The sequence below is a fragment of the Streptococcus sp. Marseille-P7376 genome (genome assembly GCF_902460385.1).
GTDB classification, from domain to species: Bacteria; Bacillota; Bacilli; order Lactobacillales; family Streptococcaceae; genus Streptococcus; species Streptococcus sinensis.
In genome coordinates, this window is record NZ_CABPTS010000016.1 from 1 (window position 1) to 51,565 (window position 51,565).

The window sequence follows — 51,565 nt, forward strand, 5'->3', positions numbered from 1 at the left end:
AATCTAGAATGATGATATTTTTGTCTTTAATTTCGAGTAGGTTTGTGATAAAATTTAATTGTTCCATAAGATTCTTTCTAATGATGGTTTCGTTGCTTTTCATTATAGGTCTTATGGGACTTTTTTTCTACAACAAAATAGGCTCCATAATCCCTGCGGTGGATTTACCCACTACAGAAATTATAGAGCCTTTTTTTGATAGAAGGGTAACGGAAGATTGTCCATTTGCGGATTGGAGTCAAAGAGTTACAGGCCGGTAAAATATTTTGCTAGTAGAGATTGGCTCCTTTAGCTGATGAGTTTGAATTTAATATGTCTCAAGCTGTTCCTTTTGCAGAGCTAAGAACAGCGTTCGCAGGGACTTTTGGCTCAGTCAGGGGACAAGTCTGAAGTCAATCATCTTGCTTTTAATGTGGCTAGTAGAACACAACTAGATGCTTTTACAGGCTGGTCTGCCAGCAGGTACATAAGACAAGGGGGTACCAGGCATTCCTGAGCATTAGCATCAGCCATATTACGCAGCCTTTATCCTAGATCCGAATGGAAATGATGTAGAGGCAGTTTGTCATGCTAAAGATTAGATGGATTCGTTTCCATCTTTTTTATTTGGGAAAAGCCTTGAAATATTTCTGAAAAGGAGTAAACTGTACATAGAAAGTTTTGGAGGTTCTGCATGAAGTTATATGTCCAGTTGATGATTATTTTCTCGATTTCCATCATCGGAGAGGGGATATCAAGTGTCTTCCATCTTCCCATTCCTGGCAGTATTATAGGATTGATCTTGCTTTTTCTTTCTCTGCAATTTAAGCTGTTGCGGCTCCGACATGTCAGTATGGTTGGCAACTTTCTGTTAGCCAATATGACCATTCTTTTTCTGCCTCCGGCTGTAGGGATTATGGATAAGTTTCATGTGATTGCCCCTTATCTGCTGCCGATTATCTTGATTATCCTCGGAGCTATTGTCTTAAATGTGGTCGTCATTGCACTTGTTGTACAATTCATCAAGCAGCATTTTGAAGGCGATTATGAGGAAGGAGGGGTGGACCATGTCTAATCTATGGAGTAACCCGCTATTTGGCCTTGCCTTGTCCATTTTTGCCTACCTCATTGGGATGCTGATTTTCCGTAGATTTCCTCATCCTTTGACAACACCTCTCCTTTTAGCAGCGATTTTGGTCATTGCTTTCTTGAAATTAACAGGTATTTCTTATAAGGACTACTATGTCGGTGGAGCCTATTTAAACAACTTAATCGTTCCATCAACGGTTGCTTTGGGAATTCCGCTTTATAAGACCTTCCACTTGATGAAGCACCACGCTCGCAGTATCCTGCTAGGTACCTTTGTGGCTGTAGTGGTCAATACGACTTTTACGGCTCTGCTTGCGAAATTCTTTGGGATGGACTTCTTTTTAGCGATTTCCCTATTTCCAAAATCTGTCACGACAGCGATGGCAGTGGGCATTACTGATAAAATGCAGGGCTTGACAACCGTCACTCTGGTTGTTGTTGTGGCAACAGGTATTTTGACAAGTGTCATGGGGCCGACTATTCTTAAACTACTAAAAATTAAGGATCCAGTAGCGATTGGCCTAGCTCTAGGTGGTACGGGTCACGCAGTTGGTACCGGAACAGCTTTTAAATATGGGCGAGTTGCAGGAGCTATGGCCGGCCTTGCAATCGGAGTGACAGGAATTATGTATGTGATTGTCAGTCCAATCGTCGCAGCCATCATTTTAAAATAAGAAAAAAACATGGAGCAGTCTTTCTTGTGAAATCTTGCTTCATGTTTTTCATTTTATCTTAGTTCATGGCTGCTAGTAGGGCATCTGCTTGGGCAGACAGCTCATCAAGCTTGTCTTCTGCGATAGTCAGTTGACCAGTTCCCCAAGCTTCTGGATTGATACCGACACCAGTAAATTGGTCTACCACATTCATGCGAATAAATGGAAGCAGGCTGCGGTAGTGTTTGAAGACTTCATCAGGTGAAGTGCCATTAGCAACGGATGAAACGGTCACAAGCTTGGCATTGAGGGCAGAAGGGCCGGTTGGGTCTGACAAATCAAGAGCGCGTGAAGTCCAGTCGAGCAAGTTTTTCACAACGCCTGGGATAGCCCAGTTGTAGACAGGTGAGAAGATCCAGATAGCATCGGCTGCAAGGATTTCTTCACGAACCTTAGCAACGGCTGCTGGTGCTGGGACTTCGAGGTCTTGGTTAAAGAATGGAACATCCTTGTAGTCCAGATAGGAAACCTCAGCCGTACCAGCCAGAGCCTTTTCTGCTTGTGCTGCCAACTGATGATTGAATGAACCTTGACGAAGTGAGCCGATAATAAATAATACTTTAGACATAGATGAGTCTCCTTGTAAATGATTCAAATCAAGAGGATGAACTCTTGTTACAATCTATGTTACAACAATTATCACTAGTTAGCAATAATTTAGCTCAGCTTTTTGAAAGTTTTTAGAATCCGTACCAAATCTTCTTTGTCGTTTTTGGAGAGGAGGGCAGTCATGTGTCGGATATTGGCGATGTGTTCTGGTAGGACGATCTCGATTTTTTTCTGACCTTGCTCGGTGAGTTGGATGAGAAAGGAACGGCGGTCATTGGGATCGTAGCTGCGACTAATCCAACCATCTCTTTCCATGTTTTTGATGACGACCGTCATATTGCCCGAAGTAGTCAGCATGCTGTCAATCAAATCTTGAATCCGCAATTTTCCTTTGCTATATAAGGTTTCCAAAACGGAAAATTGGGTCGGAGTCAAGTTGTGTTTTTTAAAAATTTGAGCTTCGATATTACGGATGGTTCGCTCAGCCTTATGGAGCACGATAATTGTCTTGAGGTCAAGTAGAGTCTCGTTGTCTAGGTTTTCAGTTATTCTCATAGGCTCATTTTATCAATAAGGAGTAATAAATGCAAATGTGATAAAAGTCCTAGAAAAATCAGGCTATTTGTAGTATAATGATTCAGTGAAACATAAAATTAAAGAAAAGGCTGAATTTCCTATTCGGCAGTATGCTATCGGGCTTTTTCTTGTCCTAACGGCGCTTGTTTTTTCATTTTTTACAGTTTTGCATCTTGCTATGGAACCGAGGCGGTCAGCGATGGAGGGATCTATAAAAGTCGCTAAGGAATATGCGGACTTGGAAACGCTAACTAGTTTTTCTATTTACAATGGCAAAGAGTCCTACTATAGCTTGCTTGGAAAAAATAGTAAAAAAGTGGAAGAAGCCGTTCTGATTTCCCAAGATTCTAACAAAATTTATGTGTATCAATTGCAAGATGGGATTAGTCAGGCGGAGGCGGAGAAGCTGGCCAAGGATAATGGAGCGACCTCTATTGATAAGACCACTTTTGGTTACTTAGACGGCCAGCCTGTTTGGGAAATTAAGTCTGGAACCAGCTATTACAATATCGGATTTGAGAGCAAAAGTTTGCTCAGCAAGGAGGGACTATGAAACTATCCAATCGTGTTTTAAATATGGAAGAAAGTGTGACCTTGGCAGCCGCCGCACGGGCTAAAGCTTTAAAGGCTGAAGGCAGGGACATCCTTTCTTTGACCTTGGGAGAGCCAGATTTTCCAACTCCTAAAAATATCCAACAGGCAGCGATTGCAGCGATTGAAGATGGCAGAGCGAGTTTTTATACGGTCGCAAGCGGTCTTCCTGAGCTGAAAGCAGCAATTGTAAAGTATTTTGCCAAATACTATGGCTATGAGATTCAGCCAAATCAAGTGACAGTAGCAACGGGCGCCAAATTCTCCCTCTATACTTTCTTTATGAGTGTGATTGATCCAGATGATGAAGTCATCATTCCAACTCCTTATTGGGTCAGCTATGCCGATCAGATTTTGATGGCTGAAGGAAAGCCTGTTTTTGCTCAAGCGACAGAGGAAAACAACTTTAAGGTGACAGTTGCCCAGCTGGAAGCCGTCCGCACTGAGAAGACCAAGGTCTTGGTTCTGAACTCGCCGTCCAATCCGACTGGTATGATTTATACAGCAGAAGAGCTGCTAGCTATCGGAAACTGGTCTGTTGAGCATGACATCCTGATCTTAGCTGACGATATTTATGGTCGTTTAGTCTATAATGGTAATAAATTTACGCCGATTTCCAGTCTGTCAGAGGAGATCCGCAAGCAAACAGTCGTTATCAACGGTGTCTCTAAAAGCTACTCTATGACGGGCTGGCGGATTGGCTATGCTGTAGGTGAGCCTGAGATTATCTCAGCCATGAGCAAGGTTGCAGGGCAAACGACTTCTAATCCGACAGCTGTAGCTCAATATGCGGCAATTGAAGCATTGACGGGCAGTCAGGATACGGTCGAAAATATGAGATTGGCCTTTGAAGAACGCCTGAATACCATTTACCCCTTGCTGGCTCAAGTGCCTGGCTTTGAAGTAGTTAAGCCTCAGGGAGCCTTCTATCTCTTCCCGAATGTTAAAAAAGCGATGGAAATGAAAGGCTATACCGATGTGACAGCCTTTACCACAGCGATTTTAGAAGAAGTAGGTGTGGCTCTAGTGACAGGAGACGGATTTGGTGCGCCAGAAAATGTCCGCCTTAGCTATGCGACTGACATGGATACCCTAAAAGAAGCGGTTCAACGTCTCAAGGATTTTATGGAGAAGTAGGAATGATCGATCATTTTACCCTTAAGGTAAAGAATTTAGAAGTTTCTAAAGCTTTCTATCAAGCCACTTTAACTCCTTTAAATTATCACCTTCGATTTGATACGGGACAGGTCGTTAGTTTCACAGAACCGCGAGATGCGGATCCAGGTGGTGATTTTTGGCTAAATGTTGGTCAACAAGAGCCGATGCATTTTGCCTTTAGTGCTCAAACTTGTCAAGAAGTAGATGCTTTCTATCAAGCAGCTTTGGCTGCTGGAGGAAAGGATAATGGTGCACCTGGCGAACGTAAAAATTACCATGTGGGATACTATGCGGCCTTTGTGATAGACCCAGACGGGAACAACATTGAGGCTGTTTATCATAAAAAATAAAATAGAAAAGAGAGAACACGTGTCGAAAAAGTATGTAACGATTATTGATGTAAAAAATCATGTTGGTGAAGAAGTAACGATTGGTGCTTGGGTAGCCAACAAGTCAGGAAAAGGGAAAATTGCTTTCTTGCAGTTGCGCGACGGTTCTGCCTTTTTCCAAGGTGTAGCCTTCAAGCCTAACTTCATTGAAAAATTTGGTGAAGAAGAAGGATTGGAAAAGTTTGATATTATCAAACGCTTGAGCCAAGAAACTTCTGTTTATGTGACAGGTATTGTCAAGGAAGACGAGCGTTCAAAATTTGGCTACGAGCTGGATATTACAGACATCGAAGTAATTGGTGAGTCAAATGACTATCCCATTACACCAAAAGAACACGGGACTGACTTCCTCATGGACAACCGTCACTTGTGGCTGCGTTCTCGTAAGCAGGTGGCAATGATGCAAATCCGCAATGCCATTATCTATGCTACTTATGAATTCTTTGACAAGAATGGCTTTATGAAGTTTGACAGCCCAATCTTGTCAGGAAATGCAGCAGAAGACTCAACTGAGCTCTTTGAAACAGACTACTTCGGAACACCAGCATACTTGAGCCAATCTGGTCAGCTTTATCTGGAAGCAGGTGCCATGGCTCTTGGTCGTGTCTTTGACTTTGGTCCTGTATTCCGTGCCGAAAAATCAAAAACCCGTCGTCATTTGACGGAGTTCTGGATGATGGATGCAGAGTATTCATACTTGACGCATGATGAGTCACTTGACTTGCAAGAAGCTTATGTTAAAGCCTTGATTCAAGGTGTTCTTGACCGTGCTCCTCAAGCTTTGGAAACGCTGGAACGTGATGTAGAACTTTTGAAACGCTATATTGCAGAGCCTTTCAAGCGTGTTAGCTATGATGAAGCGATTGACCTCTTGCAAGCCCATGAAAATGATGAGGATGCTGACTATGAGCATCTGGAACATGGAGATGACTTCGGTTCACCGCATGAAACATGGATTTCAAACCACTTCGGTGTACCAACCTTTGTCGTGAATTATCCAGCAGCTATCAAGGCTTTCTACATGAAACCAGTTCCTGGAAATCCAGATCGCGTGCTTTGTGCAGACTTGCTTGCACCAGAAGGCTATGGCGAAATCATCGGTGGTTCTATGCGTGAGGAAGACTACGATGCTCTTGTTGCTAAAATGAATGACCTTGGTATGGATACGACAGAATATGAATTCTACCTTGATCTTCGTAAGTATGGAACAGTTCCGCACGGTGGCTTCGGTATCGGTATCGAGCGTATGGTAACCTTTGTAGCAGGGACCAAGCATATCCGTGAAGCCATCCCATTCCCACGTATGTTACACCGTATTAAACCGTAAAACGAATCAAACGCCCATGTGGCGTTTGTTCAACAGTAAACTATGAAATAATCCAAATACAGAATTTTAGAGAAAGAAGAGGTAGGAGTCATGTAACCAGCAGATTAACAAGTGATAAAGAATAAAAGTAAAAAAAAACACTTGTTAAAGGAGAAAATATGTTTAAAAGAAGTTATCGGAAAAATATCGGTCTTATGGCCGGAGTTGAATTTTTTGCCTTTCTAGGCATTACTAGTTTTTGGATTTTATTTCTAAGTCAAAATGGCATGTCCCTTTGGCAGATTGGCCTTTTGGAAAGTATCTTTCATGCGACTAGCGTCATTTGTGAAATTCCTTCTGGGATGTTGGCGGATCGCTTTTCCTACAAGACCAATCTGTATCTGAGCCGGATAGCTGGGATTGTGTCTTCGATTCTTATGTTAGCTGGGCAGGGCAATTTTTGGATTTATGCACTGGCTATGGTGATTAGTGCTTGGTCCTATAATTTTGATTCGGGAACAAGCGCTGCTATGATCTATGATTCATCTGTGGAGGCTGGACTCAAGGAACGTTACTTATCCATCTCCAGTTTTATATCTGGAGTGGCTGAAGCGACCCGGTCTTTGGGAACGGTCTGGGCTGGATTTTTTGTCCATGGACAATTGCATCTGACCTACTATATCATGATTGGCACCTCTATCATCGTTCTTTTCTTGACTTGGATGTTGAAGGAGCCAAGTGTCAAAGCAGAGAAAGCAGAACGTCTGACCATGAAAAAGATTATCTGGGCTGTCAAAGAGGAATTGCAAAGAAATCCCAGTCTATTTACCTGGATGATTCTTTCCCAAATCATCGGAACACTGATGTGTATGTTTTATTTTTATTATCAAAATCAATTACCTGACTTAAAAGGTTGGCAGATCTCGGCAGTCATGCTGCTTGGCAGTACTTTGAATATCTTAGCGGTCTATCTGGCGAGTGTGATTGGAAAGAAATATTCTGCCTTAAAACTCTTTCCTTCAGTAGTTCTTCTAACTGGAGTGACTTACCTGCTGTCCTACTTTGGCACGCCAATCATCTATATCTTGATTTATCTAATCAGCAACGCCTTGTATGCTCTTTTCCAGCCGATTTTTGACAACGATTTACAAAAGCAGCTGCCAAGTGAAGTACGGGCGACCATGCTTAGTGTCTATTCTATGATGTTCAGCCTGAGTATGATTGTCATCTTCCCTGTGACGGGCTGGTTGATCGATCACTTTGGTTTCGATTGGACTTTTATAGTTTTGGGCGGCTTCTTATTTGCTGTAACTCCATTTTTGCATATGGGGCTAAAGAAAATAAGCCAGAGCTTACAAGAAGTCTAATATCAATGTTCTCTTTCTGATATTCAGAAGGAGAATATTTTTTACCCTTTGAAAATTATGGTAAAATAAATACAGTTTAATGGAGAAGTAGGCGGTATGAAAGATTTATTGAAATATTTCAAGGGCTATATCAGGGAATCTTTGCTCGGGCCCTTGTTCAAGCTTTTGGAGGCCAGTTTTGAACTGTTGGTTCCGATTTTGATTGCGGGGATTGTGGATGAGACTATTCCTAGACACGACAGCTCCCATCTCCACTGGATGGTTTTTCTTTTGATGGGTTTGGCTGCGCTGGGCGTGGTGGTAGCAGTAGTGGCCCAATATTATTCGTCAAAGGCAGCAGTGGGCTTCACCCGCCAGATGACAAGTGACCTCTATCAAAAGATTCTGCGCTTGCCCAAGGCTAGTCGGGATGAGCTGACGACTTCTAGCTTGGTGACTCGGCTGACCAGCGACACCTATCAGATCCAGACGGGAATCAATCAATTTCTTCGTCTCTTTTTGCGGGCGCCTATCATCGTTTTTGGCTCTATCATCATGGCCCTTACTATCAGTCCGGTTATTACTTTGTGGTTCTTGCTCATGGTGGCGGTGTTGACGGCTATTATCGTCCTTATGTCTCGTCTGATGAATCCTCTCTATGCCAAAATTCGCCAGCTGACAGATCAGCTAGTCAATCTGACGCGTGAGCAGCTGCAGGGCATGCGGGTTATACGAGCTTTCGGTCAGACCCAGCGCGAGGTTCAGACCTTTCGCAATCGCAATGAGCTCTACAAAACCTGGCAAATTAGGACGGGAGCTCTTGCTAGTCTGATTAGCCCTCTGACCTTTCTTACGGTCAATGGTACTCTGATTGCTGTGATTTGGCAGGGAAATGCTTTTATCGGCAATGGTTTACTGACCCAGGGGATGCTAGTGGCCTTGGTTAATTATTTATTACAGATTTTGGTGGAATTGCTCAAGCTGGCTATGCTGGTCAACTCACTCAATCAAAGCTATATCAGTGCAGGTCGTATCAGTCAGGTTTTTGAACAGAAAGAAGAAGATATCCTGCAGGAATTAGTGCAGGAAACAGCTCTGCCGAATCAAGCTATTAAAGTTCAGCAGGTCAGCTTTTCTTATCCAAATGCAGCTAGTCCAGCCCTGACTGGTCTGACTTTTGATTTGAAAAGCGGTCAGACTTTGGGGGTTATTGGCGGGACAGGATCTGGTAAATCTACCCTGGTTCAGCTGCTGGCTCATCTTTATTCTGTGGCTGCTGGTCAGTTGACCATCTTTTCCCAAGGACGCAGTCCTAAAAATCTCAGAGAATGGCGGTCTTGGATTAGTCTGGTGCCTCAGAAAGCGGAGCTTTTTCAGGGAACTGTTCGCTCCAATCTGACTTTAGGATTGTCAACCAAGCCAACAGATGCAGACTTGTGGCAGGCTATAGAGATTACTCAGGCGGCGGACTTTGTCTCTCAGAAGGAAGGTGGCTTGGATGCGACTGTAGAGGCCTTTGGTCGGAATTTTTCTGGCGGTCAGCGTCAGCGTTTAACCATTGCCAGAGCTGTCTTGCGGAGGACACCTTTCTTGGTTTTAGATGATGCGACCTCAGCTCTGGACTATCTGACAGAGGCTAGACTCTTGCAGGCTATTAAGAATGAATTGACTGAGACTAGTCTGGTCTTGATCTCTCAGCGGACCAATAGCTTGCGCTCAGCGGATCAAATTTTAGTCCTAGACAAGGGAGAACAGGTGGCTCTTGGTCGCCACGAGGAACTCTTAACTAGCTCTGCCATTTACCGAGAAATCCATCACTCACAGCATAGTCAAGGAGAGGAGGGCAAGCATGAAGCATAAGACATCACCTAGCAGCTTGAGGCGTTTGATTCGCGATTTGCTGCAGGCGCGCTGGCTCTTTCTCCTAGCTAGTCTGGGAACGGTGGCTCAAGTGGCTCTGACTGTTCTTCTTCCAGTTTTAATCGGGAATGCGGTAGATAGTGTTCTTCTCCCTCAAGCGGAGCAGCATGTGATGCCGATTTTGGGTCAGATGCTGTTGGTTATCTTAGCCAATACGCTGATTCAATGGCTCAATCCCTTGCTCTATAATCAGCTGGTTTATCGCTATAGCCAGCAGCTCCGTCAAGACGTTATCAAGAAAGTACACTATCTGCCTTTGGCTTATCTGGATCGGCAGGGAACTGGCGACTTGGTTAGTCGGGTGACGACGGACTTGGAGCAACTCAGCAATGGCCTACTTATGGTTTTTAATCAATTTTTTGTGGGTTTGCTGACAATTTTAGTGACTATCATTAGCATGGCCAGATTGGACTTCTTTCTCCTGCTTTTGGTCTTGCTTTTGACGCCCCTTTCTCTCTTCTTAGCGCGTTTTATTGCTAGAAAGAGTTTTAGCTTTTTCCAACGGCAGACGCAGGCTAGAGGGGCACAGACCCAGCTGATTGAGGAAAGTCTGACCCAGGAAAGTCTGATACAGGCTTTTAATGCTCAGGAGCAGTTTGATACAGCTTTTACTCGCAGCAATCAAACTTATGCGGACTATTCTCAGGCGGCTATTTTCTATTCATCAACGGTCAATCCTTCGACTCGTTTTATCAATGCCCTGATTTATGCTTTGATTGTAGGCTTTGGGGCTGTCCGAATCATTCAGGGAACAGGCTTTACGGTTGGGCAACTGGTAACCTTTCTCAACTATGTCAACCAGTACACCAAGCCTTTCAATGATATATCGTCAGTCATGTCGGAATTGCAGAGCGCTTTGGCTTGCGCGGAGCGGATTTACAGCATTTTAGACCAAGAGGAAATAGCAGAGTCTGGTCAGGAAATCCTCCAGTCTGAAGATGTCAAAGGACAGATTAACTTTGAGCATGTGGCTTTTGGCTATGAGCCTGGAAAAGAGCTGATTCAGGATTTGAATATAAGGATTCCAGCAGCTAGCAAGGTCGCAATTGTCGGGCCAACTGGTGCGGGCAAGTCTACTTTAATCAATCTCCTCATGCGCTTTTACAATGTTGATAGTGGCCTTATTTCTTTAGACGGTACTCCCATCACGCATTACACCAGAGCCTCTTATCGTCAGCAGTTCGGTATGGTACTGCAAGAGACTTGGCTCAAAACGGCGACCATTCATGACAACATAGCTTTTGGCCGGCCAGATGCTAGCCGAGAAGAGGTCATTGCAGCTGCCAAGGCGGCCAATGCTCATTTCTTTATCCAGCAACTGCCTCAGGGGTATGACACCTACCTGGCGGATGCAGGGGACTCCTTGTCTCAAGGTCAGCGGCAGCTCTTGACCATTGCGCGCGTTTTCCTCGCTGTTCCTAAAATCCTAATCTTAGATGAGGCAACCTCCTCCATTGATACCCGGACAGAAGTTTTGATTCAGGAGGCTTTCAGTAAGCTTATGGTGGGACGGACTAGCTTTATCATCGCCCATCGCCTGTCCACAATTCAAAATGCTGACATCATTCTTGTCATGGTAGATGGTGATATCGTCGAACATGGGAATCATCAGGAGCTCATGACAGCCAGAGGTATTTATTACCAAATGCAGACGGCGCAAAGTACGATTAATAGTTGATTTTGAAAAATTCAATTAACCTTTTCAGATGAAGACTGTAAATATCTTTCAGATAGCTGATCTTTGTAAGATTTTTAAAGGCTATAAGATAATTTCTTTGTATAGGAAAGTAAGACGAATCATTAATAAGAATTGGAGAGTCAAATAACCGACCTATTTAATAATAGGCCGGTTATATTTATAAAAGATAAATTTAGTTTACTACTTGTTTTGAATCGCTTCTTTTACTTGGGCAATGGTGACAGATTGCGCGTCTCTATAAACGACTTTGTTGCCTGTAGTATCAAGAATTTCTCCGACTAGAGGTTCGCTAGTATCTGCAGATTTAACAGAAAACCCGCCACCCATGTTTTCAGGATAGGCAATGATAGTATCCTGGTCTGAAAATTGATTTAATGTTTCCAAGAGAGTAGGATCTTTAGAAGCTTGTTTTACCATTATCTCTAGAGTTGGTGGTTTCGCTTGGATATCCTCGCCTTTATCATTTGCAGATATAATATTGCTCCCGATAAGGACAGAAGAAATTAGTGTAACGATAAAAGCACATGTAGTGAATTTCTTGAGCATGCTGAGTCTCCTTATCTGTTTTCTATGATGTATCGAGTCGTAGTTATTAGTGTAGTGTAAAATACGAAAAGATATATCGGTTAGTTCTGACGCATTAAGCCAGAGAGATATAGTTTCCTAATTTTTTCCTTTCTATCTCTAGTTAAGCGATAGTCCTTCCATTAATATTGTACTTCTTTTTTTTTGAAATGCAAGGAAAGAAACTTAAATAAATAAGTGATTCTAAAAATAATATAAAAGTCATTTAATCATAGATTTTAGTTCAAGGATAGGTTTAGTTCCACCTCTTCCAACCCAGCCTCCGTCAGTCGGTAAATCTTCTGGCAGACTTCTTTGAGAAAGATCCGATCGTGGGAGACAGCGATAATGGCGCCGGGATAGCTGGCCAATAGTTGGCGAACCTGGGGCTGAGAGATGGGAGAAAAGTTGCGGGTTGGCTCGTCCAGAAGGAGGACATTGGGACGGTCTAGGACTAGTTTGAGCAGGAGGAGCTTGGCTTTCTGACCTCCGGAAAGCTGCCCAATCGGGTGACGGGCCTCGTCGCGCGTGAACTGGAGACTGGCTAGATGCGTCAGGATTTTCTCTTCCTGAGCCTTGTCGCCAGAGGGAGCCAGAAAGTCCAAAGGACTGCTCACATCAGTCAGCAAGTCTCCATAATGCTGGGGCATGTAGCCTACCCTCAGATCTGCCCGCTCACGCAGAATCTTCCATATTTCCTTAAGTAGAGTAGATTTTCCTGCGCCATTAGCACCAATCAGTCCAATTTTTTCCTGACCGCAGACTTCCAGAGTCAGGTTCTGCGCCAGTTGTCGTCCGTCTACTTCCAGTTTTATGCCTTCTAATTTTAGGATTCTTTTGGTCAATGGCAGAGCTTCTATGTTTGAGAAGTGAAGGCTGATGGCATCTTCCTGTGTCGGGATTTCGGTCATTTCAGCACCTGCCTTTTCGAATCGTTTGCCCTGCGAAAGAACGTTTTTCATCTTCTTAGCCACCAGTCGACCTGCAGTAGCGTCATGGGTGTTTCGTAAAGTATGCTCCACACTCTGCTTAACCCGTCGGTGTTTTTCCATAGTTTTGGCGTGTTCTTCCCGCTCTTTCCGTGCCAGTTGCCCCTGTTTTTCAAAGGCCTCCTGACGCTGATGGCGGTAATTTTCATAGTCCAGACTCTTGACGCTGGTTCTAGCCTCCTGTTTCTTTTTGATTCGCTCCAGATGAACAATCTTGGTCGCAGCTTGAGCGAGAAAGTGCTCGTCGTGAGAGACGAAAAGGACCGTTCTCTGGCTGTGGCTGATAAAGTTTTCCAGCCAAGTCAGAGTTTCGATATCAAGGTCATTAGAGGGCTCGTCAAGAAAGAGAATGTCCCAATCACTGGCTAGTTTCTTGATAAGCTGAACTTTAAGCTTTTCTCCTCCAGATAAGCTAGAGAGCTGCTGATGACTGGCAAAACGCTGGCTGTCAAAGTTGAGCTCGCTAGCATAGCGGTAGAGCTTGGCATAGTCCAGCTCGGTTTCAAAATCAGCAAAGAAATAGTCATTGATCGTCAGTTGGGCATCCTCTGAAGGCAGTTGCTGGGGCAGATAAACAGCAGCAGTATAGGACTTATCAATCTGTCCGCTGTAGCTGACATAGGAACTGACCAGTCGCTCGTCTAACAGGAGCTTGAGCAGGGTGGACTTGCCATTACCCTCCTCACCGATAATGCCGACCTTGTCTCCTTGATTGACTGTCAGTGACAAATCTTTGACTAACTCCTTCAAGTCTTTTAGGTGAGTGATGGTTAGATTTCTTATTTGTAGCATAGATATCTCCTTTATTTTTTAAAACAAAATACAGCCCTGCTTTATTTAGCAGAGCCGTTTTGATCGCACAAAGAAGACACAGGAGTGTCCAAGTAGGGGCATTCGTTTGTAGACTTCCATCTTACACTGTCATAGGAGCGACAGGATTGATCTAAATATAAGCCATAGGAGCTTGAAAGCACAAAAAAACGAAAGTCCCGCGGATATGCAGAAACATGACAAAATCTACTAAATAAAGTTTCCTTTAAAAAATAGACTTAATTTTTCATGTCTCCGTGTACCTCCGAAATCGTTCTATCTTTAGTCTAGCAAAAAGGGCAATATAAGTCAATAAAAATCCTGAAAAACACTTTCAGGATTTGTCACATTTATACATTGAGCACCTTGTCCAAGAAGTCCTTGAGACGTGGATGCTGAGGGTTATCGAAGATTTGATCTGGTTTGCCGTCTTCTAGAAATTCACCGTCAGCGGTAAAGATGACGCGATTAGCGACCTGACGGGCAAAGCCCATTTCGTGAGTCACAATCAGCATGGTCATGCCCTGCTGAGCCAGATCTTTCATAACGTTGAGAACGTCGCCAACCATTTCAGGGTCAAGGGCAGAAGTCGGCTCGTCAAAGAGCATAATGTCCGGGTTCATAGCCAATCCTCGAGCGATAGCCACCCGCTGTTTTTGTCCCCCTGACAAGCTGTCAGGTTTGGCATCAGCCTTGTCCGCCAAGCCTACCTTTTCCAAGAGCTCCATACCAAGTTTATTTGCCTCAGCTTGGCTCATTCGCTTGTGCTCAACTGGTGCAAAGGTGATATTTTGCAGAACAGTCATGTGTGGGAAGAGGTTGAAGTGCTGGAAGACCATTCCGATATCTTCACGCACATGATCCACATTCGTAGTCTTATCTGTCAAATCATAACCGTTAACAGTAATGGTTCCGCTGGTTACTTCTTCAAGCAGGTTCAGGCTGCGTAGGAAAGTTGATTTACCCGAGCCAGAAGGACCGATGATACAGACAACATCTCCCTCGTAGAACTTAGCACTAATCCCTTTCAGGACTTCATTTTCCCCATAGTATTTATGTAAATCGTTGACATCAATTTTTAATTTTGCCATTACTTAATCCTCTTTTCTAAGCGTTTTGCCAAGCGAGTCAAGAGTGTGATGATGACCAAGTAAAGCACTGCTAGGATGGCATACATCTTGAAGCTCTGATAGTTACGGGCAATGATGATTTTACCTGTTTGGAAGAGCTCAACAAGTCCGATAGCCGACACGATAGTTGTATCTTTGAGGGCGATAACGAACTGGTTGACAAAGTTTGGCAGCATAATTTTGGTTGCTTGAGGCAGGATAATCTTGCGCATGGTCTTTCCATACGAAATCCCTAGACTTCGGCTAGCTTCCATCTGTCCAGCTGGAACAGCTTGAATCCCTCCGCGAACAATCTCAGCGATATAGGCACCGGCATTGAGTGACAGGGCAATCGTCCCTGCGACAAAGTCGTTAATTGGACTTTGCTGACCAGTCATAGACTCAAGGAAGTTTGGAATTCCCCAGAAAATGAAGGCTGCCAGAATCATGAGTGGGATACCACGAATAACATCGACAAAAATTTCTGAAATAATGCGAAGCGCTTTGATTGGGCTGACGCTAAACATCCCAAAGATAATCCCGATGACCATGGCAATTGCAAAAGAAAGAAGTGCCAGAGCGATAGTGACACCCAGACCGCTCAAAAGTTGTTTGTAATTGTTTTGGAGTAGTCCCCAGATGGTTGTTTCGTCAACGGTCGTAGAATCATCTTTGTCAGCTGATAGATATTTATCAAGGATTTCTTGGTATTTACCATTCGCTTTCAGATTGGCCAGACCGTTATTGAACATTTCGATAAGCTCAGAATTGGTTCCTTTTTTCACTGCAAAAGCAACTTCACCACTAGGAGTTCCTTTAATTGGCGTTTTCATTTTCTTGCCTTGGTTGATGGCATATTTGACAACGGGCTCATCGTCCATAATGGCAGCGACAGAGCCAGAGTTCAGACTATCATACATCGAAGAACCGTCTGAAAAAGTTTTGATTTTATAGCCGTATTTGCTTTGATTTTCGACGAGGAAGGTTTGAGAGGCTGTACCATTTTTGACTCCAACGGTCTTTCCTTTCAAGTCGTCATAAGAGCTAATAGTGCTTGATTCTGTCACAGCAAGAATGGAGTTAGCTGTGTAGTAAGGATCAGAGAAATCAAAGGTCTCTTTACGAGCATCTGTCACAGACATTCCGGCAATCATCCCGTCAGTTTGGCCAGATTGAACAGCATTGATGGCAGCATCAAAGCCAGGGTTAGAAATTTCAAGTGTAAAACCTTGGTCTTCAGCAATGGCTTTAATCAAGTCCATGTCAATACCAGTGTAATGGTTGCTATCATTTTGGAAAACGAAAGGAGCAAATGATGAGTCACTGGAAATCGTATATTTAGCTTTGACTGGGGTGGCTTTTTGTCCAGATTTGGTTGTTGTTTCTGGCACTGCAGAGTTTGACGAACTGTTTGAGGCAGAAGTCCATTTGCTGATGATGTCTTTCAATGTCCCATCTTTTTTCATTTGAGCCAATGCTTCGTTGAACTCAGTCACTAGGTATTCGTATTTGCTGCCTTTTTTGACACCAAATGCAAAGCTACCAACAGCCTCACCCTTCATTGAAATTTTCAAATCTTGACCTTGGCTGATTGCGTATTCAATAACGGGTTGGTCATCCATGACTGCGTCAACCGCTCCAGCTGACAGACTATTATACATGAGATCACCCGTATCAAATGTTTTGATCGTAAAACCATACTTATCTTTGATTTTCTCAAGAAAACGCTGGGCAGCTGTACCGTTTTTGACTCCGACTGTTTTTCCTTGGAGTTGATCATAGGATTTTATTGTATTAGCCTTGGTCGTTGCAATGACAACTTTTGTGTCATAATATGTATCAGACATGGTAAAGACTTTTTCGCGTTCAGCAGTCTTGGTCATACCTGCCATAATGACGTCGGCCTGTCCCGCTTGGACCGCATTAACAGCAGCATCAAAGCCAGGGAAGGACATATTGATATCCCATCCTTTGATTTCAGCGACCTTATTGATAATGTCTACATCAATTCCTTTGTATGTTTGGTCGGAATCTTTAAATTCAAAAGGCGCATAAGCCGTGTCAGATACGATTTTGATTGTATCTGCATGAATTGTTGTCCCTAATACAAAGATAGGGAATAATGCTAGCAGAAAAGCTATGAGTTTTTTCTTCATACTTTCTCTCCTTTGGTAGAATATTGTCTGATTATATCAGAAAAATTTGAGAAAGGCAAATATTTTTTGAATTCCATGTTATATTTTCTAACACATATCAAAAATAGTGCCAATGTTAAGCGCTGTTTTACTTTGCTTGGATAATATGCTAGAATTGAGACACACTTGTAGATTTGAAGGAAATTTATATGAAGGAAATTAAAAGTGATATTTTGATTGCCCAACAAATAGCGACTGTTTTGAAAACTGGGGGAGAAGCACTCGCCATTGTTGTAGGTGCTTATAAAGATGAGCAAACTAAACTTTTAGGAAATGATTCTGCACATCATGCAATAGATCTTTCTCAAAGCAAAGCTAAGGATATTTCTGTTGCTATTCAATCAGTTTGCACCAATATCCAAAGCGTTGCAGAGGAATTTCAAGCTGTGGATGAGGCCAGTGTCGGTAGATTTCAGCTGATGGAGAGCTTAAACCGTGAATAAGGAGCAGAAGCTCAATGAGCTGAGAAAAGAGGAAGCACGGCTGTTTCGACAGGAGGAAAGCCTGCTGGAGGAAAAAAGGTTGCTGGAGAATCAAATAGAGGATTTTGAAAGGTATTGTTCAGATGCACAAACTCAGCTCTGGGATTCTTTCGAGACCTATCCTTCTTCCAGAATCTTTTTTGAGCAGTTGCAGTCAGTGGCATTCTATGAGTCACGTATGATTTCTGAAAGCTTCTTAGATGATTTGGATAAAGTGAATCTTCAAAAGTGGAAGTTAGAAGATGATTTAAATGATTTCTATCACGAGGGTATCAGAATCAACCAAATGGAGGATGAAGAAGATGGGAATTGAAGTTTATTGCGGAAGTTTAGATGCCCAGGCCGAGAGTACAACAAATATGACTAAAAACCAGTTGGAGTGCTATAAAGAATTGGGGAAGGCTCTGGAACAAGCGGAGAATTCTGCATCCTCCTTATCTGGTAAAGCTTATGATTCTTTTAGAGCTTTTATCAGCGATGTCATTGTCCCTTTAAAGGAAGCAGGAATAGCCTTATCTGAAGCGACTCAGATAGATGTGCAGTCTCTTCCAAAGGAGTATCGTACACAAGTTGCGGATGAGGATTTGCAAGAGGATAAACTGGTAGAGGATATTCAGCGTTATGATCAGCTTCTTGCAGCTAATCTAGATTTGCTAGATGCCATTGTGACAAGTAAGTCCACTAGTCCGGGTAGTTTTCAACGGCTACAGGGACTGCAGAAACTGAACGACACCTATACTGCAGCTCGAAAAGAGCTTCAGGAAAAGTTGGATAAACTCAGAGCTTTTAATGCTAGTTCTCCTGAAATATTTGGAGATATTGCTGCTTTGGCGCAAGCGATTGATACTGGTGTGGGGCAGCTAGCTAGCTCTTGGGATGCTAATACAGGGACCTATAGTATTCCTGCGGATTTATCGTGGACGACAGTAGCGGGAGAACTAAAAGAAAATCGTGATTTTGCTAAGAAATATCAGATTGAGCGACCATACAATCTGTCATGGAAGGAATACAACTCTTATATCACAGTCTTACGTCAGCAGACTGAACAGTTACAGAAGGATGATGGCTGGGATGACGCCGCGGTAAAAAGTTATGTCACTCAGGTTAAATCAAGCACAGCAAAACTTCAGACGGGCCAAGAGTTCTACAATAAACGTGACGAACTCTATGCTCAGACCAAGGAAGTGGGCTCAGATGTCTATACGACTGTGTATGTAGCGAGTGAACTGGATTCCAGACAGAAGTTAAAGTTAGTACTTAAGCATTTAGGGGCTGAAGTAGATGAACATAATTTCATGCATTTAACTAGTGCTACTCATAAATTTTCTGATAAAATGGCGCCTCATGGAGATTTTTTGATGTATTTTAGAAAAGATGTAATTTTGACTTTTAAGGATAAATCGCTGAAGGACGATAAATCTGGGTTAGGTCAGCAGATTCACCTTTTCCGCTATTATCTGGATCGTCAAGCAATTTACTATATTCGAAATAACTATGAGGGAGCTAGCGATTATGAAAAACTTTTGACGTATGGCGAAGAGCAAGGTATTACCTTTGATTATACAACGGGAGCTAACTATCACAATCGTTATGATAAAGATACAGATGTTTTTAGACGTCCTTACAATATGAAAGTTCAAGTTCCTAAAGAAAACACAGTTCGTTCAAAAAAAGATTTAAATAATGCTCGGATGGTCGAATTTATTGTGAATCTCGAAACAGGAGAATTTGAGACTCAGTGGGATGCCTATGATCAGCATAAATTGCCTGATGGTAGATACGATTCCAATCCAGAACATTATATTCATGATGAATTGCATGAAATTGCTAACACGGAATCCTTTAACTACGGTCCATCAAAAGGGAATAATGACGCAGTCAAAGGAATTTATGCCGGTCAACATAATAGATTGGATGTTACACAGCCGGCAGACTCTGAACTCAGGCAAAAAGCCAAGAATATCTTCAAATCTGAAGGAGATTTGGGTAAAAAGGGCGGCCAGTATGCAGATATTGTAAAAGGAGGAGGACACAAAGATTATGAAGCTTGGCGAGAAAGAACAAAGAGCATGTCCGAAGATGAAAAAGTGGCAGAGTATGATAAATATAAAGAGTATGCGAATAAGCTTGGTGCTACTCCTGGTTATAGCGATTATTCTAATAGTAAGGACTATGGTTGGGACCACTAATAATAATGCTCGAGAAGTTCTTGAACAGAAACGCTTTGTATTAGTTCAAAATCCCAAGTTTATAAAAAGTAAAGGTGATCATTATGGCAAAGGCTTTGATCTATATGATAAAAAATATTTTAATCCTAATCAGGCTGCTATAAAAGATAATTCTATTTACGGAGGAGCTAATAACAGTAATGCAACAGAATTTTTTATAAGAATGAAAAACTTTGAGTTCTCTTCGGCACTCTTAAATTCGAATTTTGCAACTGATGAAATAAAAAAATCAAACTATCAAATTACTCGCTCACCTGAATCGCTGGTGAATAAATCCTTATTAAAAGAAAAATATCCACCCGAATTTGAGTTACAATACTTCTACAGGGAAGAAGATCAGTTTTCAAAGGTGCGCATCACATACAACAAAGAATTTCTGCCAACCAAGATAGAATGGTATTACAAAGGCGAGGAAGGGCTTAAGTGGTACACTTGGCGGACTTATTCTTATCCCTTCAAGAATAAGGCAGAGTTTGATAAACGATTAGACGAAGAAATAGCCAACATTGAAGAGATTGCTAGAGAAAACGAAGGGGATTGATAGGTTTTTCTATTTTTTCATACCAAAGAATCAATGAAGAATAAGATGAAGAGGATTAGATAATTGAAACTTGGCAAGAAAAATGAAGATCATGTTTGATTGCGTTTGTTCAAAAAACCAAGTTTATAAAAAACAGAGGTGAGGATTGTGGCAAGGGCTTTGATTTATAGGATAAAAATTTTCAAATCCTAATCAGGCAGCTATAAAAGATGCTTCTCTTTTTGACTCTTCTACAATAATATATATGATAATTTAAAAAAGGAAGGAACATGTTTATGTTTAAATCGCGTATGTTGGACAATATTAAACTGTCTCGCTATATACCGGCCATTTGGTTGGCAGTTTTACTTGCGATCGGTTTTGTCTATTTAGGAGAAATAATTGCATTGGCTGGAATGATTCCGGTCGGGCTGATCATCGGGATCTTGCTTGGTCTTGCAAATCCAGCAGCTGATCGGACGGCAGTTATGGAAGTGGTCGGACATTATGGTATCTTTTTTCAGCTGGGTAGTTTTTTCTTTATTGGTCTAGTTGTTTTTTTCTGGGTCAAGTTTGGAGAAAAGAGACCTTTTTCCAGTCTGGGCTTCTTTAAGAGAGGATGGCTGAAAGAGCTGGGCAGAGGCTTCCTGATTGGGGCAGCACAGTTTTCGCTCGTCGTCGCTTTGCTATTGCTAACGGGTACGGGAAGCCTAGAATGGTCACAGCTTAGCTTAGAACCATTTCTCTTTATCCTTGCTTTGATTCCTTTTTGGATCCTTCAAGGGGGAGCGGAGGAGTTGGTTACTCGTGGCTGGCTCTTTCCAGCAGTTAGCGCTAAGTCAAATATCTTCATTGGTATCTTGATTTCTAGTGCTCTATTCGGGGCATTGCACCTTTTTAATCCTGGTGTGACAGTCCTTTCCATTGTTAATATTGTTTTGGATGGTATCTTTGCTTGTTTCCTTATGCTCAAGTATGACAACATGTGGGTATTGGCTGGCATGCATGGAGCTTGGAACTTTGTCCAAGGAAATATCTATGGCATCCAGGTCAGTGGTCAAGGAGCTATTGCCTCTGTCTTCAACTACACTTCCCAATCTTCTATGGACTGGCTTTCTGGCGGTGCCTTTGGCGCAGAAGGCTCTGTTATTACCAGTATCGTTTTGATTGGCTGCATTGTCTATCTTTACTGGTCACTGAAAAAAGAAAATCGCCTGCCTCAGGCACTAATGTTTAAAAAATAAAAATTTCGCTCAGTTAAGTAAGCTGGGCGTTTTTTATGCTGATTATCGAGATGAATGGCAATAGGTAATTTATAGTAGAGAAGCGGATTCCTAAGCTAGAGCCAAATCCAGAGAAAATAGGGCAAATATGGTAAAATGATAGAAGCAAAAGTTGAGGAATAAAAGATGATTAACAGAATAACAGATAATAAATTTGAATTGGTTTCCAAGTATGAGCCTTCAGGTGACCAGCCTCAGGCTATCGAACAGCTGGTGGACAATATCGAGGGGGGCGAGAAGGCCCAGATTCTCATGGGGGCGACTGGTACTGGTAAGACCTATACCATGAGTCAGGTTATCGCTCAGGTCAACAAGCCAACTTTGGTTATTGCCCATAATAAAACGCTGGCCGGCCAGCTTTATGGAGAGTTCAAGGAGTTCTTCCCTAATAACGCGGTGGAATACTTCGTTTCCTACTATGATTACTACCAGCCTGAGGCCTATGTGCCTTCCAGCGATACTTATATCGAAAAGGATAGCTCGGTCAATGACGAGATTGATAAGCTCCGTCACTCAGCGACTTCTGCCCTCTTGGAGCGCAATGACGTAATTGTCGTGGCTTCGGTCTCTTGTATCTACGGTCTGGGTTCGCCCAAGGAATACTCTGACAGTGTGGTTAGCCTGCGTCCAGGCCTTGAAATTTCCCGTGACAAGCTCCTTAATGACCTAGTAGATATCCAGTTTGAGCGCAATGACATTGACTTTCAGCGGGGGAAATTCCGCGTTCGTGGTGATGTGGTGGAGATTTTCCCTGCTTCTCGGGATGAGCATGCCTTTCGGGTGGAGTTTTTCGGAGACGAGATTGACCGGATTCGTGAGGTTGAAGCCTTGACAGGCCGAGTCTTGGGTGAGGTGGACCATTTGGCCATCTTCCCGGCCACTCACTTCGTGACCAATGAAGACCACATGGAAGTAGCCATTGCCAAGATTCAGGCGGAGCTGGAGGAGCAGCTAGCTATCTTTGAGAAGGAAGGCAAGCTTCTGGAAGCCCAGCGCTTGAAGCAGCGCACGGAGTACGATATCGAAATGCTGCGCGAAATGGGCTATACGAATGGTGTTGAAAACTACTCACGCCACATGGATGGTCGAAGCGAAGGAGAGCCTCCTTATACCCTTCTGGACTTTTTCCCTGATGACTTCTTGATTATGATTGATGAGAGTCACATGACCATGGGACAGATTCGCGGTATGTACAATGGTGACCGCTCTCGTAAGGAGATGCTGGTTAATTATGGTTTCCGCCTGCCATCTGCCTTGGACAACCGTCCGCTGCGCCGAGAAGAATTTGAAAGCCATGTTCACCAGATTATCTATGTATCGGCTACGCCGGGTGACTATGAAAATGAACAGACGGACACTGTTATTGAGCAGATTATCCGGCCGACTGGGCTTCTGGATCCAGAGGTGGAAGTCCGCCCAACCATGGGGCAGATTGATGATCTCTTAGGTGAAATCAATGCCCGTGTTGAAAAGAATGAACGTACCTTTATCACAACCCTGACCAAGAAGATGGCGGAAGACCTGACCGACTATTTCAAGGAAATGGGTGTCAAGGTCAAGTACATGCACTCAGACATCAAGACCTTGGAACGGACTGAGATTATCCGCGACTTGCGCTTGGGTGTCTTTGACGTTCTGGTTGGGATTAACCTGCTGCGCGAGGGAATCGACGTGCCTGAGGTTAGTCTGGTAGCAATCCTTGATGCGGATAAGGAAGGTTTCCTCCGCAATGAACGTGGTCTGATCCAAACCATCGGACGGGCAGCTCGAAACAGCGAGGGGCATGTGATCATGTATGCGGACGCAATGACCCAGTCCATGCAGCGAGCTATCGATGAAACGGCCCGCCGTCGGGCAATCCAGATGGCATATAATGAAGAGCATGGCATTGTACCGCAGACCATCAAGAAAGAAATCCGTGACCTAATCAGTGTGACCAAGGCTGCCCTGCCAGACAAGGAAGAAACTGTCGAAATCGAAAGCCTCAACAAACAAGAACGCAAGGACATGATGAAGAAACTGGAAGGCCAAATGCAAGAAGCTGCTGGACTTCTGGACTTCGAACTGGCGGCGCAGATTCGAGATATGATTTTGGAAATAAAGGCGATGGATTAGGTTTTAGAAGGAGATAAAATGGAAGAGTTAAATTATTTTACAGGTAGATTTAGTAAATTTGAATTAGTGAATCATTTTGATTCCTTGGATGAAAAAGAACTGGAGTATGAACTTGGAAACTTTATAAATCAATATTTAGAATTATCTGAAAAAGAACAATTAAAATATGTTGAATATGTTCTTGATATTTGCGAGGAATTTGAAACACAAATTGATAAATCTACAGAAAAAAAGTTACTAGAGTTTTTCAATAGGTTCTTTGTAAGTCATTTTTTAAAAGTTTCAAATTTTGCAATTAGATCATATTTAGATATTTTATGTTCTTACATTCTAAGAGCACATGATTATGAAGATTATGCAATATTCATTGATAATAATAGTTTCTTTTTATACTTATGTCATAAAGTAACTACGGAGAATATTAAAGAAGTTGACACGAACCCTAGCGTTATCTATGATCTGTTATCGGTTTTTTCTTGTGTGTTTATATTTACAAGATTTGATAATGCAAAAACAGTAAATTTAAAAAAGAACTTACAAGAGTTTATTGACGTTGTATATAAAAATTTTGATTTTGAATTATTTAATTACGCTGATTTTGAATTATTTAATTACGCTGATTTTTTCTATTTTTTATTAGATGAGTTTGTATCTATTTTTAAAATTGAGCATCTCGAAACAATTAGTGGTCATTATATCAACGATCCTCAATCTGTTCTTGCTGGGAAATATTTGGATTTTGTGTTAAGACACTTTGATGACATAATTACAAATTCGATTGATGTTGTTCGAAAGATAGCAGAAGAAAATGATTCGGATATCATCCGCAACCAAGCTATTAAGTTAATTGAGAAGTATGATAATGATTATTTAAATGAGAAAAGTGATTCAGAATTTATCCTGTCATTGGAACCTAATCAACTTTTAGAGCAAGCAGATAAGATTATATACTATATACGTTCTAAATTGACTGTTGATGCAAATGAGTTGAAAGAAATTGGTTCCTTTGGACATTATACTAAGATTGATACTCTAACAAATTTCCTCATAAAAGCTGACTGGAAGAATGACAATGATTCTAAAGTGAAATCTCCCTATTTACGGCTAACTAATCTTAAACAGCTAAATGACCCGATGGAAGGAAGAGTAATATATGATTATTTGGGTATAGATAATATTTTTTTCCAAAAATATCAAACTTCTAATGTCTTTATATCTTCTCTAACCACGGTATCTGATAGTTTGCCTATGTGGAAGGAGTATGCAGATTCATCTCAAGGGGCTTTTCTGGAATATGATCTGTCTTATCTTGAAGGAATAGTTGCTCATAAATCTATAGAGTTTGTTAAAGTTCATTATTTAGATTTAATGTCAGAGAATAAAGACGAAACAGAGGTTGGTAAATCTCTTGATAATTTGAAACAGATATTTGAAAAATTGCAGGAGTTTAAAGCGGAAAAAGAATTAATAGATTTTGCTGAGAAATTAAAAAAGATTTCGTATCTGTTTAAAGTAAAAGATTATGAATATGAGATGGAGTATCGTATTCTAATCAACCTAGATGATACTTCTGTAAAAAAACTTATTGGAAATCATTATAAAAGATTAGATAAAGATAAGGATAAGGATTTATTAAATGATAAGTACTTGAAGAAAGAAGAAATTGGGTTAGAAATTTTTGATAAAGTTAACTATAATGATTTTAGGAAGTATATCGTATTAAGCCCAAAAGATAATGGTAGATATGATTTATTTGTATACATCAATCTGGCTCCTTTGAAATATTCGAAGGTTATCCTAGGTCCAAAGGTTACGGATGCAGACTATATTGCTCCTTATCTCAAACTTGCTAATCCTGATATAGAGATAGAAAGCTCGAAAATTCCTTATCGTTAGAGAAAATAACTGTTTTTAAAACATACAAACAAGGAGCACACATGCGTTATACACTTTTACTCCGCGGCATTAATGTCGGCGGGAAAAACAAGGTCGTCATGGCCGATTTGAAGAAAGATTTGGCTGGGTTGGGTTTTGAAAATCCAGTTTCCTACATCAATAGTGGCAATCTTTTCTTTGATAGCGAAGAGCAGGAGGAGAGGATTCGGGATATTTTGACGGCTTATTTCAGTCGGTCTTATGATTTTCCTTTGCCTTTCGTCCTTGTCAGCTCTGTCATGCTTGAAAAAGAAACAGCCAATCTGCCTACTTGGTGGCAGGATGAAACAGCCTTTCGGCGAGATGTTCTCTTTTATCTACCAGAAGTAGACAGGGAAAGTGTTCAAGAGTTAGCAGGCAGTTGGGCGAATGACAAGGAGCAGCTACATTTTGGGCAAATAGCTTTCTTTTATAGCAATGCTGATCAAGCGGACTATCTCAAGTCCAACTACCATAAGAAACTGCTCAAGTCCAGTTTCTACAAGCAGCTGACTATCCGAAACGGTAAGACCTTCCAGAAGATTGTGGAGTTGGTTCATGAGAACAAAAAATAAACTATTTAAGAGTTAATACATAAGCTTTTCTTTGATGATGAGAAGTCTAGATAAGAAATGTTGGAGTCATTGAACGATAACTAAAAAGCCACTTTATTTTACTAAAGTGGCTTTTGTGCTTGCTCTGACAAATCTAAGGGCATAAAGGCAGCCATGACACGGCCGATGACCTTGGGTTCTTCCTGATGTGGGATAAATTTATCGCTGTATTTTTTATTGAGAGAGATGAGTCGGATGCCGGCTGGGTCATTGAAGACTCTCTTCAGAATTGTCTGACCGTCGTAATCAATAGCATAGATGGCGCCTGCAAATTCAAAATGCGTTTTCTTGATAAGAGCAACGGAGCCCTTTGGATACTTTGGCTCTAGCGAATCCGTGCGGATCCAGAGAGCAATATCATAGTCAATTTTTCTGTCCAGCCAAACCAGATCGCCCTGCTCTTTCTTATGGACAAAAGTATAGTAATCCTCGTAGACCATGTAAGGGAAATAGTTTTCTTTTAATTTCATTTCCAATTCTTGGTCTTTTAATTTTTTTTCAGCTAGTGTGAGAATCTCTTTCTGATTTTCGATGTCTAGATTTTGGTAGAGCTGAGTCAACTCGGTAAATTCCTGTGGAATATCTGCCGTGAGTCGGTAGCGGGGGTCAATTTCCTCTACTGTAATAGCAAAAAAATCAGCAATTTTTTCTATATTTGCTGCGATTGGCAGTGAAGTTCCTTTGATATAACCTGTCAGAGTGCTTGCTGGAATGCCAGTTTCTCTGGATAATTCAATTTGTTTTTTTCCTTGCTCTTTGAGCAATTCTTTAATCTTTTTGGAAATAGTCAGCGTTGCTGCTTTATCCTGTGGACTTGCCGTTCCTCTTCCTCTTGCCATGAAATCAACTCCTTTTCTCTCTTATTTTAGCGAATTAAATCGAAAAAGTAAAGAGCCGAATGCCAACATTCAGCTCAAAAGGTGAAGATTTAAATTTCGTAGCCCAGCAAGAGTCCGCCTTCTTCTGCATAAAAACTGCAAAGTCCAGAAGTTGGTAGGAATGAAATGTCGGCAGCTGGGAATTTTTCCTTGATGACTTCTGTAAATTGCTGGCAAAATTTCTCGTTATTGCGATGAGCAATGATAATGCGGCCGCCCTTGTATCCAGCTTTCAGAACTTCATCGACAGCAGCAGTCAGAGCTTTTTTAGCCCCTCTAGCCTTTTGGAGAAGTTCCAGAGTACCAGTCTCGCTGGCTTCGCCAACCATCCGAATATTTAGAAGTCCAACAACTGCACCAATCAGCTTATTGAGACGGCCATTTTTGACCAGATTATCAACTTTAGCTAGAACAAAAAGGAGTTTTGTCTTTTCTTGGTAGTGAGTGATGGCTTCCACGATTTCATTAAAAGAAAGCCCTTCTTTGATGAGTTCGTTTAATTTTGTGATGATGAGATCAACTTCGCCTCCAGCAGAGAGGCTGTCAATCACATGGATATGAGCTGTTGGGTGCTCTTCTAAAAAGAGCTTTTTAGCCAACTGGGCGCTGTTGTGACTACCAGAAAGGGAGCCTGTAATCGTCACGACAAAGATATTTTCAGCCCCTTCAAAGCTTCTGAGGTAGTCATCAGGGCTTGGACAGGCTGATTTTGATGCAGTTGAAGTAGCATACATTTTTTCCATCATGAGATCAATATCAAGATTTGCATCGTCCACAAAAATCTCACTATCCACCTGAATAGTCAGCGGTACGCTTTTAAAGCTTGTATCGGTTGCTAAATCAGCAATCTCGCGGTAATCACAACCAGAATCGGCAATTATTTTCCAAGTCATTTTTTCTCCCCCTCATCAACCTTAGGCATTGACAAAGAACATGTCTTTTCTTACAATTATATCATGAAGATGGCTTGATATAAAGCCTTTACTCTCAGTTGATACAAGAAGAAAGAAATTGTCATGTCGGAAAAGAAAATATCAGAAAAATCACTTGCAAATTTAAAAAAACATAATCAAGAATCCAATCGCATTACAAAAGAATCTTTGGAAATTTCCTTGATGCAACTTTTAGAGAAAAAAGATTTGAAAAAGATTACCATCTCTGAGTTGGTGGAGCGAGCTGGGGTTTCGCGCGCAGCTTTTTATCGAAATTACACTTCTAAAGAAGAAATTTTAGAAGGAATCTTCAAAAATACGGTTCAGGGGATTGTTGATAAGCTGGAGCAGTTTAATTTCAAGACAGAAATGTACCAGATTTGGCTTTTTCTTTTTAAGGAAGCCAAGAAGGAAGCGCGTGTTATCAGTCTGGCTATTGATTATAATTTTGAAAAGTTGCTGACGCAGGCGGTCTTTGATTTCCTTGAAAAGCGCAGCAAAAGTGGGAAAAAGACAGCTAATTCCTATATGAATTCATTCTGGAGTTCTGCGGTTGTTTCAGTGCTTTCAAAATGGATCAAAGAAGGCATGAAGGTTCCAGCTGAAAAGATCGCTGCTTTGGGCATGCCGCTTTTTCCACAGAAAAAGAAGAAATAAGCTTGGGCTATGGCTATATAGTTTATAACTTTTACAAAGCAAAAAGAGCCGATCTCAGGCAAATTTTCCAAAAGGAAATGGTGAGATTAGCTCTTTTCATTATTTTGTAGCTTAGTGTGCTACACGTTTGCGAGCGGCTTTCTTACGGTTTTCTTCGATGAAAGCTGCTTTTTGTTCCTCAGGTTCGATGACTTTTTTCTTAAAGGCATAGACTGCACCAGCAAGAGCAGCAACAGTACCTGCTACACCTGTAAGAACGCCTTTTCCAAATCCTTTAGCCATGTGATTTCTCCTTTTCTGAACTTTTATTATTTATGTTATAATTAATAGTAACGAAAAATCAAAATTTTTTCAAGGAAAAACGATGAAAACCAAGATAATTGTAATAGTGGGGCCGACGGCAGTTGGGAAAACGGCTCTGAGTATCGAAGTAGCCAAGCGCTTCAATGGCCAAATCATCAGCGGTGATAGCCAGCAGGTCTATCGTGGCTTGGATATTGGCACGGCCAAGATTCGTCCTGAAGAGCAAGAGGGCATTCCCCATCATCTGCTGGATGTGCGGGAGGTTGGAGAAAGCTACTCGGCCTATGATTTTGTGACTGAGGCGTCTCAGGCTATTCGTGAGATTGCAGCTCAAGGACAGCTTCCCATCATTTGCGGCGGCACAGGGCTCTATATCCAGAGCTTGCTCGAGGGCTACCATCTGGGCGGCTCCGTCCCTCACGAGGAGATTCTGGCCTATCGGGCACAGCTGGATAGTTGGTCGGATGAAGCTTTGTTTGGGAAAATAGCAGAGCTAGGCATCGAGATTCCCCAGCTGAATCGACGCAGGGCTATGAGGGCGCTGGAGATTGCCCATCTGGGTGGTCCGCTAGAAAACAGCCAGCCAGACTATGAAGCCCTGCTGATTTGCCTAGATGATGAGCGGGAGCGACTTTATGAGCGGATTAATCAGCGAGTAGATCTGATGATGGAAACCGGACTTTTGGAAGAAGCCCGCTGGCTGTTTGAGCAAGCTCCGACCTGTCAAGCTAGCAAAGGTATCGGCTACAAGGAACTTTTCCCCTACTTTGAAGGTCAGATGAGCCTTGAAGAGGCCGTGGATAAGCTCAAGCAAAATACCCGCCGTTTCGCCAAGCGTCAGCTGACTTGGTTTCGCAACCGGATGTCCGTGACCTTCTATCAGGTGGGAAATCCAGACTATAAAAATCAGGTCATGAAGGACATCAGGAAGTTTTTGGACAAGTAACTGGCTGACCAAGTCTTAGTAAGGATATGAGATGATAGAAACAGAGAAAAAAACAGAGCGTGTCTTTTTGGTCGGTGTGGAGCTGGCAGACACGGAGAATTTTGACCTATCCATGGAGGAGCTACAAAGTTTAGCTAAGACGGCAGGGGCAGAGGTCGTCGGCTCCTATAGCCAGAAGCGGGAAAAGTACGACAGCAAGACCTTTGTCGGATCTGGTAAGTTAGAAGAAATCCGGCAGATGGTCGATGCCAAGGAAATCTCAACCGTTATTGTCAATAACCGCCTAACGCCCCGCCAAAATGTCAATCTAGAGGAAAGCTTGGGGGTCAAGGTCATTGACCGTATGCAGCTGATTTTGGATATTTTTGCCATGAGGGCTAGGAGTCATGAGGGGAAACTTCAGGTACATCTGGCCCAACTCAAGTACCTCCTGCCTCGCTTGGTTGGTCAGGGCATTATGCTCAGCCGTCAGGCAGGTGGCATTGGCTCCCGCGGTCCTGGTGAAAGCCAGCTGGAGCTCAATCGACGCAGTGTCCGCAATCAGATTCATGATATTGAGCGCCAGCTCAAGGCTGTGGAGAAAAATCGGGCGACCGTTCGTGAAAAACGGCTGGAATCCAGTATTTTCAAAATCGGCCTCATTGGCTATACCAATGCGGGTAAGTCCACGATCATGAACTGCTTGACCAGTAAGATCCAGTATGAAGCAGACGAACTCTTTGCGACGCTAGACGCTACGACCAAGAACATCAATCTCAGTGGTCAGCTCAATGTCACTCTGACAGACACAGTTGGCTTCATTCAGGATTTGCCTACAGAGCTAGTATCCAGCTTTAAATCCACACTGGAAGAGAGCAAAAATGTCGATTTGCTGGTTCATGTCATTGACGCCAGCGACCCTCATCATGAGGAACACGAAAAGACCGTCCTGGACATCATGAAAGAGCTGGATATGCTGGATATTCCCCGGCTAACCCTCTATAACAAAGCGGACAAAGCAGAGGATTTCACTCCGACTCTGACTCCTTATTCTTTGATTTCGGCTAAGGCGGACAATAGCAGAGCTCTTTTGCAGAAAGTCCTGCTGGAGCGGATGAAAGAGTTATTTTTGCCTTTTACCATCAAGGTAGTGCCGGCTAAAGCTTACAAGATTCATGATTTAGAGAAAGCCGCAATTATCGGAAATCGAGAATATACAGACGATATTGAAATCATTTCAGGCTGGATTGCCGAGAAAAACAAATGGAAACTGGAAGAATTTTATGACTGATTATATTGACTTGGCCCTGAAATACGGCGGTTTTACTAGCCTAGACAGGGTCTACTTAGAGCAAGTGTTGGCTGATTTGACAGAAGAGCAGAAGCTTAGCTTCATCACACCGCCGCCCAGCGTTATCAACGCTTACTTTGCTGAGCTTTATCAAAAGAAAAGTCCGGAAGCCGCGACAGCCTATTTTTTAGAGATTAGTCAGGCACTGGACTTGTGGAATGCGAATCCCAGTTTTTTAGAAAATAAGCCTTTTGTCCGCCTCAATCTTTCTGGCAAGTCCTATGGATTTTGCTATGAGAGCGAGGGAGTCGGCTTGGTCTTCCCTGAAAAGCCAGAGCCGGTAACAGCTGACTTGCTCTTTGAAATCGCTCAAGTCTTTCCACAGTACTTGGTCTACGAAGAAGATAGGAGAATAAAAATGGCACCTCTCAAAGCTGAGTCTCAAGTCGTTGATAGTCAGGCGCTGACTGCTTTGACCGATTGGCAGCAGCTAGCGGATGGCAGTCAGAGAGTTCTGGGCTACAATCAAGATGAAGTTAGTCAGCTGGCTCAGTCCTATGCTGGCAGAAAATACTATCACTCGCAGAATCGCTCTGCCATGATTTATATCATTTAGAAAGAAAAACATGCAATTACAATTTTTAGGAACCGGAGCCGGTCAGCCGTCCAAGGCTCGCAATGTGTCTAGCCTTGTCCTCAAGCTTTTGGAGGAAATCAATGAAGTCTGGATGTTTGACTGCGGTGAAGGCACCCAGCACCAGATCTTGGAGACGACGATTAAACCGCGTAAGATTAGCAAGATTTTTATCACCCACCTGCATGGAGACCACATTTTCGGTCTGCCGGGCTTTCTGTCCAGCCGCTCCTTTCAGGCCAATGAAGAGCAAACAGACCTAGAGATTTTCGGTCCCAAGGGGATTAAGAACTTTGTCCTGTCTAGCCTGCGCGTGTCTGGTTCTCGTCTGCCTTATCGGATTGATTTTCATGAGTTTGATGAAAACAGTCTGGGTAAGATTTTAGAAACGGACAAGTTCACTGTGTATGCGGATAAGCTGGATCACACGATTTTCTGTGTGGGCTATCGGGTGATGCAGAAAGATTTGGAAGGGACGCTGGATGCGGACAAGCTAAGAGTAGCGGGTGTTCCCTTTGGCCCCCTCTTTGGCAAGGTCAAGAACGGTCAGGATATCGTCCTAGAAGATGGGACCAAAATCATCGCAGCTGACTATATCTCAGCCCCTCGTCCGGGCAAGACCATTGCTATTCTGGGTGATACTCGGAAGACTGCTGCCAGTGTCCGCTTGGCTGTGGCAGCAGATGTACTGATCCATGAAGCGACCTATGGCAAGGGAGATGAAAAACTTGCACGTAATCACGGTCATTCTACCAATATGCAAGCCGCAGAAGTAGCCAAGGAAGCAGGTGCCAAGCGTCTCCTGCTCAATCATATCAGTGCTCGCTTTCTAGCTAAGGACATTAGCCAAATGCGCCGCGATGCCAGCGCTGTCTTTGAAAAGGTCCATGTGGTTAAGGACTTGGAAGAGGTAGAGATATGAGAACCATCATCATCACAGGGGCTAGCGGTGGATTGGCTCAGGAAATGGTCAAGCTCTTGCCCCATGACCGACTGATTTTGGTCGGACGGAGCAAGGCTAAGCTGGAAAAACTATATGGAGAAAGGGAAAATCTTGACCTAGTGGAGCTGGATATCACAGATTGCTCAGCTTTGGAAAGATTTGCTGAGCGGATTGACAGTCAGTACGGTCACGTAGATGTCCTAGTCAATAACGCTGGCTATGGGATTTTTGAAGAATTTGACAAAATTAGCTCAAACGATATCGAGGCCATGTTTGAAGTCAATACCTTTGCCCTGATGAACCTGTCTCGTATCTTTGGGGCTCGTATGAAGCAGGCAGGTCAAGGACATATCGTCAATATCGTTAGTATGGCCGGCCTCATTGCCAGTAGCAAGTCCAGTCTTTACTCAGCGACCAAGTTTGCAGCTATTGGTTTTTCCAATGCCCTGCGTTTGGAACTCCTGCCTTTTGGGGTCTATGTCACGACAGTTAATCCCGGTCCTATCAAAACAGCCTTTTTCGATCAGGCAGATCCTGACGGTTCATACGTAAAAGCAGTGGACAAGTATATCCTTGAGCCTGACTTTGTAGCAGGCAAAATTGTCAGCTCCTTTGGCAAAAAGAAGCGGGAAGTAAATCTGCCTGGCATTCTCAATCTTGCCCATAAGCTTTATACGCTTTTTCCAAGAATTGCCGACAAGATGGCAGCTAATATGTTTAACTACAAGTGAGGTTTTATGACAGCTAATCTACAAGCTTACAAAGAGCACCTACAAGCGCCTTGGGGCAAGCTTCAGTATGATATTGTTTTTGCCTTTCTAGAGTCGCTGAAGGGCCAGAAAATTCTTGATTTCGGCAGTGGTTTTGGGATTGTGGCTGATTTTCTAGCGGAAAAGAACCAAGTGACAGCAATTGAGCCCAGTTCAGAAATGATTGCCGAGCGCAAGCAGGACTTTTCCTATGAGCAATTGCAAGGTAGCCTAGAAGTTCTACAAACATTGCCAGACCAGTCTTTTGATGTCATCATCTGCCATAATGTCTTAGAGTATGTATCTGACCCTGCTCTCTATTTGACAGAATTTTCCCGCCTCTTAAAAAAGGACGGCAAAATTTCTCTAGTCAAGCATCACGAGGTTGGACGCATTATGCATACAGTGGTTTTTGAAAATGACCCAGAAAAGGCCCAGCAGCTTTTAGCGGGTCAGAAATATCAAACCCATAGCATGGGAGCTGCTAAGGTCTATCAGGTTCAGGAAGTGATTTCAGGTCTGCCATTAGAAGTTGAGGATTATCAGGGAGTACGAATTTTTTACGGGATGCAATCCAATGACTACAAAACGGCCCCTGACTGGGCTGAAAAGATGCTTGAGATGGAGCTGGCTGTCTGCAATCAATCTCCTTATCGAGACATCGCTGCCTTTCACCATGTTTGGTTAAACAAGTACTAAATCTATCCGCTAGGTAACCTTCGTAGGGAGAATATTTATGGCAGAAAGAAATGTCAGAGAGCCTGAGCAACCGGTCAACTACGCCCTGCTCAGTTTGTTTCAGTACCTGGCTTCAGTTTTAGTAATCTTGGTGCATTGCCATCGGCTTTTTGAGAATGAAATTCTCCATTTCACTCAGAAAAGTATGTTTGGTCGCATGGCAGTGCCCTTTTTTCTGATTTCATCAGCTTTTATACTTAAATCCAGCTTGGCTAAGAAGCAGGAAATGAAGGTCTATATTAAGCGTGTTTTGAAGCAGTATCTTTTGTGGAGCGGGATTTATGTCCCTTATGCCTTGGCGTATTTTTGGACCTTGCCACTTCCTAAACATTATGCTCCATTAGCCTTATTGGCTGGGCTTTTGTATATCGGTTTATGCTATCAGCTTTGGTATATTCCTGCCTTTCTCTTGGGACTTTTACTTGTTCACTATTTTTATAGAAAATGGGGTGCTCGAAAGACAGGAGCTTTTCTACTCCTGCTTTATGTAATCGGCTCGATTGAGACATACTACGCTTATTTTTCAAATAGCTGGCTTACCCTGTCTTTTGATGCCTATGCTAAAATTTTCTTTACCACCCGAAACGGTATTTTTTATACTCCCATTTTTGTTTACTTGGGTTATCTCCTTTATGATTATCGGCATTTCAGCCTTTTCAGGGACAATTATGGGAAAAAGTTATTCTTGTCCAGTTTTCTTTTGCTACTAGATGGCTGGATTGTCTTTATTCACCAAGGAATTGATAAGAACTTCTTTTTGGCTTTGCCTATTTTTTCATTGTTTCTGGTGAATTGGGTTTTACGGACCAAGGTAGGTCAAAAGTGGCGTCTTTATCACCTTAAAGAATTGAGTGTTTTATACTTCTTTTTGCATCCGATTTTTATAGAATCCTCTTTTTATCTGCTCCAAAAGACCGATTTTGCCAAATGGCAGCAGGGAAGGATTGTCTTTTTGCTAACCTTGCTCTTAACTCATCTAAGTGCAGAAGTCATTTTATTGGCTCGGAAGCGATTGTTCTTAAAGACAAGGAGATAAGATAGCTAAAGAAAGCTACTTGGTCGGATATACTGATTAGAGCAGCCCAAGCTAGTAAGAGAAAATCCAGCAAAATTGCCCTTGCTCAAATTGTAATCCAGTGAGGAAGTAAAACATAGAGTGATGGAACAGAAGAAATATTCCGTGCCTTTTTCTTCTGTTCTGTTGCTTTTTCATGTTATAATATTCAGACAAGATTGAACGGAGAAAGTATTTCACTCATCATGATTAGCTCAAAATACGACTGGCAGTTTGCCACTAATTTTACAGACGAAAAATTTTTAAAAAAGGCTAAGAAAGCTGGATTGGAACCTGCAGCTGCCAGTCTTCTTTACCAAAGAGGTGTGCAGACTGAGGAGACTTTACAGGAATTTTTGGAGCCTAGTTTAGACCAGCTTCACAACCCTTATGACCTGCATGACATGGAGCGGGCAGTGGAGCGCATTCGCTCAGCGATTGAGAATTACGAGCAGATTTTGATCTATGGTGATTATGATGCTGATGGGATGACCTCGGCATCGATTGTCAAGGAAGCCTTGGAGCAGCTGGGGGCTGAGTGTCAGGTCTATCTGCCCAATCGCTTTACGGATGGCTATGGTCCTAATAGCAGTGTTTACAAGTATTTTATTGAAAATCATGGCATCTCGCTCATTATTACAGTGGATAATGGAGTAGCGGGCCTTGAAGCTATCGAGCTGGCCCAGTCTCTCGGCGTGGATGTCATCGTGACGGATCACCATTCCATGCCTGAGGAGCTGCCAAATGCTTATGCAATCGTCCATCCGGAACATAGCGGAGCGGATTATCCTTTCAAGCATTTGGCTGGTTGTGGGGTGGCTTTTAAGCTGGCAACAGCCTTACTGGAAGAAGTCCAAGTCGAACTTTTGGACTTAGTTGCCATTGGCACCGTTGCCGATATGGTCAGTTTGACAGGGGAAAATCGGATTCTAGTCAAATATGGTCTTTCCGTTCTAAAAAACACCCAGAGAGTAGGACTTCAGGAACTCTTCAAAATCGCAGGCATTCAGCCAGATGAACTGGATGAAGAAACGGTTGGTTTCCAGCTTGCCCCCCGACTCAATGCACTGGGACGGCTGGATGATCCCAATCCAGCTATTGAGCTTTTGACTGGCTTTGACGACGAAGAAGCTCGCGACATTGCTCTCATGATCAACCAGAAAAATGATGAGCGCAAGGAAATCGTCCAGAAGATTTATGAAGAAGCACAAAACATGTTGGACCCTAAGAGACCAGTGCAGGTGTTGGCTAAGGAAGGCTGGAATCCCGGTGTGCTAGGGATTGTCGCTGGGCGCTTGCTGGAAGAGCTGCACCAGCCAGTCATAGTGCTTAATATTGAGGATGGCATCGCTAAGGGCAGCGCCCGCAGTATTGAAGAGGTCAATATTTTTGAGGCCTTGGACAGTCATCGTGACCTCTTTGTAGCCTTTGGTGGCCACGCTGGAGCAGCTGGAATGACTCTTGAAGCAGATAAGCTGGTGGAGCTTGCTGACATCCTAACAGCTTACATCTTAGACAATGATTTGGATTTGACTGGCAAAACAGCCCTGTACTTAGACGAGGAACTGCATCTGCCAGAACTGACCCTGGATACGCTCAAAAGCTTCGAAAAACTGGCTCCTTTTGGCATGGACAATAAGAAGCCGCTTTTTTACCTCAAGGACTTTAAAGTGGACAATGCTCGGACTATGGGGGCTGGCAATAGCCATCTCAAGCTGAAAATTTCCCAGCAAGATGCTGCTTTTGAAGTAGTAGCTTTTGGGCAAGGAAGCCTGGCGACAGAGTTTGCCCAAACCAAGAATCTGGAGCTAGCTGTCAGCCTCTCTGTCAATAAATGGAATGGACAGACCAGTCTCCAGCTCATGCTGGTAGATGCCCGTGTGGACGGTGTTCAGCTTTTCAATATCCGCAGCAAAAATGCGACGCTGCCTGACAAGGTTCCAGTCTTGCGTTTCACAGAGGAATTGCCGGATTTGACAAATAGCAGAGCAGTTGTGGTTTATGACCTGCCCGATGATTTGCAGGTCTTGAAGAAGATTCTTCAGTCTCAGGATTTCGAAGCGATTTACTTTAAGAATGAGATTGCCAAGCCATACTATCTGACTGGTTATGGCAACCGTGAGCAGTTTGCCAAACTCTACAAGACAATCTACCAGTTTCCTGAATTTGACGTTCGCTATAAACTTAAAGAGTTGGCAGCTTATCTGAAAATTGACCCTATTCTCTTGGTCAAAATGATTCAGATTTTTGAAGAGTTAGGCTTTGTCATCATCGCAGAAGGTATCATGAAGGTCAATAAGGAAGCAGAAAAGAAAGAAATTGACAGCAGTCACATTTACCAAGACCTCAAGAGCCTAGTCAAAGAACAAGAACTCATGGCTTTGGGCACCGTGCAGGAGATTTATGACTATCTCATGGGTAAATAAGCGACAAACCTCCTTATTTTACAAATATTTTATACGTTAAAATATTTGATAGTCTGCTCAAGCCTTTTTGAATAAAACATGGTATAATAGAGAGTAAAAAATTTTTTGAAAGAAAGAACATTATGAATTTAAAAGATTATATTGCAACCATTGAAAACTACCCAACGGAAGGCATTCTCTTCCGTGATATTAGCCCTTTGATGGCTGATGGGAATGCCTATAGCTACGCTGTACGTGAAATTGTACAGTATGCGACTGACAAGCAAATCGACATGATCGTTGGTCCAGAAGCGCGTGGCTTTATCGTAGGCTGCCCAGTTGCCTTTGAATTAGGAGTTGGTTTTGCTCCTGTTCGTAAGCCTGGTAAACTTCCTCGCGAAGTCGTTTCAGCTGACTATGCCAAAGAATATGGTGTAGATACTCTGACCATGCATGCGGATGCAATCAAACCTGGTCAACGCGTTCTGATTGTAGATGACCTACTTGCGACTGGTGGGACAGTTAAGGCAACTATTGAGATGATTGAACGTCTTGGCGGTATCGTTGCTGGCTGTGCCTTCCTCATTGAGTTGGATGAGCTGAAGGGCCGCGAAGCAATCGGCAATTATGACTACAAGGTATTGATTCATTACTAAAGATATAGCTTATTACTATATCTAGTTAGAGAAAAAGTATAATTGAAAACTATATCTCCTTTGAGTATAATGAGTATATTAAACAAAAGGAGATATTTTCATGCCTATCAAGATTGATAAGAAGCTTCCAGCAGTTGAAATTTTAAGCTCTGAGAATATCTTTGTCATGGATGACGATCGAGCGGACCACCAAGATATCCGCCCTCTGAATATTCTGGTACTCAATCTCATGCCCCAGAAAATGGTGACGGAAACTCAGATTTTGCGTCATTTGGCCAATACGCCTTTGCAATTGACTATTGAGTTTCTTTATATGACTTCTCATACATCAAAGACCACTCAGGCAGAGCACATGCAGACCTTTTACAAAACCTTTGATGAAGTCAAAAATCGTTTCTTTGATGGTTTGATTATCACGGGAGCGCCAGTAGAGCATCTGCCTTTTGAGGCGGTGGACTATTGGGAGGAATTCCAGCAGGTGATCGAATGGTCTAAGACTCATGTCTTTTCGACTCTACATATCTGTTGGGGAGCTCAAGCTGCGCTTTATGCCCGATATGGTATTGACAAACATCAGATGGAACGAAAACTATCAGGGGTCTATACCCAGTCGGCACCAAGTAACAATCTTCTTTTCCGCGGTTTTGACGATGAGTTTTATGTTCCCCATTCTCGGCATACAGAGGTTTTAAAAGAAGATATTCTGAATCTAACAAATCTGGAAATTCTTTCTTATGGAGAAGATGCGGGTCTGTCCGTACTTGCTAGCCGCGATCTGCGAGAAGTCTACAGCTTTGGTCACATGGAATACGACCGTGATACTCTGGCTAAGGAATATTTCCGTGATCTTAAAGCGGAGAAAAATCCGCATATTCCGGAAAATTATTTCAAGAATGACGATGTCAATTCGACTCCTTGTTTGCGCTGGAGCCTAGCGGCAGCTCTCTTTTTCAACAACTGGGTCAATTATGCTGTCTATCAGGAAACTCCTTTTGACTGGGAGAGTCCCGAAAATGATGTATCGTTTTTTGCTTATTTATAAGAGGTGACATGACGTATTTATCAGCTTTTAAATCCGGTAATTTAATTATTCCGAGTGCCCTTCTGTTCCATTTCAAGGAGATTTTTGACTCCAGTGATGATTTTTTGGTTTGGCAGTTTTTCTATCTGCAAAATACAACTTCGCTCGAAGAAGTTGCACCGAGACAGATTGCGGAAAATATTGGCAAGACATTGACAGAAGTTAATCGCTCCATGTCTCATTTAACTGAAAAAGGACTCTTGCAGTATAAGACTATCGAGTTGAATGGTGAAACGGAAGTAATTTTTGATGCTTCACCAGCCTTAGAAAAGCTGGATGAGATTCTGGCAGCTAAGACAGGAGATCAGCAGCCTGTTAAGACTGCGCAGAATATTTTGAAAGACTTAGTAGATACTTTTCAGCAGGAATTGGGCCGTTTACTTACACCTTTTGAAATTGAAGATTTGACCAAAACAATTCAGGACGATCAGACAAATCCTGACTTAGTTAAAGCGGCGCTTCGTGAGGCTGTTTTTAATGGGAAGGCTAACTGGAAATATATCCAAGCTATTTTGCGTAACTGGCGTCGGGAGGGCATTACTAGTCTGGCTCAGGTTGAAGCCAAGCGGGCAGAGCGTGAGGCAACCAGCCCTCAAAATATCACCGTTTCAGACGACTTTCTAAGTGCTATGAATCTTTGGAAAGACTGAGATTCACTTTTTATTGTATAATAGAACTAAAATCTGAATGTTTCATTCAGATTTTTCTTATCTATCAGAGAGAAATATAGAAACTAAGAGTATATTTTATAACGGCAAAACCAATCTAACAGCGACAAAATGTGGGTTTCTCCTCTAAAAATGTCATTCATAGCTAAATTGTAAAATATTGATGTAGGAAAAATCAAACTGTTATGGTATAATGAGAAAAGATAGATTATAAATGAATATTTGAAAGAACCTATTTTAAAAGATGAAAAAAATTGTGATTAATGGTGGTCGCCCCTTAAAAGGAGAGGTGACCATTAATGGTGCCAAGAACAGTGTCGTAGCATTGATTCCGGCAGTGATTTTGGCGGATGATACGGTGATTCTTGATGGAGTACCCAATATTTCTGACGTTGATAGCTTGATTGATATCATGGAAGCAATGGGGGCAAGTATTAAGCGGGTAGAGGATAGTTTAGAAATTGATCCACGCGGCATTAAAAATATGCCGATGCCCTTTGGTAAAATCAATAGTTTGCGAGCATCCTATTACTTTTATGGCAGTTTGCTAGGACGTTATGGTGAAGCAACAGTTGGTCTGCCTGGTGGCTGTGATCTTGGTCCCCGCCCGATTGATCTGCACCTTAAGGCTTTTGAAGCCATGGGAGCAAAGATGACCATGGATGGAAATTATATGAATCTGTCAACGGGTGGCAAACAGCTAGTCGGGGCAAGTATTTATATGGATACGGTCAGTGTGGGTGCCACCATCAATACAATTCTGGCTGCAGTTAAGGCCAAAGGTCGGACTATTATCGAAAATGCAGCACGTGAACCAGAGATTATTGATGTGGCTACCTTGCTCAACAATATGGGAGCTCATATTCGTGGGGCAGGGACAGACATTATTATCATTGAAGGTGTGGAAAGACTTCACGGAACCCGCCATCAAGTCATTCCTGATCGGATTGAGGCGGGAACTTATATCGCTTTAGCAGCTGCTATTGGAGAAGGAATCCAGATTAACAACGTCCTCTATGAGCATTTGGAAAGCTTCATTGCTAAATTAGAAGAAATGGGCGTTCGGATGACGATTTCTGAGGACAGTGTTTTTGTTGAGAAACAGACTGATTTAAGAGCAATCAGTATTAAAACCTCTCCTTATCCAGGCTTTGCAACTGATTTACAACAGCCGATTACTCCACTATTGCTGACGGCGCGTGGTCATGGAAAAATCATTGATACGATTTATGAAAAACGAGTAAATCATGTCGCTGAGTTGGCAAAAATGTCAGGTAGAATTTCTACAGCCAGCAATCAGATCGTTTATGAAGGCCCAAATCAGCTACATGGGGCATCTGTAAAGGCAACAGATCTCCGTGCAGGTGCAGCGCTTGTTATTGCTGGTCTGATGGCTGAAGGCCAGACCGAAATTACCAATGTGGAATTTATCTTGCGAGGTTATTCCAATATTATTAAAAAATTAAGGAGCTTGGGTGCAGATATCCAGCTCATCGAAGAATAAGCGATAATCGCTTATTTTTTATAGAGGAAGCATATGAATTTGTGGACAAATTTAGCAGCTTTTTCATTTATTGAAATGGAGCATTTGTTTTTGCGTCCGATTATTTTTGAAGATGCAAAAGCTCTTTATAAAATAGCTTCAAATCCAGAAAACACCGAGTTTATTTTTCCGACTGAAAGCAGTCTGCAGGAAAGTGAATATCTTATCGCCAATTATTTTATGAAAAATCCTTTGGGAATATGGGCTATTTGTGATAAGGAAACAAACGAAATGATCGGATCTATTAAATTTGAAAGAATGGATGAGATAAAAAAAGAAGCTGAATTAGGCTATTTTTTGAGGAAGGACTATTGGGGACAAGGGTTGATGACCGAAATTGTCCGTGAGCTAGTTTTCCTTTCCTTTACAAAATTTGGTTTTAAGCGCCTGAGCATTGTCACGCATGCAGAAAATATAGCGAGTCAGAAAGTTGCGCAGAAAGCTGGTTTTAAGCTCTCTCGTCAGTTTAAGGGAAGCGATCGCTACACAAGAAGAATGCGAGATTATATTGAATATCGCTATGAGAGAGGAGACTTCAATGAGTAAGCACCAGGAAATTTTAGCCTATCTTGAAAATCTTCCAATCGGAAAAAGAGTCAGTGTTCGCAGTATTTCAAATTACTTAGGAGTCAGCGACGGGACGGCTTATCGGGCGATTAAAGAGGCAGAAAATCAAGGAATTGTTGAGACCAGACCTAGGAGTGGAACCGTTCGGGTTAAGTCAAAAAAGGTTGTTTTAGAGCATCTGACTTATAAGGAGATTGTAGATATTACTGGCTCGGAAGTGCTGGCCGGAGAAAATGGTTTGGAGAAAGAATTTAATAAATTCTCCATTGGTGCTATGACGGAACAGAACATTCTGCGTTATCTGACAGAAGGAGGCCTCTTGATTGTCGGAGACCGAACCCAGATTCAGATGCTGGCGCTTGAAAATGAGAATGCGGTGCTGGTGACGGGTGGTTTTGAAGTCGATCCAGAAGTTTTAAAATTGGCCAATCGTAAAGAGATTCCAGTTTTTAGAACCAAGCACGATACTTATACAGTGGCGACCATGATTAACAGAGCCTTATCCAATATCCAGATCAAAACAGATATTCTGACAGTGGAACAGGTTTATCGGGCCAGTCATGAATATGGTTTTCTGCACGATACGGATACGGTGAGGGATTACTTGGATTTGGTTCGTCGCAACCGAACCAGTCGCTTTCCAGTTATTAATCAGCACCAAATGGTCGTGGGTGTCGTAACTATGCGGGATGCCGGTGACAAATCGCCTTTGACAACTCTAGACAAGGTGATGACTCGAAGAGTCTTTATGACGGGGCTTTCTGCCAATATTGCTAATATCAGCCAGCGTATGATTGCGGAAGATTTTGAAATGATTCCGGTTGTGCGTAGCAATCAGACCTTGTTGGGCGTGATTACCCGGCGTGATATTATGGAAAAGATGAGTCGGGCACAGATTTCTAGCTTACCAACTTTCAGTGAGCAGGTTGGGCAGAAAATCAGCCGTCAGGATGATGTTTTTTCCTTTACCGTTGAGCCTTTTATGTTGGATCAAAATGGGGTTCTGGCTAATGGAGTTTTGACGGAGATTATCACTCGAATTACGCAACAGATGATGTCAAATAGAGGCCGCAGTCTAATCATCGATCAGATGATGATGTATTTCTTTCAGGCGGTGCAGATTGATGATCTTCTGCATGTTCAGCCACAAATTATTCGTCAGACTCGGCGAACGGCTATCATTGATTTTGATATGCTTCTGGGTACTAATCTGGTTTCTAAGGCTACCATTACTGTAAAGATTAACTAAAGCATTTAGACTTGTATTCGAAAAAAGATTTAAAATAGAACTTACAGACAGGAGATAGAATGATAACGTTAAAATCACAACGTGAAATTGACTTGATGGACAAGAGCGGAGACTTTCTGGCTTCTATCCATATTGGTTTGCGAAATTTAATTAAGCCAGGCCTTGATATGTGGGAAATTGAAGAATATGTTCGCAGACGTTGTAAAGAGGATAATGCTTTGCCCCTGCAGATTGGGGTGGAAGGAAGCGTCATGGATTATCCTTATGCGACTTGCTGCTCGCTTAATGACGAAGTTGCCCATGCCTTTCCTCGTCATCAGAGATTGGTAGAAGGTGATGTGATCAAGGTTGACATGGTTGTTGGTTTGGTGGATAAAGCTGAATTGGATGTCTCTAAGTTAGATTTTAACAATGTCGCTGAAATGAAAAAACACACAGTGGAATTTCGGGGCGGTGTAGCTGATTCTTGCTGGGCTTACGCAGTTGGTCAAGTCAGTCCAGAGGCGCAAAAGCTGATGGATGTGACCAAAGAATGCCTTTATCGGGGGATTGAGGCTGCCAAGGTTGGCAATCGAATCGGTGACATTGGGGCAGCGATTCAAGAATATGCTGAAAGTCATGGCTATGGTGTCGTGCGAGATCTAGTTGGCCACGGGGTTGGTCCAACTATGCACGAAGAGCCAATGGTTCCTCATTACGGCCGAGCTGGTCGCGGCCTGCGTCTGCGGGAAGGGATGGTCTTAACTATCGAGCCGATGATTTCAACTGGAACTTGGGAAATTGATACGGATTATGAAACAGGTTGGGCTCATAAAACCCTTGATGGCGGACTTTCTTGCCAATATGAGCATCAGTTTGTGATTACTAAAGACGGTCCTCGCATCTTGACTAGTCAGGGTGAAGAAGGAACTTATTAAAAACAGCAAGGGTTGAGAAAGCATTTCTCAATCCTTCTTTTTTGAAGGAGGATAGGAGTGAAGAAATGGATTGAAAGGGTTCGGAAGAATCAGTTTTTAGGAGCTTTTTTTGGATTTTATCAATCAGCTGAGACGGATATTACGAGTATTGCAGTGGCTTATTATTCACTGATCTCGGTCTTTCCACTGCTTTTGATTCTCGTCAATATCCTGCCCTACTTTCAGATTCCAGTAGCCGATTTTTTGGAAGTGATTGAAGATGTGCTTCCAGAAACTTTTTATGAGGTAGTAGCAAAAATTGTCAGAGATGTTTTGACTCAGCCTTCTTCTGGTTTGCTGAGTTTCTCCATTCTTTCAGCCTTATGGACTTTTTCGCAGTCTATGAACTTTTTGCAAAAGGCCTTTAATAAGGCTTACGGAGTTGCTAAAAGTCGAGGAGTCATTTCCCATCGTCTGCTCAGTCTAGTAGTCAGCTTGGGAATCCAGCTGCTCTTTGCTTTTGCCCTTTTTTTGACTATGTTCGGGCATATGTCGATGATCTTTATCCGCAATTTTTGGGAAATTGATGAAAGAACCTATCTGTATCTGCAAAATCTGACTCAGCCATTGATTTACTTCTTGCTGCTGGTTACTGTGGCCTTACTTTATTATTTTCTGCCCAATGTGAAAATTAACAAAATCCGCTATGTTCTGCCGGGCAGCGCTTTTGTTGTATTCGCTATCATGGCCTTGCTAAATCTGTTTTCGGCTTACATGGACAAGTATGTCAATCATCTGGTTGACGTTCGCTTTTTCAGTTCCATTATCGTAGTAGTGATTATGGTGTGGTTTATCATCATTGCTAAACTATTGATTATCGGAGCTATTCTCAATGCAAGCTATCAAAGCTGTCGGGAATCTGAATTTGAGGTCGGTAAAGTGCGAAATTTTTCCTTTGTAAAAAAGGAAGACTAGCTTTCCTCTTAGCATTTGGCTGCTTAGTTGAAAGGGTCTGCAATTGACAGGTTTTAAAGGGACTTCTGGACATTTCTTCCACTTACCATTTGAAAAACCTGCTTTTTCATGTTAAAATAAAAAGAAGTAATTTATAAAAGAGGTAATAAAGTGGCTTTTGGAGACAATGGACAACGTAAAAAAACTGGATTTGAAAAATTGACAATGCTGGTCGTGGTAATCATGTTACTTGTAACAGTCGGTGCAATTTTTGCATCAGCTATCAGCGCAATCTTCTAATCCTAAACGCTGCAAGGCGTTTTTTTAGAGTAAAAAAGAAGCGAGAATTTATATGAGTATGTTTTTAGATACAGCCAAGATTCAGGTCAAGGCTGGCAAGGGCGGCGATGGCATGGTGGCCTTTCGTCGAGAAAAATATGTACCCAATGGCGGACCTTGGGGCGGCGATGGCGGTCGTGGTGGTAACGTGATTTTTGTTGTAGACGAAGGTTTGCGTACCTTGATGGACTTTCGTTACAATCGTCATTTTAAGGCTCAATCTGGCGAAAAAGGGATGACTAAGGGAATGCATGGTCGAGGAGCGGAGGATTTGATTGTCCGTGTACCTCAGGGGACGACCGTGCGTGATGCTGAGACCGGTAAGGTGATTACAGATTTGATAGAGCACGGGCAACGATTTATCGTGGCGCATGGCGGTCGTGGCGGTCGTGGCAATATTCGCTTTGCTACACCCAAAAATCCTGCTCCGGAAATTTCTGAAAATGGGGAGCCAGGTCAGGAAAGAGAATTGCTGCTGGAGCTAAAAGTGCTGGCCGATGTTGGTCTGGTTGGATTTCCTTCGGTTGGCAAGTCAACCCTTCTGAGTGTGATTACATCAGCCAAGCCCAAAATCGGAGCCTATCACTTTACCACGATTGTTCCTAATCTGGGCATGGTTCGGACTCAGTCTGGCGAGTCTTTTGCTGTAGCCGATCTGCCAGGATTGATCGAAGGAGCCAGTCAGGGAGTAGGCCTAGGCACCCAGTTTCTTCGTCATATTGAGCGGACACGGGTTATCCTGCATGTCATTGATATGTCAGCTAGTGAGGGACGCGACCCTTATGAGGATTATCTTGCGATCAATAAAGAGCTGGAGTCCTATAATTTGCGCTTGATGGAGCGGCCACAGATTATTGTAGCTAACAAGATGGATATGCCTGACAGTGCAGAAAATTTGAAAGAATTTAAGAAAAAATTGGCTGCTAACTATGATGAATTTGAAGAGTTACCGCAGATTTTCCCTATTTCTAGTCTGACCAAGCAGGGGCTTGCCACGCTCTTGGATGCGACAGCTGAGCTGCTGGATAAGACACCTGAGTTTCTGCTTTATGAAGAATCTGATATGGAAGACGAGGCTTATTATGGCTTTGACGAAGAAGCGCCAGCCTTCGAAATCTCCCGTGATGATGATGCTACATGGGTGCTTTCAGGTGATAAACTAGAAAAACTCTTTACAATGACCAACTTTGACCGAGATGAGTCCATCATGAAATTCTCTCGTCAGTTGCGCGGTATGGGCGTTGACGAAGCACTTCGTGCGCGTGGTGCCAAGGACGGAGATTTGGTGCGCATCGGTAAGTTTGAGTTTGAATTTGTTGACTAAGGAGATATGTAATGGGTGATAAACCAATATCTTTCCGAGATGAAAATGGCAACTTTGTCTCAGCAGCAGATGTTTGGAATGCCAAAAAGCTGGAAGAACTCTTCAACCGGCTAAATCCAAATCGCAAACTTCGCCTTGAGCGAGAAAAGCTAGAGAAGAAGGAAGAGTAAGGAAAGCGAACCTAAAACAAGTTTTTTCAGTAAACCTCAAACAATTTCTCGGACTAGTGAAGTGGAAATCTAAGAAGGTAGTTTAAGGTGTCAGTACAAGCGACAAAACAAGGAGAGGACTATGATTCATTATAAGACAAATTCTCAACTACCTTTTACGGCTATTTTAGACCTTTATGTTTCAGTTGGTTGGAGCAACTATACCAATCATCCTCAGCATTTGGAGCAGGCATTCCATCAGTCTTTGTTTGTGATGGCGGCCTATGACGATGAGGAGCTGGTAGGTTTGATTCGAGCGGTCGGAGACGGCGTCTCTATTGTGTTTATTCAGGATTTGCTGGTGCATCCAAGCTACCAACGTCAGGGGATTGGCCGGAGTCTTCTTCAGCAAACACTAGAAAAATTTGAAGATGTTTACCAAATTCAGCTGGCAACGGAGCAGTCAGACAAAAATCTAGCTTTTTATCAAGGGAACGGCTTTCATCGGCAGGAAGATTTCGACTGTACTGGCATGATTTATGCACCTGATAAAAAGTAAAATATTACAAAAGGGGCTTGTCCATAAGCTCCTTTTGTAATATTTTACAAGTGGAAAAAGCATTAAGCATAAGGATTGATAAAAATATTTCTCTGTCTCTTTAATTCTCTTGACATTAGAATTGTCAGAATTTATAATAAAAAGAAACTGGTGGTTCATAAAACTCCCTGTTTATTGATGAAAGAAGGATTTGATATGAAGAAAAAATCTGTCTTTGCTTGGATTTGGGAATTTGTTTCCCATCACAAACTCTATTTTATTCTCAGTTTGACTTTTGCCTTTGCTTCTGTGCTAGCTGGTTTTCTACCCTACTTTTTGGTGGGAAATATGATTAATCAGCTCTTGGCTGGCAACCGGGATTGGAATTTCTATCTGGTCCAGTCTGTTTGGGTCGGTCTTTTCTGGATAGCTTATTGGGGGTTTCATGGTATTTCTACCCTGCTTTCCCATACAGCAACCTTTAAGATTCTGGCGGAGATGCGCTACCGTCTGACCGAGAAATTGCGACTCTTGCCTCTAGGAACGGTCTTAGATCAGTCTTCTGGCAGCTACAAGAACATTATTGTGGAACGGGTGGATGCGACCGAGACCACCTTGGCCCATCTGATTCCTGAGTTCACATCTGGTCTTTTTGGCCCTTTGTTGATCTTGGTAGCCATGTTTGTCATTGACTGGCGGCTGGCTCTGTTTTCGCTTTTAAGTCTACCTATCGCTGTTCTAGCATATATTCGGATGGCGGCTAACAGCGAAGCTGATTATCAGAATACCATTGTTAAGACCAAGAAACTCAACGATACGGCTGTTGAATATATCAATGGGATTGAGGTCATCAAGATTTTTGGCAAGGAGAAATTCTCCTACGATAAATTTGTCAAAGCTGCTAAAGAAGGAGCGGACTGTTTTATCGAATGGATGCGCAAATTCAATGTGGAAATGGCTATTGTGACAGCTTTTCTACCTTCTGGCTTACTCTTTCTGCTACCGGCTGGAACTTATTTTTATCTGCGAGGAAGCGTCAGTGCAGGCAATTTCATCCTTATGATTATCTTGTCACTCAGCCTGCTGACACCTTTGATTTTGGTGGCTAGCTATATGGACGAATTGCGCAAGGTAGGATCTATCTTTGGAGAAGTCATTGCTATTTTGGAAAAGGAAAATTTGGAAAGACCGATTGGTCTGGCAGAAAAACCTCAGGGGTGTGATTTGGTTATGAAAGATGTTTCTTTTGGCTACTCTGCAGAAGAAGAGGTCTTGCATGGGATTTCCTTTGTTATCAAAGAAGGCAGTATCAATGCATTGGTCGGTCCTTCGGGGTCAGGTAAGTCCACCATTGCCAAACTCTTGGCTTCCTTCTGGGATGTTTCCTCTGGTCAGATTACTTACGGTGGAGTCGACATCCGCCAGTTACCGCTGGATTATTACAGTCAGCAGATTGCCTATGTTACTCAGGATAATTACCTTTTTGATGAAAGTATTATGGATAATATCCGCATGGGAAATCCTGCAGCCTCGGATGAAGAAGTTATGGAAATTACTCGAAAGTGTGGCTGTTATGACTTTATCCTGCAGCTGGAAGAAGGTTTTCAGACTCGCGTTGGTGTTGGCGGCAGTCATTTGTCCGGTGGTGAGCGTCAGCGGATTGCTATTGCTCGTGCCATGCTTAAGGATGCACCGATCATTATCTTAGATGAGGCGACAGCCTATACTGATCCGGAAAATGAAGCTCGTATCCAGTCCAGCCTGGCTAAGCTGATTGAGGGTCGAACGCTGATTGTTATTGCCCATCGTCTGTCAACCATTAAGACGGCAGAACAAATTCTAGTCCTTAATGCCGGTCGACTTGAGGCTCAAGGGCGTCATAAGGAACTGTTAGAGACCTGTCCGATTTATGCTTCCATGTGGCAGGCTCATATAGCGGTTAAGGATGGAGACCAGCTGGAAGGAGGGGTAGCTCATGCTTAGTATACTGAAAAAATTCTTTGAATTTTGCCAGCCAGAAGATTGCAGAAAATTTTATCTATCCATCTATCTGGGGGTAATCAAATCCTTCATTATCGCCCTGCGTATTCCAGCCATTGGTCTAGTAATCATGGGGTTGATTGAGAAAAATCTGTCCATGCAAACTTTTTGGCTGTCCTTGATTATTATGGCTGTTTCTGTTCTGCTTAATGTCTGGATTACTCTGAAAATTACCATGTTGCAGACAGAAGCTGGCTATCATACCTGTGCTCAGAAACGGATTGAGATTGCCCAGCACATGCGCTATCTGCCCATGGGATATTTCAATCAAACTAGTTTAGGAAAAATCACCAGTGTCACAACCAATACACTGGAAGCCTTATCCGACGTGGCGACGCGGGTGGTCATGATGACAGTCCAGGGCTTTCTCTCGTGTGCTTTGATTACGATTCTAGTCTTTCTTTATGACTGGCGGATCGGTTTGGTTCTGCTGGTGGGGCTGATTCTTTTTCTCTTGCCCAATAGCCTCATGCGCTGGCAGGCGGGTAAGGTATCGGATATCAAGCATAGGGCAGATATGAACCTAGTCGAAGTGGTTCTCGAGTACAGCCAAGGTATTGCTGAAGTCAAGAACTACAATCTAGCTAGCCGATCTAGCAAGAAACTATCGCGGACGATTGATGCAAAGAGCCGACTAGATACCAAGCTGGCCCTAGTCACTTCGCCTTATATTGCCCTTCAAGGTATGATTACCAAGCTGACTGGACTCTTTATGGGGCTCTTCTCAATCTACTTTTATCTGAATGGTAGCATGGAGTTGCTAGTGGCTATCATGATGATTATCAGTGGTTTTATGGTCTATGAAAATCTGGATGGTGTAGGCAGTTTTTCAGCGCTCTTACGCATTGTTGATCTGTCGGTTGATATGGTCAATCAAGTCTTGGCTATCCAGCCGATGGACATCAGCGGTCAGGATATTGAGCCTAAGAGCAGGCGGATTGAGCTGAGAGATGTTAGCTTCTCTTATGGAAATAAGAAAATCATTGACCGGGTTTCCCTCACCATTCCCGAAAAAACAACAACTGCTCTGGTCGGACCTTCTGGATCAGGCAAAACAACGCTTTGCAACCTCATTGCCCGCTTCTGGGATGTGGACCAAGGAAGTATCAGTCTGGACGGTCATGATGTCAAGGAGTACAGCTATGACAGCCTGATTCGTAATTTCAGCTTTGTCTTCCAAAGCGTCTATCTCTTTGAGGATACCATTGCTAATAACATTCGTTTTGGCAAGCCGGAGGTCAGTCAGGAAGAAGTGATAGAGGCTGCCAAGAAAGCGGCCTGTCATGACTTTATCCTCTCACTGCCTGATGGCTATGACACCAAGATTGGTGAAGGAGGTGCCAGTCTTTCTGGAGGTGAGCGTCAGCGCATTTCCATCGCTCGGGCTATTATCAAGGATGCGCCTATTATCATTCTGGATGAAGCGACAGCCAATGTTGACCCAGAAAATGAAGAAGCCCTCATGCAGGCTATTCAGGCTTTGACTCGCGATAAGACTATTATCATGATTGCCCACCGACTCAAGACGGTTGAGCATGCAGACCAGATTCTGGTGTTGGATCAAGGCCGTATTGTCGAGCAAGGAAAACATCAAGACTTACTAGCCAAACAAGGTATTTACAGTAAGTTTATCCAAGAAAGAAAAACAGCTGCTAGCTGGCGGATTGAGATAGCTGATTAACAGTTGATACAGCGAGCCCCTTTGGCTTGTGTACGTTTGTCAATGATGTGAGACCAAACGAAAGTTATCTAAAAACTTGATATGGTATTCTCTACAAGGAGCTAGCTCCTTGTAGAGTTTTTCTTATTTCGATAGGTGACATCCAGTTTAAAGTTTGCATGGGCAATCGATTGGATTTGTAGAGATAGCGCTCCATCTGTTTGATGAGATCGTCATAGGAATAGAATTGGAGA

At 42.7% G+C, this 51,565-nt stretch carries 49 protein-coding genes and 1 pseudogene; 40 read left to right on the forward strand and 10 right to left on the reverse strand.

What is annotated here, in order from left to right:
• Window positions 1-673: 673 nt before the first annotated feature.
• Window positions 674-1,054, forward strand: a complete 381-nt coding sequence (locus FZ952_RS08150) for a CidA/LrgA family protein (protein ID WP_148881294.1) — start codon at window positions 674-676, stop codon at window positions 1,052-1,054.
• On the forward strand, window positions 1,047-1,742 hold the full coding sequence (locus tag FZ952_RS08155) for an LrgB family protein (protein WP_148881295.1): 696 nt from the start codon (window positions 1,047-1,049) through the stop codon (window positions 1,740-1,742). The genes FZ952_RS08150 and FZ952_RS08155 overlap by 8 nt, the downstream gene beginning before the upstream one ends.
• Before the next feature lie 58 nt (window positions 1,743-1,800).
• Here the strand turns inward: FZ952_RS08155 and FZ952_RS08160 are convergent, their stop codons facing one another.
• Together FZ952_RS08160 and FZ952_RS08165 are read right to left on the reverse strand one after the other, a co-directional pair.
• Window positions 1,801-2,349 carry an NADPH-dependent FMN reductase gene (locus FZ952_RS08160; RefSeq protein ID WP_037618603.1) on the reverse strand — a complete coding sequence of 183 codons (549 nt, stop codon included), beginning with the start codon at window positions 2,347-2,349 and terminating at the stop codon, window positions 1,801-1,803.
• A gap of 89 nt (window positions 2,350-2,438) precedes the next feature.
• Window positions 2,439-2,885 carry a MarR family winged helix-turn-helix transcriptional regulator gene (locus FZ952_RS08165; RefSeq protein ID WP_148881296.1) on the reverse strand — a complete coding sequence of 149 codons (447 nt, stop codon included), beginning with the start codon at window positions 2,883-2,885 and terminating at the stop codon, window positions 2,439-2,441.
• Between the two features lie 85 nt (window positions 2,886-2,970).
• Here FZ952_RS08165 and FZ952_RS08170 point away from each other — a divergent pair, with 85 nt between their 5' ends.
• The 7 genes from FZ952_RS08170 (at window position 2,971) to FZ952_RS08200 (ending at window position 11,294) form a co-directional block, all read left to right on the forward strand.
• Window positions 2,971-3,459: a DUF5590 domain-containing protein gene (locus tag FZ952_RS08170; protein ID WP_148881297.1), complete on the forward strand. Its 489-nt coding sequence runs from the start codon at window positions 2,971-2,973 to the stop codon at window positions 3,457-3,459.
• Window positions 3,456-4,634, forward strand: a complete 1,179-nt coding sequence (locus FZ952_RS08175; RefSeq protein ID WP_148881298.1) for a pyridoxal phosphate-dependent aminotransferase — start codon at window positions 3,456-3,458, stop codon at window positions 4,632-4,634. Before FZ952_RS08170 ends, FZ952_RS08175 begins: the two co-directional genes overlap by 4 nt.
• Before the next feature lie 2 nt (window positions 4,635-4,636).
• The gene (locus FZ952_RS08180) at window positions 4,637-5,005 is read left to right on the forward strand and encodes a VOC family protein (RefSeq protein ID WP_148881299.1); all 369 of its coding nucleotides are present in this window, start codon (window positions 4,637-4,639) and stop codon (window positions 5,003-5,005) included.
• 19 nt (window positions 5,006-5,024) lie between these two features.
• The gene (asnS, locus tag FZ952_RS08185) at window positions 5,025-6,371 is read left to right on the forward strand and encodes an asparagine--tRNA ligase (RefSeq protein WP_062198683.1); all 1,347 of its coding nucleotides are present in this window, start codon (window positions 5,025-5,027) and stop codon (window positions 6,369-6,371) included.
• Between the two features lie 158 nt (window positions 6,372-6,529).
• A complete protein-coding gene (locus FZ952_RS08190; RefSeq protein ID WP_148881300.1) occupies window positions 6,530-7,717 on the forward strand; it encodes an MFS transporter in 1,188 nt (395 codons plus the stop codon).
• A gap of 96 nt (window positions 7,718-7,813) precedes the next feature.
• Window positions 7,814-9,556, forward strand: coding sequence for an ABC transporter ATP-binding protein (locus FZ952_RS08195; protein ID WP_148881301.1), 1,743 nt, complete (start codon window positions 7,814-7,816; stop codon window positions 9,554-9,556).
• Window positions 9,546-11,294: an ABC transporter ATP-binding protein gene (locus FZ952_RS08200; RefSeq protein WP_148881302.1), complete on the forward strand. Its 1,749-nt coding sequence runs from the start codon at window positions 9,546-9,548 to the stop codon at window positions 11,292-11,294. Before FZ952_RS08195 ends, FZ952_RS08200 begins: the two co-directional genes overlap by 11 nt.
• 201 nt (window positions 11,295-11,495) lie before the next feature.
• Here the strand turns inward: FZ952_RS08200 and FZ952_RS08205 are convergent, their stop codons facing one another.
• The 4 genes from FZ952_RS08205 to FZ952_RS08220 all read right to left on the reverse strand — a co-directional run bounded on the left by FZ952_RS08205 (window position 11,496) and on the right by FZ952_RS08220 (window position 16,943).
• Entirely contained in the window at window positions 11,496-11,861 is a 366-nt protein-coding gene (locus tag FZ952_RS08205; protein ID WP_148881303.1) for a hypothetical protein, read from the reverse strand.
• Between the two features lie 257 nt (window positions 11,862-12,118).
• On the reverse strand, window positions 12,119-13,660 hold the full coding sequence (locus FZ952_RS08210; RefSeq protein ID WP_148881304.1) for an ATP-binding cassette domain-containing protein: 1,542 nt from the start codon (window positions 13,658-13,660) through the stop codon (window positions 12,119-12,121).
• 368 nt (window positions 13,661-14,028) lie between these two features.
• Entirely contained in the window at window positions 14,029-14,769 is a 741-nt protein-coding gene (locus FZ952_RS08215; protein ID WP_148881305.1) for an amino acid ABC transporter ATP-binding protein, read from the reverse strand.
• Window positions 14,769-16,943 carry an ABC transporter substrate-binding protein/permease gene (locus tag FZ952_RS08220; RefSeq protein ID WP_148881306.1) on the reverse strand — a complete coding sequence of 725 codons (2,175 nt, stop codon included), beginning with the start codon at window positions 16,941-16,943 and terminating at the stop codon, window positions 14,769-14,771. Before FZ952_RS08220 ends, FZ952_RS08215 begins: the two co-directional genes overlap by 1 nt.
• Window positions 16,944-17,131: 188 nt before the next feature.
• On the opposite strand from FZ952_RS08220, the gene FZ952_RS08225 reads away from it, so the two are divergent.
• The 8 genes from FZ952_RS08225 to FZ952_RS08260 all read left to right on the forward strand — a co-directional run bounded on the left by FZ952_RS08225 (window position 17,132) and on the right by FZ952_RS08260 (window position 26,099).
• Window positions 17,132-17,425 carry a TIGR04197 family type VII secretion effector gene (locus FZ952_RS08225; protein ID WP_148881307.1) on the forward strand — a complete coding sequence of 98 codons (294 nt, stop codon included), beginning with the start codon at window positions 17,132-17,134 and terminating at the stop codon, window positions 17,423-17,425.
• Entirely contained in the window at window positions 17,418-17,777 is a 360-nt protein-coding gene (locus FZ952_RS08230; RefSeq protein WP_148881308.1) for a flagellar hook-associated protein, read from the forward strand. The genes FZ952_RS08225 and FZ952_RS08230 overlap by 8 nt, the downstream gene beginning before the upstream one ends.
• Window positions 17,767-19,653: a DUF3114 domain-containing protein gene (locus FZ952_RS08235; RefSeq protein ID WP_148881309.1), complete on the forward strand. Its 1,887-nt coding sequence runs from the start codon at window positions 17,767-17,769 to the stop codon at window positions 19,651-19,653. Before FZ952_RS08230 ends, FZ952_RS08235 begins: the two co-directional genes overlap by 11 nt.
• Window positions 19,637-20,233 carry a hypothetical protein gene (locus FZ952_RS08240; RefSeq protein WP_148881310.1) on the forward strand — a complete coding sequence of 199 codons (597 nt, stop codon included), beginning with the start codon at window positions 19,637-19,639 and terminating at the stop codon, window positions 20,231-20,233. Before FZ952_RS08235 ends, FZ952_RS08240 begins: the two co-directional genes overlap by 17 nt.
• A 275-nt stretch (window positions 20,234-20,508) precedes the next feature.
• The gene (locus tag FZ952_RS08245; RefSeq protein ID WP_148881311.1) at window positions 20,509-21,456 is read left to right on the forward strand and encodes a CPBP family intramembrane glutamic endopeptidase; all 948 of its coding nucleotides are present in this window, start codon (window positions 20,509-20,511) and stop codon (window positions 21,454-21,456) included.
• Window positions 21,457-21,621: 165 nt separating this feature from the next.
• Window positions 21,622-23,610: an excinuclease ABC subunit UvrB gene (uvrB, locus tag FZ952_RS08250; RefSeq protein ID WP_148881312.1), complete on the forward strand. Its 1,989-nt coding sequence runs from the start codon at window positions 21,622-21,624 to the stop codon at window positions 23,608-23,610.
• Between the two features lie 18 nt (window positions 23,611-23,628).
• Window positions 23,629-25,506, forward strand: coding sequence for a DUF2971 domain-containing protein (locus FZ952_RS08255; RefSeq protein ID WP_148881313.1), 1,878 nt, complete (start codon window positions 23,629-23,631; stop codon window positions 25,504-25,506).
• A gap of 41 nt (window positions 25,507-25,547) precedes the next feature.
• Window positions 25,548-26,099, forward strand: coding sequence for a DUF1697 domain-containing protein (locus tag FZ952_RS08260; protein WP_148881314.1), 552 nt, complete (start codon window positions 25,548-25,550; stop codon window positions 26,097-26,099).
• 101 nt (window positions 26,100-26,200) lie between these two features.
• Here the strand turns inward: FZ952_RS08260 and FZ952_RS08265 are convergent, their stop codons facing one another.
• Window positions 26,201-26,977, reverse strand: a complete 777-nt coding sequence (locus FZ952_RS08265; protein WP_148881315.1) for a helix-turn-helix transcriptional regulator — start codon at window positions 26,975-26,977, stop codon at window positions 26,201-26,203.
• A gap of 89 nt (window positions 26,978-27,066) precedes the next feature.
• A complete protein-coding gene (locus FZ952_RS08270; protein WP_148881316.1) occupies window positions 27,067-27,909 on the reverse strand; it encodes a DegV family protein in 843 nt (280 codons plus the stop codon).
• 123 nt (window positions 27,910-28,032) lie between these two features.
• On the opposite strand from FZ952_RS08270, the gene FZ952_RS08275 reads away from it, so the two are divergent.
• Window positions 28,033-28,605, forward strand: coding sequence for a TetR/AcrR family transcriptional regulator (locus FZ952_RS08275; protein ID WP_062198656.1), 573 nt, complete (start codon window positions 28,033-28,035; stop codon window positions 28,603-28,605).
• A 111-nt stretch (window positions 28,606-28,716) separates the two neighbouring features.
• Here FZ952_RS08275 and FZ952_RS08280 read toward each other — a convergent pair whose 3' ends face one another.
• Complete coding sequence (locus tag FZ952_RS08280; protein ID WP_005590510.1) at window positions 28,717-28,887, reverse strand: DUF3042 family protein; 171 nt, start codon at window positions 28,885-28,887, stop codon at window positions 28,717-28,719.
• An 82-nt stretch (window positions 28,888-28,969) separates the two neighbouring features.
• Between FZ952_RS08280 and miaA the strand changes: the two genes are divergently transcribed.
• From miaA to FZ952_RS08390, 22 genes are all read left to right on the forward strand, one after another.
• On the forward strand, window positions 28,970-29,854 hold the full coding sequence (gene miaA / locus FZ952_RS08285; protein ID WP_148881317.1) for a tRNA (adenosine(37)-N6)-dimethylallyltransferase MiaA: 885 nt from the start codon (window positions 28,970-28,972) through the stop codon (window positions 29,852-29,854).
• Between the two features lie 31 nt (window positions 29,855-29,885).
• Entirely contained in the window at window positions 29,886-31,124 is a 1,239-nt protein-coding gene (gene hflX / locus FZ952_RS08290) for a GTPase HflX (RefSeq protein ID WP_148881318.1), read from the forward strand.
• Complete coding sequence (locus FZ952_RS08295) at window positions 31,117-31,740, forward strand: cystathionine beta-lyase (RefSeq protein WP_187423899.1); 624 nt, start codon at window positions 31,117-31,119, stop codon at window positions 31,738-31,740. The genes hflX and FZ952_RS08295 overlap by 8 nt, the downstream gene beginning before the upstream one ends.
• A 10-nt stretch (window positions 31,741-31,750) precedes the next feature.
• Window positions 31,751-32,680 carry a ribonuclease Z gene (rnz, locus tag FZ952_RS08300; RefSeq protein ID WP_148881320.1) on the forward strand — a complete coding sequence of 310 codons (930 nt, stop codon included), beginning with the start codon at window positions 31,751-31,753 and terminating at the stop codon, window positions 32,678-32,680.
• Window positions 32,677-33,432, forward strand: coding sequence for an SDR family NAD(P)-dependent oxidoreductase (locus FZ952_RS08305; RefSeq protein WP_148881321.1), 756 nt, complete (start codon window positions 32,677-32,679; stop codon window positions 33,430-33,432). Before rnz ends, FZ952_RS08305 begins: the two co-directional genes overlap by 4 nt.
• A gap of 6 nt (window positions 33,433-33,438) precedes the next feature.
• Window positions 33,439-34,149 carry a class I SAM-dependent methyltransferase gene (locus tag FZ952_RS08310; protein ID WP_148881322.1) on the forward strand — a complete coding sequence of 237 codons (711 nt, stop codon included), beginning with the start codon at window positions 33,439-33,441 and terminating at the stop codon, window positions 34,147-34,149.
• A 37-nt stretch (window positions 34,150-34,186) separates the two neighbouring features.
• Window positions 34,187-35,224 carry an acyltransferase family protein gene (locus FZ952_RS08315; RefSeq protein WP_148881323.1) on the forward strand — a complete coding sequence of 346 codons (1,038 nt, stop codon included), beginning with the start codon at window positions 34,187-34,189 and terminating at the stop codon, window positions 35,222-35,224.
• Window positions 35,225-35,448: 224 nt separating this feature from the next.
• Entirely contained in the window at window positions 35,449-37,668 is a 2,220-nt protein-coding gene (gene recJ, locus FZ952_RS08320; RefSeq protein WP_148881324.1) for a single-stranded-DNA-specific exonuclease RecJ, read from the forward strand.
• Between the two features lie 122 nt (window positions 37,669-37,790).
• The gene (locus FZ952_RS08325; protein ID WP_148881325.1) at window positions 37,791-38,303 is read left to right on the forward strand and encodes an adenine phosphoribosyltransferase; all 513 of its coding nucleotides are present in this window, start codon (window positions 37,791-37,793) and stop codon (window positions 38,301-38,303) included.
• 100 nt (window positions 38,304-38,403) lie between these two features.
• Window positions 38,404-39,345 (forward strand): homoserine O-succinyltransferase, encoded by a 942-nt coding sequence (gene metA / locus FZ952_RS08330; RefSeq protein ID WP_148881326.1) that lies wholly within the window; start codon window positions 38,404-38,406, stop codon window positions 39,343-39,345.
• Between the two features lie 8 nt (window positions 39,346-39,353).
• The gene (locus FZ952_RS08335; protein ID WP_148881327.1) at window positions 39,354-40,034 is read left to right on the forward strand and encodes a DnaD domain-containing protein; all 681 of its coding nucleotides are present in this window, start codon (window positions 39,354-39,356) and stop codon (window positions 40,032-40,034) included.
• A gap of 262 nt (window positions 40,035-40,296) precedes the next feature.
• Window positions 40,297-41,556, forward strand: coding sequence for a UDP-N-acetylglucosamine 1-carboxyvinyltransferase (locus FZ952_RS08340; RefSeq protein ID WP_148881328.1), 1,260 nt, complete (start codon window positions 40,297-40,299; stop codon window positions 41,554-41,556).
• 33 nt (window positions 41,557-41,589) lie between these two features.
• Window positions 41,590-42,141 carry a GNAT family N-acetyltransferase gene (locus FZ952_RS08345; protein WP_148881329.1) on the forward strand — a complete coding sequence of 184 codons (552 nt, stop codon included), beginning with the start codon at window positions 41,590-41,592 and terminating at the stop codon, window positions 42,139-42,141.
• Window positions 42,134-43,411, forward strand: coding sequence for a CBS-HotDog domain-containing transcription factor SpxR (gene spxR, locus FZ952_RS08350; RefSeq protein WP_187423900.1), 1,278 nt, complete (start codon window positions 42,134-42,136; stop codon window positions 43,409-43,411). Before FZ952_RS08345 ends, spxR begins: the two co-directional genes overlap by 8 nt.
• 59 nt (window positions 43,412-43,470) lie before the next feature.
• Window positions 43,471-44,328, forward strand: coding sequence for a methionyl aminopeptidase (locus FZ952_RS08355; RefSeq protein WP_148881331.1), 858 nt, complete (start codon window positions 43,471-43,473; stop codon window positions 44,326-44,328).
• Window positions 44,329-44,385: 57 nt separating this feature from the next.
• Window positions 44,386-45,282, forward strand: a complete 897-nt coding sequence (locus FZ952_RS08360; RefSeq protein WP_148881332.1) for a YihY/virulence factor BrkB family protein — start codon at window positions 44,386-44,388, stop codon at window positions 45,280-45,282.
• 150 nt (window positions 45,283-45,432) lie between these two features.
• Entirely contained in the window at window positions 45,433-45,561 is a 129-nt protein-coding gene (locus FZ952_RS08365) for a DUF4044 domain-containing protein (protein WP_148881333.1), read from the forward strand.
• A gap of 52 nt (window positions 45,562-45,613) precedes the next feature.
• Window positions 45,614-46,924 carry a GTPase ObgE gene (gene obgE, locus FZ952_RS08370; RefSeq protein WP_062198628.1) on the forward strand — a complete coding sequence of 437 codons (1,311 nt, stop codon included), beginning with the start codon at window positions 45,614-45,616 and terminating at the stop codon, window positions 46,922-46,924.
• Window positions 46,925-46,935: 11 nt separating this feature from the next.
• Window positions 46,936-47,094, forward strand: a complete 159-nt coding sequence (locus FZ952_RS08375) for a hypothetical protein (protein WP_148881334.1) — start codon at window positions 46,936-46,938, stop codon at window positions 47,092-47,094.
• Window positions 47,095-47,215: 121 nt separating this feature from the next.
• Window positions 47,216-47,632 carry a GNAT family N-acetyltransferase gene (locus FZ952_RS08380; RefSeq protein ID WP_062198626.1) on the forward strand — a complete coding sequence of 139 codons (417 nt, stop codon included), beginning with the start codon at window positions 47,216-47,218 and terminating at the stop codon, window positions 47,630-47,632.
• Window positions 47,633-47,827: 195 nt separating this feature from the next.
• The gene (locus FZ952_RS08385) at window positions 47,828-49,594 is read left to right on the forward strand and encodes an ABC transporter ATP-binding protein (RefSeq protein WP_148881336.1); all 1,767 of its coding nucleotides are present in this window, start codon (window positions 47,828-47,830) and stop codon (window positions 49,592-49,594) included.
• Entirely contained in the window at window positions 49,587-51,332 is a 1,746-nt protein-coding gene (locus tag FZ952_RS08390; protein ID WP_148881335.1) for an ABC transporter ATP-binding protein, read from the forward strand. Before FZ952_RS08385 ends, FZ952_RS08390 begins: the two co-directional genes overlap by 8 nt.
• A gap of 91 nt (window positions 51,333-51,423) precedes the next feature.
• Here the strand turns inward: FZ952_RS08390 and FZ952_RS08395 are convergent.
• A pseudogene (locus FZ952_RS08395) lies at window positions 51,424-51,565 on the reverse strand (IS481 family transposase); the annotation flags it as partial.

Excerpts from the sequence above, each read along its gene's own strand:
- FZ952_RS08175 (WP_148881298.1), top strand. The coding sequence starts at position 3,456 with ATGAAACTATCCAATCGTGTTTTAAATATGGAAGAAAGTGTGACCTTG.
- FZ952_RS08315 (WP_148881323.1), top strand. The coding sequence starts at position 34,187 with ATGGCAGAAAGAAATGTCAGAGAGCCTGAGCAACCGGTCAACTACGCC.
- FZ952_RS08150 (WP_148881294.1), top strand. The coding sequence starts at position 674 with ATGAAGTTATATGTCCAGTTGATGATTATTTTCTCGATTTCCATCATC.
- FZ952_RS08225 (WP_148881307.1), top strand. The coding sequence starts at position 17,132 with ATGAAGGAAATTAAAAGTGATATTTTGATTGCCCAACAAATAGCGACT.
- hflX (WP_148881318.1), top strand. The coding sequence starts at position 29,886 with ATGATAGAAACAGAGAAAAAAACAGAGCGTGTCTTTTTGGTCGGTGTG.
- FZ952_RS08255 (WP_148881313.1), top strand. The coding sequence starts at position 23,629 with ATGGAAGAGTTAAATTATTTTACAGGTAGATTTAGTAAATTTGAATTA.
- FZ952_RS08260 (WP_148881314.1), top strand. The coding sequence starts at position 25,548 with ATGCGTTATACACTTTTACTCCGCGGCATTAATGTCGGCGGGAAAAAC.
- FZ952_RS08200 (WP_148881302.1), top strand. The coding sequence starts at position 9,546 with ATGAAGCATAAGACATCACCTAGCAGCTTGAGGCGTTTGATTCGCGAT.
- FZ952_RS08165 (WP_148881296.1), bottom strand. The coding sequence starts at position 2,885 with ATGAGAATAACTGAAAACCTAGACAACGAGACTCTACTTGACCTCAAG.
- rnz (WP_148881320.1), top strand. The coding sequence starts at position 31,751 with ATGCAATTACAATTTTTAGGAACCGGAGCCGGTCAGCCGTCCAAGGCT.
- FZ952_RS08335 (WP_148881327.1), top strand. The coding sequence starts at position 39,354 with ATGACGTATTTATCAGCTTTTAAATCCGGTAATTTAATTATTCCGAGT.
- FZ952_RS08180 (WP_148881299.1), top strand. The coding sequence starts at position 4,637 with ATGATCGATCATTTTACCCTTAAGGTAAAGAATTTAGAAGTTTCTAAA.
- FZ952_RS08345 (WP_148881329.1), top strand. The coding sequence starts at position 41,590 with ATGAATTTGTGGACAAATTTAGCAGCTTTTTCATTTATTGAAATGGAG.
- FZ952_RS08275 (WP_062198656.1), top strand. The coding sequence starts at position 28,033 with ATGTCGGAAAAGAAAATATCAGAAAAATCACTTGCAAATTTAAAAAAA.
- FZ952_RS08195 (WP_148881301.1), top strand. The coding sequence starts at position 7,814 with ATGAAAGATTTATTGAAATATTTCAAGGGCTATATCAGGGAATCTTTG.
- FZ952_RS08235 (WP_148881309.1), top strand. The coding sequence starts at position 17,767 with ATGGGAATTGAAGTTTATTGCGGAAGTTTAGATGCCCAGGCCGAGAGT.
- FZ952_RS08160 (WP_037618603.1), bottom strand. The coding sequence starts at position 2,349 with ATGTCTAAAGTATTATTTATTATCGGCTCACTTCGTCAAGGTTCATTC.
- FZ952_RS08265 (WP_148881315.1), bottom strand. The coding sequence starts at position 26,977 with ATGGCAAGAGGAAGAGGAACGGCAAGTCCACAGGATAAAGCAGCAACG.
- FZ952_RS08310 (WP_148881322.1), top strand. The coding sequence starts at position 33,439 with ATGACAGCTAATCTACAAGCTTACAAAGAGCACCTACAAGCGCCTTGG.
- FZ952_RS08210 (WP_148881304.1), bottom strand. The coding sequence starts at position 13,660 with ATGCTACAAATAAGAAATCTAACCATCACTCACCTAAAAGACTTGAAG.
- FZ952_RS08340 (WP_148881328.1), top strand. The coding sequence starts at position 40,297 with ATGAAAAAAATTGTGATTAATGGTGGTCGCCCCTTAAAAGGAGAGGTG.
- uvrB (WP_148881312.1), top strand. The coding sequence starts at position 21,622 with ATGATTAACAGAATAACAGATAATAAATTTGAATTGGTTTCCAAGTAT.
- FZ952_RS08205 (WP_148881303.1), bottom strand. The coding sequence starts at position 11,861 with ATGCTCAAGAAATTCACTACATGTGCTTTTATCGTTACACTAATTTCT.
- FZ952_RS08390 (WP_148881335.1), top strand. The coding sequence starts at position 49,587 with ATGCTTAGTATACTGAAAAAATTCTTTGAATTTTGCCAGCCAGAAGAT.
- FZ952_RS08190 (WP_148881300.1), top strand. The coding sequence starts at position 6,530 with ATGTTTAAAAGAAGTTATCGGAAAAATATCGGTCTTATGGCCGGAGTT.
- FZ952_RS08385 (WP_148881336.1), top strand. The coding sequence starts at position 47,828 with ATGAAGAAAAAATCTGTCTTTGCTTGGATTTGGGAATTTGTTTCCCAT.
- FZ952_RS08305 (WP_148881321.1), top strand. The coding sequence starts at position 32,677 with ATGAGAACCATCATCATCACAGGGGCTAGCGGTGGATTGGCTCAGGAA.
- FZ952_RS08280 (WP_005590510.1), bottom strand. The coding sequence starts at position 28,887 with ATGGCTAAAGGATTTGGAAAAGGCGTTCTTACAGGTGTAGCAGGTACT.
- recJ (WP_148881324.1), top strand. The coding sequence starts at position 35,449 with ATGATTAGCTCAAAATACGACTGGCAGTTTGCCACTAATTTTACAGAC.
- obgE (WP_062198628.1), top strand. The coding sequence starts at position 45,614 with ATGAGTATGTTTTTAGATACAGCCAAGATTCAGGTCAAGGCTGGCAAG.
- miaA (WP_148881317.1), top strand. The coding sequence starts at position 28,970 with ATGAAAACCAAGATAATTGTAATAGTGGGGCCGACGGCAGTTGGGAAA.
- FZ952_RS08270 (WP_148881316.1), bottom strand. The coding sequence starts at position 27,909 with ATGACTTGGAAAATAATTGCCGATTCTGGTTGTGATTACCGCGAGATT.
- metA (WP_148881326.1), top strand. The coding sequence starts at position 38,404 with ATGCCTATCAAGATTGATAAGAAGCTTCCAGCAGTTGAAATTTTAAGC.
- spxR (WP_187423900.1), top strand. The coding sequence starts at position 42,134 with ATGAGTAAGCACCAGGAAATTTTAGCCTATCTTGAAAATCTTCCAATC.
- FZ952_RS08380 (WP_062198626.1), top strand. The coding sequence starts at position 47,216 with ATGATTCATTATAAGACAAATTCTCAACTACCTTTTACGGCTATTTTA.
- FZ952_RS08245 (WP_148881311.1), top strand. The coding sequence starts at position 20,509 with ATGTTTAAATCGCGTATGTTGGACAATATTAAACTGTCTCGCTATATA.
- FZ952_RS08215 (WP_148881305.1), bottom strand. The coding sequence starts at position 14,769 with ATGGCAAAATTAAAAATTGATGTCAACGATTTACATAAATACTATGGG.
- FZ952_RS08355 (WP_148881331.1), top strand. The coding sequence starts at position 43,471 with ATGATAACGTTAAAATCACAACGTGAAATTGACTTGATGGACAAGAGC.
- FZ952_RS08220 (WP_148881306.1), bottom strand. The coding sequence starts at position 16,943 with ATGAAGAAAAAACTCATAGCTTTTCTGCTAGCATTATTCCCTATCTTT.
- FZ952_RS08155 (WP_148881295.1), top strand. The coding sequence starts at position 1,047 with ATGTCTAATCTATGGAGTAACCCGCTATTTGGCCTTGCCTTGTCCATT.
- FZ952_RS08240 (WP_148881310.1), top strand. The coding sequence starts at position 19,637 with ATGGTTGGGACCACTAATAATAATGCTCGAGAAGTTCTTGAACAGAAA.
- FZ952_RS08325 (WP_148881325.1), top strand. The coding sequence starts at position 37,791 with ATGAATTTAAAAGATTATATTGCAACCATTGAAAACTACCCAACGGAA.
- FZ952_RS08375 (WP_148881334.1), top strand. The coding sequence starts at position 46,936 with ATGGGTGATAAACCAATATCTTTCCGAGATGAAAATGGCAACTTTGTC.
- FZ952_RS08295 (WP_187423899.1), top strand. The coding sequence starts at position 31,117 with ATGACTGATTATATTGACTTGGCCCTGAAATACGGCGGTTTTACTAGC.